A 53980-nucleotide genomic window follows, 5' to 3' on the forward strand; every position below is an offset into this window, starting at 1 on the left:
CTCCGCCCGACGGGGAGGCCGTCGGGGAGTTCTCCGCCCGACGCGGTGAGAGCACGCGAGAGCACGCGGCGCGGGCACGCGGAGAGCGGAATCGACGTCCCACGAGTCACATTCGTCACTTCTGCACCACGACACGCCGCCCAAAACCTCAAAACCCGCGAAATGACGCGGAAATGTGGGTGGTCGTTGATACATTCAAGGCGGTCACTCGACCAGGGGCATCCGCCCCGATACACACAACGATGCGACGGAACACTCGTCGCTGGAGGATGACATGGCTGACAAGTCCATCACCAAGACCGAGCTCGTCGCGAGCATCGCTTCCGCCACCGGCCAGAGCCAGGCCACCGTCTCGGGTGTCCTCGACGCGCTGTTCTCCTCGGTCTCCGACGCTGTTGCCAAGGGCAGCAAGGTCTCGATCCCGGGCTGGATCTCGTTCGAGCAGGTCGCGACCGCGGCTCGCACGGGCCGCAACCCGCAGACCGGTGCCGAGATCAAGATCCCGGCCGGCCACCGCGTCAAGGTGACCGCTGGTTCCAAGCTCAAGGCTGCCGTCAAGTAAGACTGCTCCTGTTCGAAGGCCGCTCCCGATCCGTCGGGGGCGGCCTTCGTGCTCCCGCGACGACGGCGCGGCTTAGGCTTGACGTGTGAGTGCCCGCGTCGCGCAGACCCCGACCCGCTCCGCGTATCGCGCGGCGGGCGTCGGCCTGCTGCTCGCGGGCGGTCTGGTCGCCGTCGTCGCCGCACTCGTGATCGGCGGCGGAGCCGCACCGCTGCTGCTGCAGGACCCGGGTCCGTTCGTGCGCTGGGCGACTCCGATCGCCAAGCTGGTCATGAACATCGCGTCGGCGGCGATGCTCGGATCCCTCGTGCTCGCGCTGTTCGCGCTGCGCAGCGAGGAGAAGTCGTTCGACACCGCCCTCAACATCGCGTCTGCCGGGGCGGCCGTCTTCACGGTCTCCGCCGGCATCGGCGGATTCTTCACCTTCATGGCCGCGTTCAACCCGCAGCTCAGCGCCGAGCGCGAGTTCGGCGAGCAGCTCGGCCGGTTCCTGCTCGAGCTGCCCCTGGGCCAGTCCTGGCTGATCACGACGATCATGGGATCGGTCATCACGGTGCTGGCCTTCGCCTGGCGCACCTGGACCCCCACGCTCATCACGGCCCTGCTCGCCGCCGCATCCTTCCTGCCCCTGGCGACCCAGGGACACTCGGGTGATCTCGCGGGCCACAACATCGCGGTGAACTCGATCCTGCTCCACACGATCGGCGCGGCGGTCTGGCTCGGCGGCCTGCTGCTCGTCGTGATCCTGCGCGATCGCTCGGGCATCCGCACCGCCGACCTGGTCCGTCGCTACTCGAGCCTCGCGATCGCGGCCTTCGTGGTCGTCGCGGTCTCGGGGGTGGCCCGCTCGTTCGTCGCGCTCGGAGACATCTCGCAGCTGTGGACGCCGTACGGCACGATCCTGCTCATCAAGGTCGTGCTGCTGACAGCCATGGGCCTGTTCGGCGCCTGGTACCGCATCCGTCTGATCCCCCGCCTCGACGGCGAGAACGCGACGCGCTGGTTCTGGATGCTGGTGCTGGGCGAGATCACGCTGATGGGCCTCGCCTCGGGGGCGGCCGCCGCCCTCGCGCGCACACCCCCGCCGACCGGCGAGGAGCAGGCCTTCGTGCAGACTCCCGCCGAGAATCTCACGCGCTCGCCGCTGCCGCCCGAGTTCACGATCGACCGCTGGTTCACCGCTTGGGACATCGACGTGCTCTGGCTGGTCGCCGTCGGCTTCGGGCTGTTCCTCTACCTGGCGGGTGTGCGTCGGCTGCGTCGCCGCGGCGACCGCTGGCCGATCCATCGCACGGTGTTCTGGGTGCTGGGGATGCTGCTGCTGCTCTGGGTGACGGGCGGGCCGATCAACGCCTACCAGGAGTACCTGTTCAGCGTGCACATGCTCGGGCACATGATGCTGTCGATGGCGATCCCGCTGCTGCTGGTGTCGGGCGCGCCGATCACCCTGGCGCTCCGCGCGATCCACAAGCGCGACGACGGCACGCGCGGCGGGCGCGAGTGGATCATGTGGGCGGTGCATTCCCCGTTCTCGCGGGTGGTCACGCATCCGTTCGTCGCGGCGGGCATCTTCATCCTGTCGCTGTGGGCCTTCTACTTCACCGACCTGGTGCGCTGGTCGATGTACGAGCACCTCGGTCACGAGTGGATGGTCGCGCACTTCCTGATCTCCGGCTACCTGTTCGTGATGAGCCTGGTGGGCGCAGACCCCGTCCCCTACCGGCTGCCCTACCCCGGGCGGCTCATCACGCTCATCGCGATCATGGCCATGCACGCGTTCTTCGGCGTCGCGATCATGATGCAGGAGGGGCTGATGGTCGCGGACTGGTTCGGCTCGATGGGGCGCACCTGGGGTCCCTCGCCGATGGAGGATCAGTACATCGGCGGCGGCATCGCCTGGTCGATCGGGGAGATCCCGACGCTGATCCTCGCGATCACGGTCGCGATCCAGTGGAGCCGCAGCGACAGCAAACTGCAGAAGCGCCAGGATCGGCACGCCGACCGCACGGGCGAGGCCGAGCTCGAGGAGTACAACGCGAAGCTCGCCGCCCTCGCCGAACGCGACCGCCGCGAGGCCGAGCGCCCGACGCGCTGACACGGCCCGACGCCGCTGACACGGCCCGACGCGCTGGCGCGCCGCGCCGGCGGGGTGTCAGCCCTCGGGCTCGTCCTCGCCGGGGGAGCCGATGCGGATCGACGCCGAGCCGTCGGGGAGGATGGTGATCGAGCCGTCCACCTGGAAGGGGACGTCCTCCGACACCTCCTGGATCGAGCCGTCGAAGAGCGAGCGGATCTTGACCTCGACGTGCGCGACGGCATCCGTCGGCGGGATCTTCCAGTGGCCGCCGTCGGGGACGACGGTCACCTGCGGCTGATCGGCGATCGACCACGTCGGCAGCGACGCGATGCGGTTCGAGACCTCGAGTCCGAACGGGCAGGCCGTGGGCTGCAGCACCTCCTGCGCCGTGCAGCCGGTGAGGAACTCCTCGACCCGCTGCTGCACGACCGAGACGAACTCGTCGGTCGGATCGGTCTGCAGGTCGAGGGGGGTCGTCGCGAGCGGGCTGTCTGCGAGGACGCCGACGCCGTCGGACTTCGCGATCGCGGTGTCGACGGTCACGGCGTACAGCCCGGGGGTGAACACCAGCAGCGGCAGCGGGTCGAGCGGCGCGGCGTCCGCGCCCGCGGGAGACACCTGACGGCGGTCCATCTCAAAGCCGTTCACCGCGAACTGATCGGCGCCGCGCAGCGTGAGATCGACCACGGCGAGGGGGCTCGTCGTGAAGCGCCAGTTCGGGGTCACCCCGGCCCATCCGTCCTGCGCGACCGTGAACGTCGTGGTGCCCTCGTGATCGGCCGCGCGGTACGAGACGGTCACGGCGGTCGCGTCGCCGTCGGGCGCTTCGGAGACGACCTCGACGTCGGTCAGCGGCGCGAGAGCGGAGTGCCGCAGCAGCGCCTCGGAGGCCGTCGCGCCGATGCCCGCGTTCTGCAGGGTCTCGCGGTCGATCGCGACACCGGGCACGCGGAGGGCGTCGGCGGCTCGTCCCTCCGAGAGGAGGTCGAGGTAGCGCACGACGAACGCGGAGGGACCGTAGAACTGGCGGTACAGCGTAGCCCCGCCGGCGCCGAGGGCGGCGACGAGGACGAGGCCGATCACCGCGAGGAGCGCGAGATCGGCGGCAAGACGGGAACGCCGGGGCGCCTTCGTCTCGACCTGCTGCATGGCGTCAGTCTAGGAGGACGCCCTGGGATGGAGCCGTGCGCCGCGTCGCTGTGTGACGGGCCGATCGGCTGTGTCAGACGGATGCCTCGCCACGACCCCACGTAGCATGGAGAGCGCGCCGTCGTGCGCGTTTCCCGTCGTCTTCCCGTGTGAGAGAACCGTGTCGCTTCCCGCCCTGTCCGAAGAGCAGCAAGAGCTGTTCCGACTGATCGAGGACACCGGCGAGCACGTCTTCATCACGGGCCGTGCGGGCACCGGCAAATCCACACTGCTGCAGTACTTCTCGTGGAACACGAAGAAGCAGATCGCGATCTGCGCCCCCACCGGCGTCGCCGCCCTGAACGTCGAGGGACAGACGATCCATTCGCTGTTCCGGCTGCCGATCGGTCTGATCGGCGATTCCGACATCGAGCAGAACGACAACACCCGCCGCATCCTCAACGCGATCGAGACCCTCGTCATCGACGAGATCTCGATGGTCAACGCCGACCTGATGGATGCCATGGACCGCTCGCTGAGGCAGGCCCGCGGCAAACGCGGCATCCCCTTCGGCGGCGTGCAGATCGTCATGTTCGGCGACCCGTACCAGCTCGCGCCGGTGCCGCCGCGGGGCGACGAGCTGCGCTACGTGAAGGACCACTACCGGTCGTTCTGGTTCTTCGATGCCAAGGTCTGGGCGGGATCGGGCGGGGGAGACGCGCAGGACGACGACGACGGCGGCCTCTTCGCCGTCGACACGCGCGCCGAGCTCCACGTGCGCGAGCTGGTGCAGATCCACCGGCAGTCGGATGACGGATTCAAGGCGATGCTGAATGCGGTGCGCTACGGCCGGGTGACCGCCGAGATCGCGGGAGTGCTGAACGCCCAGGGTGCGCGCACGCCCCCCGACCCCGAGCCGGGGGAGGTGCCGATGATCACCCTCGCCACCCGCAACGACATCGTGAACACGATCAACAGCCGTCACCTCGCCGCGTTGCCGGGCAAGGAGCAGACGGCGAAGGCGGAGGTGAACGGCGAGTTCGGGCGGGGCGAGGCATCCCTGCCCGCCGAATCCGAGCTGAAGCTCAAGATCGGTGCCCAGGTGATGTTCCTGCGCAACGACACGTCGATGTCGGGGGAGCCGCCGCGGTGGGTCAACGGCACGATCGGCACCGTGGTGCGTATCCTCGGCGAGACCGTGCGCGTCGAGATCGACGGCGACGAGGTCGATGTCGAGCCGGCCGTCTGGGAGCGCTTCCGCTACTCGTACGAGGCCAGCACGAAGAAGCTGTCGCGCGACGTGATAGCCGAGTTCACGCAGTTCCCGCTGCGACTGGCGTGGGCGGTGACGATCCACAAGTCCCAGGGCAAGACCTACGACCGCGCGATCATCGACCTGGGGTCGGGCGCGTTCGCACCGGGGCAGACCTACGTGGCGCTCTCGCGGCTCACCGCGCTCGACGGCCTCTACCTGTCGCGGGCGCTGCGGCCGAGCGACATCCGGGTCGACGAGGACGTGCGTCGTTTCATGCGCGACGCCTGGCTCGCGGCATCCACCCCCGAGGTCGGAAAGGGCTGAGGCGTTTCGTCTCGGTCGCTGCGCTCCCTCGCTCAACGAGCGGGGTCTCCGTTGCTGCGCTCCCTCGCTCAACGGGCGGGGTCTCGGTCGCTGCGCTCCCTCGCTCAACGGGCGGGGTCTCGGTCGCTGCGCTCCCTCGCTCAACGGGCGGGGTCTCGGTCGCTGGGCTCCCTCGCTCGGCGGGCGGGAGTCAGGGCGCAGGCGGCGACGCGCGAGCGGGAGTCAGGACGCAGGCGGCGATGCGCGGGCGGGAGTCAGGACTCAGGCGGCGACGCGCGCGCGGTCGAGGTCCTCGAAGAGCTCGGTGTTGAAGCGGTAGGCGAGCAGGACCTCGTCGATCACCCGCTCGCGCTCCGCGTCGTCCCACGGAGCGGCGTCGAGCTGCTCGCGGTAGACGTCCTTGAAGGCGGCGGGATCTGCGATGTCGTCGAAGAGGTAGAACCCGATGCCGTTGGTCTCGAAGCCGAAGCGGCGGGCCATGACGCGGCCGATGAAGACCCCGCCCGACAGGTCGCCGAGGTAGCGGGTGTAATGGTGGGCCACGAAGCCGCCCGCCCAGGTGGCGCCGACCTGACGGATGCGCTCGACGTAGCGCTGCGTGGTGGGCAGCGCGACGATCAGGTCTCGCCAGTCGGCGCCGAGCAGGAACCCGAGGTCGGCCTCCAGCGCAGGCAGGCGGGTCAGCTTGTCGCTGAGGAACACGGATGCCACGGGGTCCTTGCGCATGCGCTCGCCCGCTCCCTCGAGCGCCTCGTAGATGAAGTAGTGCTGGGCGACGAGGGCGATGTAGTCCTCGCGGGAGCCCTCGCCCTTGAGTAGATCAGACATGAAGCCCGCTCCCTCGCTGCGCGAGTGCGAACCGGAGGAGCGTTCCCGGAGGGCGGCGGAGAAGGAGAGGATCTCGGACATGACCTCAGTGTAAGGGTTGCCTAACCTCGAGCGGAACCCTCGATCTCACCGCGTCATGCGTGCGGACGCGGCTCGACGCCGACTTTCGCGCACGCGAGGTCGTACAGAGCGACGACCTCCCGGCGCACGGCCGAGCGTTCGGTGATCGGCCCGGACGGCCAGGCGATGCGGAGTTCCGAGACGGCACCCGCGTCGGTGACCTCCCAGACGCCGCCGTCGCCGTCGAGACCGGTCATCACGGCATCTGTGATCTCGCCCTCGCCGGCCCCGGTGAAGGCGCGGGTGATGAGCAGGTTGTCGTCGCGGTGGTCGCCGTTCATGTGGCGGAGGATCGCCGAGACGACGTCGGCATCGAAGATGTGCGGCATGGTCCTCACCCTAAACCGGCCCCCGCGATGCGATCTTTCAGGATCCGCGTTCTAGACTCGGGAGACACGTCTTCCGGGGGTCCCCTTTCATGCAGCTTCTCTCGTCACGCAGGTTCCGCGCCGCAGCGGCCGGCGTCGCCGTGCTCGGACTCTTCCTCACCGGATGCACGTCGTCCGAGCCGGAGTTCAGCTATCAGCCCCCGTCGCAGGTCGACGGCGACTTCCCCGCCGACACGGTCACGGCGATGCAGGATGCGGTCGCGAACGCGCTCGCCGCCTCCGGCGCCTCGGGCGCCGTGGTGGGTGTCTGGGCGCCGTGGAGTGGACGCTGGGTGACCGGCGTGGGCACCCAGGACCCCGGAGCGGGCGCCGAGATCACGACCGACATGGCCTTCCGCGTCTCCGACATGACGAGGCTCATGACGTGCGACGTGCTCTACGGCCTCGCGGACGAGGGCATCGTCGGTCTCGACGACCCCGTGCCCGACCATGTGTCCGGCGTTCCGGACATGACGGACACCACCCTGCTCGACCTCTGCAACAGCACGAGCGGGATCGGCTCCTCCGAGGGCATCGCGCAGACCGCCTGGATGACCACCCCCGAGCGGGTGTGGGCGCCGCTCGAGCTGGCGTCGTACGGGCTCGGTGCGCCGCGTGCCACCGCCCACACCACGTACACGAACTCCGATGCCGGATACCTGCTGCTCGGACTCGCTCTCGAGCGTGCGTCGGGTATGACGGCATCCGAGCTCATCTCCGCGTACGTCACCCGGCCGCTCGGGCTCTCGAACACCTCGCTGCCCTCGCCCGCGCCGGCGGCGCCCTCCACCGGTCCGGTGATGAACGGGCACTACCTCGCCCCCGTCGAAGGCGGGTACAACTGCGCCGCCCCGGTCGACATCACGACGCTGTCCTCGAGTACCGGCTTCACCGACTCCGGGGTGGTCTCCACGATCGACGACCTCGGCCGCTACATGCAGGCCGAGGCCGCACAGGTGCTGCGCACGAAGAAGGAGCCGAACCGCTTCGGATCACCGCTGCCGCAGGCCCCCGACGCCCCGTCCTGGTTCCAGGCGACCGGAGGCGCACTCCTCGTCGGCTCGATGATCGGTCAGTCCGGGTGGACGCCCGGTTATCAGACGTCGGCATTCTCCGACCCCGCGACCGGGTTCACCGTGGCGGTCTCGCTGAACGACTCGACCACCGGCGGCACCACGGCGATGTTCCTCGCGTGGGAGCTGGCGGCCCTCGCCTCCAAGGCGCCGGCGGCCGAGGGCCAGACGGCACCGGACTTCGGTCTGCCCTTCACGGCGGAGCAGTACCACCAGGCGATCGCGGACTCCGCGCTTCCCTGCGTCGCACCGCCTGAGGGCTGATTCGGACGCACCCGGCCGCTGCGCGACCGGGTCGGGAGAGAGGTCGGCCATGGCCATCATCGACAACGCGATCTACGTCGACGGCGTCCGCACCGAGAATCCGCGGAGCCTGAGCGAGACGTTCGAGGCCATGCGCGAACGCGGCGGGATGAGCTGGATCGGTCTCTATCGTCCGAGCGAGGCGGAGATCCGCGAGGTCGCCGACGAGTTCGGCATCCATGCGCTCGTGGTCGAGGATGCCCTGTCGGGGCATCAGCGCTCGAAGCTCGAACGGTACGGCGACGTCCTCTTCATGGTGCTGCGCTCGGCGCGCTACCTCGATGAGACGGAGGAGGTGGAGTTCGGCGAGATCCATCTGCTCGTGGGGCCGGACTTCGTCGTCACGATCCGGCACGCGGAGTCGCCCGACCTCGCCCGCGTGCGCCACCGCCTCGAAGACGACCCCGCGCTGCTCCGTCTCGGCGCCGGGGCGGTGCTCTACGCGATCCTCGACGAGGTCGTCGACGAGTACGCCCCGGTGCTGGCGGGTCTCGAGAACGACATCGACGAGATCGAGGGTCAGCTGTTCGAGGACGGCATCGACGCGACGCAGCGCATCTACGAGCTGGGTCGCGAGGTCATCGACTTCCAGCGTGCGGTGCAACCTCTCGCCGGGATGCTCGATTCTCTGCTGCGCGGCTCGCCCGAGCACGAGGCCGACGAGGAGCTGCAGCGCTACCTGCGCGATGTGCTCGACCACACCCTGCGCATCTCCGAGCGGGCGAACACGTTCCGCACCGTGCTCGACAACGCCCTGACCGTCGAGTCGACCATCGTGGCTCGTCGGCAGAACGAGGAGATGCGGCGGATGACGGAGCTGAGCATCCGTCAGAACGACGAGGTGAAGAAGATCTCGGGATGGGCCGCGATCCTCTTCGCGCCGACCCTCGTCGGCACGGTCTACGGGATGAACTTCGATCACATGCCCGAGCTGCACTGGGTGCTCGGCTACCCGATGGCCATCGGACTCATGCTGGCGATGGGCGTCGGCCTCTACTGGGCGTTCAAGCGCAAGGGCTGGCTGTGACCGCCGAGAGGTGAGGCTGAGCGTACTCGACGCCGCGTCAGCCGGCCCGTCGGCGCCGGGCTCTCCCCTTCGCGAAGCCGGAGGCCATGACGACGATGAGCACGACGGACACGACGGTGAGCAGTCCGCCCAGTCCGGTGACCGTGCGGCCCGGGGTCCCGTGGCCCTCGACCACGGCCGTGCTCGGTTCGGCAGTGCTGTAGATGACCGTGACGCTGCTGCCGAGGGCAGGCTTCTCGTCGGGCGCCCAGTCGGCCCAGACCGAATGCGATGACGTGTCGCCGGCGAAGTACTCGACTCTGAAGTTGTGCGTGGAGGCCTCGGCCCCGTCGTTCACTTCGACCACCGTTCCCGTCGTGCGCGAGCCGCTCGCGACGAGCTCTCGGTCGGCGGCGTTCATCGACGATCCGACCACCAGCAGCACGGGGCCGACGAGGAGGATGGCGACGATCACGATCGTCTGGAACACGGGGTGGTACACGAAGCTCCGGGGCGCGTTGCCGGAGTCGTAGGGCGTCATCACGTGCCCATCTCAGCACAGGTTCGTCGACGAGAGGCTGATGCGGGGCGTCGAGAGGACGGGGAATCCAGCGCGGTGCGCGCGCGACCCGGTCTCAGTCGTCGGTGTCGACGCCGGGCCCAGGACCCGGTCGCACGGCGGCATCCGGCGCGATGTCGATGCGTGTGGTGCCGTCGTGCTCCGACACCTCGATGCGCGGGGCGGCATCGGCCTCGGTCGCCTCCGGCGCGGCGGTCAGCTGATCGTGCCGCTTCTCTTCGCTGGTCATCTCGTCGTCCGATTCCGGGGTGCGGTCAGTGGTTGTCATGATTCTCCTCCGTGGGGGTGTGGGTATCGATGGTGGAACTCGTGCGGACTGCGGTGCGCGTCCTGCCCCAGCGCGCGAGCAGGTACAGGACGCCGCCGACGGCGAGAAGGATGCCGCCGAACAGCCAGACGGCGGGGCGCTGCTGGGTGAGCAGCAGGATGCACGACCCGATGCCGAGCACGGGGATGATCGTCCAGATCCGGAAGTGGTCGTGCTCCACCCGATCGCGGCGCAGCACGAGCACCGAGACGTTGACGCTGAGGAACACGATGAGCAGCAGCAGGACGACCGTCTCGGCGAGCGTCGCGAGGTCGCCGACCAGGGTCAGCCCCATCGCGACGAGGGTGGTGGTGAGAATGGCGACCCACGGGGTCTTCCGCCGCGGCAGCACGCGACCGAGCACGGCGGGCAGCAGGTTCTGCTCGGCCATGCCGTAGGTCAGGCGGCTCACCATGATCATGGTGAGCAACGCGCCGTTGGCGACCGCGACCAGGGCGATCAGGCTGAACAGCCAGGACGGGATGCTGGCGCCCGCCGCCTCGACGACCGAGAGCAGCGGACCGCTCGACTCCTGCAGCTCGGAGGCGGGCAGCGCGATCGAGCTCGCGATCCCGACGAGTACGTAGACCGCGCCCGCCGTGAACAGCGCACCGAAGAGCGCACGCGGGTACGTGCGCCGCGGATTCTTCACCTCTTCGATCATGTTGGCCGAGGTCTCGAAGCCCACGAAGGAGTAGTAGGCGATCACGGCGCCGGCGAGCACGGCCATCGCCGCGGGAGTCCCCTCGGGCGTCTGGGTGAGGCGCGAGGCGTCGCCACCGCCGCCGGCCACGAACACGCCCACCACGGCGATGACGATCACGAGACCGCTCAGCTCGATCGCCGTCATCACCAGGTTCGCCCCCAGGGACTCGCGGATGCCGCGGGCGTTGAGGGCCGCGACGACGGCGAGGAAGACGATCGCGACGGGGATGGTCGGCAGGTCGAAGAAGGTGCCGAGGTAGTCGCCGGCGAAGGCGATCGCGAGGCCCGCGGCGCTGGTCACTCCGGCGGCGAGCATGCTGAACCCGACGAGGAACGACACCGCCGGGCTGTGGAAGGCGCGCTCGGCGAAGACGGATGCCCCGCCCGCGCGCGGGTACTTGGTGACGAGCTCGGCGTACGAGCCGGCCGTGAGGAGGGCGAGGAGCAACGCCAGCAGCAGCGGCGCCCACAGCATCCCGCCGACCTTCTCGGAGAGCACCCCCATCAGGGCGTAGATGCCGGCGCCGAGCACGTCGCCCAGGATGAAGGCGAACAGCAGGGGCCCGGTGATGGCGCGGCGAAGCCGAGTGGGCTCCTCAGGTGTGCGCGCGGTGTCGGAGGTCATCCCGGAACCCTAGGGAGAGAGGCGGGTCACCGGCGACGGGGTTGACAGGCCGCCGGATCGAGTGCCGCGGCGTCGCGAAATCACCCGTGCGGGGGATGCCGCCGCTCGCGGCGGGTCATAGCGTGGAGGCATGCTGATCGTCGAGGAACTCCACATGCTGTTGCTTCGGCCCGACGGCCGTGTCGAGAGCGCGGTGAGCGGGAACCGCCTCTATGGCGAGGTCGCGGCCGTCCTCGTCGACCTCGCCCTGTACGGGCGCATCTCGTTCTCGCACGAGAAGCATCCGACCGTCGACATCGTGTCGACCGAGCCGACGGGCAACCCGATCCTCGACACCACCCTGCAGCGTCTCGTGCCGATGCGAGGCAAGCGACTGCAATCGCTGGTCGTGTGGCCGAAGCTCGATCCGCTCGAGGTCGTCGTCGAGTCGCTGGTCGTGCAGGGAATCCTCGTGCGCGGGGAACGCGGATTCTTCGGCTGGGGGTCGGCACGCACTCCCGAGTCCGACCCCGCGCCCGAGCTGGTGCTGCGTTCGCGGCTCGCCGCTGTGCTCGCGGGCACCGGCGCCCCGACGCAGGCCGACCTGTCGCTGCTCTCGATCCTGCAGAACCTCAACGCCGCGCACGCGATCCTTCGGGCGGAGTGCGGGGACATCTCGGCACGCGACCTCAAGAAGAGGATCGAGCAGCTCACCGCGGGGTCGCCGGCCGGGGATGCCGTCGCCAAGGCCGTGAATGATGCGATCGCCGCCGCGATGGTGGCCATCATGACTCCGGTGATCGTCGCGGCGACGATCACCTGATCCGCTCGGGTCGGGGTTCAGCGCAGCACGGCGACGCGCTCCGCGAGCTCGTCGATCACCCGGCTCTCATCGAGAGGATCGACGATCACGCCGGCGACGGCGTCGAGGTCGAGCACCGGGAAGTGCGAGGTCGCTCCGATCTTCTCCTCGCTGCCGAGTGCGAAGGTCTGCGTGCATCGGGCGGAGATCGCCCTCTTGGTGACGGCGTCGTCGAGGTTGCCGGTGGTGAGTCCGCGCACCGGATCGACGCCGGTGACGCCGAGGAAGAAGAGGTCGGCCGCGAGGTGCTGCACGGCTTCCATGGCCAACGGTCCGCTGGCGACCATCGAGAATCGTGCCAGCTCGCCGCCGATCATGACGATGCGCGCCGCCGAGTGCTCGGCGGTGGCGAGGGCCACGGCCGGGCTCGGCGTGATGACGGTGAGGTCGGCGCCGTGGGGCAGCATCCGTGCCATCGCGAGAGTGGTGGTGCCGGCATCCAGCACGATCGTCGAACCCGGTTCGATCAGGGAGACGGCGCGAGACGCCACCCTCTCCTTGCTCGCGGTGGCGAGGGATGACCGCTGATCGACGGGCCTGTCTGCCGGGGGGATCGGCAGAGCGCCCCCATAGACGCGCACCAGCTCGCCGGCCTCGGCGAGCTCTCGCAGGTCGCGACGGATCGAGTCCTCCGACACCCCGAGATCGAGGGCGACATCCTTCGCCACCACGCGTCCGTCGGCGCGGAGGATCTCCCGCAGGTGGTCTTTGCGCTGTGCGCCCAGCATCCGAGCCCGTCTCTTCTTGTTCTCTCACGAAGTTGCACGTTCTTGCACGGTTAACGTTACAGTCTTCTTCATGACGACACCACTCCTGATCCTGATCGCCGGCCCCTACCGCTCCGGAACCGGCGGCGACCCCGCTCTCATCGCCCGCAATCTCGAGACCCTCGAGCAGGCCGTAGCGCCCATCCACCGGCTCGGACACGTCCCGATGATCGGGGAGTGGGTCGCTCTGCCGATCCTGCGCGGCCTCGACGAGGACGCAGCGACCGACGGCGATGTCATGTACGAGACCGCGCACCGACTGCTGCAGCACTGCGATGCCGTCCTCCGTCTGCCCGGTGAGTCCTCGGGCGCCGACAAGGACGTCGAGATCGCACGGGAGCGGGGGCTTCCGGTCTTCCGCTCGCTCGACGAGATCCCCGCCCTCGGCGCCGCAGCACGCGTCCGGTGAGCCGGGGGAGCTGACCGCAGTGCGGTCACGCCTCGAACCGCCCGCGGTCACGCCTCGAACCGCCCGTGCTCAGGCGTCGAACCGCACCCCGGTCAGCTCCTCGGCCGCCGACCACAGCGCGCGTCCCACCTCGGGGGAGCGCACCTGCTCGCCGGCGCGCACGCGAGCAGGTGCGCCGCGGAACTCGAGCAGACCGCCGGGGCCCCAGTAATCGCCTCCGGTCGCATCGGCCGACACCGCCGCGTGCACGATCGGCGCGGCGCCCGCAGCCTTTCCCTGCACGAGGGGTCGACTGAGTCCCGCGAGGGTGCGGGAGAGGCCCGAGACCTCGGCGAGACCGGCGCGATGCGGAGTGAGCGGGTCGACCGCGTAGCCCGGATGCGCGCACAGTGCGGAGCGCGCGGTCCCTCGCCATCGCCGGTCGAGCTCGAACGCGAACGCCATGAGCGCGGCCTTCGAGCGGCCGTACTGACGCAGCGACGCCCCGGTCCACGGCTGGCCGAGCGTCGCAGGGTCGATCTCTGCGAAACGGTGCGCCAGCGAACCGACGGCCACGACGCGCGCCTCCTCCGCGAGCGCCTGACCGAGCTGCGCGAGCAGGGCGAAGTGGCCGAGGGCATTCGTCCCGACCATCAGATCGAGCCCGTCGGCGGTGCGCGCGCGGCGGTCGGCCGCTTTGATCCCCGCGTTGCAGATGACCGCGTCGAGCCGCTCGTCGACCGAGGCCGCGGCCGCGGCGATCGCGTCGAGCGAGCCCAGATCGAGGGGGAGGATGCCGACGTCGGCGCTCGCCGCATGCGCGCGGATCGACGATGCCGCGACCTCGGCGCGGTCGACCGATCGGCAGCCGAGCAGCACCCTGGCTCCGCGGGCGGCGAGCTGTTCGGCGCACCAGTATCCGATCCCCGCATTCGCGCCGGTGACCAGGATCGTGCGGCCGTGGAGGTCGCGGACGGGGGCGGGGGCCGAGGTCATGTCCTCCAACCTAGGCCGCGCGCCCGTGGTGCGAAAAAATTCCTCGACGAGTTTGTGACGAATCTCGTTCCCCGCACGTCTTACCTGTGAGCGACCAACCACGCTCCCGGTGCGGCCGACAGGTCTCGCAGCCGGAACCACGTGAGACGAAGGAAAAGTCATGGCAACTCAGGATCAGAACACCCCCGCCAGCCCCGCCGAGAAGGAGCTGGCTCAGACTTCCGCCGCGCCGAAGCCCGCCGCGTCCGGCTCCCGCGTGGACCGCTCGTCGAGCTTCTCGACGTCGCGCATCCCCACCGACGTCGACGCGGCCGGCAAGACGGTCATCGCCGATGGCGTCGTGGCCAAGGTCGCCGGCATCGCCGCCCGTGAGGTCGCTGGCGTCTACGCGCTCGGCGGCGGCGGAGCACGCGCCTTCGGTGCGATCCGCGACGTGATCAACGCCACCGACCTCGCCCAGGGCGTCAAGGTCGAGGTCGGCGAGACGCAGGCCGCAGCCGACCTGACCATCGTCGTGGAGTACCCGGCCCCCATCCAGGAGGTCGCGAACAACGTCCGCGCCGCCGTCGCCGGTGCGATCAGCCGCCTGGTCGGTCTCGAGGTCGTCGAGGTCAACGTCGAGGTCAACGACGTGCACGTCCCCGGTGACGACAACACCGAGAACGAGGAGTCGCGCGTCTCATGAGCCCCACCATCACCGGCGCCGTGATCGGCGCCCTGCTCGCTCTCGCCGCACTGGCGTTCGGGTTCTGGGGCTTCCTCCTCGTCGCCCTGTTCGCCGGGATCGGTGCCATCATCGGCCGGATCGCCTCCGGCAAGCTCGACGTCCGCGGTCTCGCGGACGCCTTCACGGGGCGGCGCACCTCCTGATGCGCGTCGACCAGCACTTCGCCCCCGGTGGTGGCCCCGTGGGGGTCGCCACCGGTGAGGCCACCGTTCCTGGCCGCGTCGACGTGAGGGAACGCGTCTACCGCACGGTGACCGAACAGGCATCCGCAGTCCTGATCGGTGTGCCGCGCGGCGACGTGAAGGTCGATGTCGCCGAGCATCCGGGCGGCTTCGCCGTCCGCATCGCCACCCCGCTCCCCGTCCCGAATCTCGACGACACCGTCGCGATCGAGCAGGGAGTCCCCGTTCTCGAGAGGGCCCGTCAGCTGCAGGAGCAGTTGCAGACGCGGCTGACCGGAATCCTCGGTCGAGACATCACCCGGATCAACCTCACCATCACCGGTGCCACCATCCCAGAGAGGAGTCGAGTGCGATGAGCACCCCCGTACTTCGTCGCGTCGTTCGTCGCGAGACGCATTCGCCGCGCACCGTCGCGATGTTCGTCGCGGTCATCCTCCTGATCCTCGCCCTGGCCTACATCGGTCTCGAGATCGTGCTGAGCCTCGCAGCCCAGCCCGCCCTCCTGCTCGGTCCCGCCGCAGCGGGCGGTTGGCTGGTCGGATTGCCGACCGCGCAGCCGGCCGGTCTCGTGATCGCGGGCAGCATCGTGCTGGCCCTGATCGGGATCGTCTTCATCGGTCTGGCCGTCACACCGGGCCGCCTGTCGAAGCACACGCTCGAGGCGGGCGACCGTGCGGTCGTCGTCGACAACGGCGTGATCGCCAGTGCACTGGCCCAGCATCTGTCGGAGCAGACGGGTCTCTCCCGCGAGAGCATCACCGTCGGCGTCGGCCATCGGTCCGTGGACGTCACCGTGCGTCCCGGCGCCGGCATCCCGCTCGACAAGAGCGCGGTGCAGTCCGCCGCAGAGGCCGAGCTGACGACCTACCGACTGACCAGGAGCGTACGCACCCGGGTCCGCATCGAGCGGCCCACCGAGAAGGAGGACGAGCTGTGAACGCCACCAATCGTGCGCTGAACCGCACCCTGCTGCTGATCATCGGCCTGCTGTTCCTCGCTCTCGGGGCCCTCGGGATCGCGATCATGAGCTGGCCCACCGCCACCGACATCTGGACGTCGGCCGGCAAGGACGCCCGCACCTGGCTCGACCAGGCGATCGCCGCCACGGCCATCGCAGGAGGAAGCCTCTCCTGGGTCGGTATCGGCGCCGTCGCCGCGATCGTCATCGTCGTCGTGCTCCTCATCGCCGCGTTGACGAGCATCTCGGGGCGCCGCTCCAAGACGGTCCTCCGCTCGTCGGGTTCGCAGAACCCGCTCGGCCGGGTCACGGTCACGGAGTCCTTCGTGTCGGATGCGGTGAAGAACTCGCTCGCGGATCGGGCCGACATCCTCTCCACCCACGTCACCGCGAACGACATCCACAGCGAGCCCGTGCTGCACGTCGCGCTGACCCCTCGTCAGAACACCGATCCGCGTGAGCTGGTCGACCACGTCGACCGCCTGCTCGGCAACCTCGCGACCCTCACCGGCCGTGAGACGGCGACCTACGTCTCCATCCACACCGGTCTGCGGGCGCGGCTCGCTCACGACCAGCGTCGTCTGACCTGATCCGCTGACACCGATCCGTCACCCCCGACCACTCGTCACCCAGGAAGAGAACCACCATGCGAAACAAGATCCTCCTCATCGGCGCCGTCGCCTTCGTCGCCTACATCCTGGGCAGCCGGGCCGCGACCGTGCAGATCGACAAGGGCGAGTCCGTCCGGCACCAGCTCGTGCGGATGTGGAACGACCCGAAGGCCAAGAAGGAGCGGGCCAAGGCCGCGAAGAAGGCCAAGAAGGCCGCGGAGAAGGCCCTCGACAAGGTGCGCCGCTGAGCGTCCGCACCCCACCTGCTTATCGTCGGTCGCGAAGAGCACGACGATAAGACGCCGGGAATCCTCCCGTCGTCATCATCACCCTCACGAAAGGAGCTCCTCATGGGACTCGATGACAAGATCAAGAACGCCGCTCAGGACATCGCCGGCAAGGCGAAGGAAGCGATCGGCAACGCGACCGACAACGACAAGCTCGCCGCCGAAGGCAAGGCCGACCAGGTCAAGGCCGACGCGAAGAAGGCCGGCGAGAACGTGAAGGACGCGTTCAAGAAGTAAGACCCCCCCCGACGGGCGGGCGGAGCATTCGTGCTCCGTCCGCCCGTTCGTGCGTGCGCGGGTGATCGTGAGACGATGCGGGGATGAGTGCTGGAGGGGACGCCGAATCCGAGCGGGAGCTGCGTGAGCTTCGTATCCGCGCGTACGGTCCGCGCGCAGACATCATGACGGATCCTGCCGCTCTGCGTCGGCTGGAGCAGCTGGAGGCCTCGCGCGTGGCGGCACCCGCCCCGGCTCTCCTCTCGGTCGATGCCCGGTCCGATTCCACCGCGGTCGACCAGCATGCAGCAGATCGAGCGGGCGATGATCTGCTCGACAGGCTCGGCGACGACAGGCTCGGTGACGACAGGCTCGGCGACGACAGGCTCGGTGACGACAGGCTCGGCGACGACAGGCTCGGTGACGACTCACAGGGGGACGACTCGCAGGGGGACGACGGTCCGGATCCGGCGGAGCGCGCTGCGGAGCGTCCTGCGCGCCTCGGGAGGAAGCCCGCCGCACTGTGGGCGGCGTCCGTGGTGGCATCCGCCGTCGCGGCCGCTCTCGTGACGTTCGCCGTCACCTCGCTGCACTCGGTGTCGGTATCGTCGGGCGCCCCGCAGGTCGACACCCTCCAGCTCACGCGCAACGGCTCTGTGCCGCCGAACTGGTTCGGAGCGGAGTCGGACATCGCCAGCGCGGAGTTCGCCGGTCTGACGATCTTCGAGAGTCCGGGGTGGATGTCGGAGTCGGGGGATCGCACATCGGACAACCGCTGCCTCTCGGTCGCCAGGACGAGCGACCTGCCGGAGAAGGGCGAGGACGAGGACGACTCGTACATGCGCGGCCCGATCTATGGGACGTGCGGCGTCGCCTCGTTCCCGACCGCGCTCGCCGTGCCGTTCAGCGACGAGCTGCCGGACGAGCTGATCGAGCGGTATCCCTCGGGCGTCGCGATCCAGTTCGTCCTGGACGGCGACCGCATCGGGGTCTTCGTCGACTCGAGCGATGACTAGCGGCCGGGACTCGAGCGATGACTAGCGGCCGGGACTCGAGCGAGGACTGGCGGCCCGCATTCGAGCGAGGGCTGGCGGCCCGCACTCGAGTAAGGGCTATGGGCTCGGCGCTCGACACGCTCACCCGAGCGGATTCTGCTCCAGCTTGCGGACGACGCCGCCCTCGACGAGCCGGCGCGCGGCGGTGTGGGGCTTCCTGGCCGCCTGGTCGACGACCCCGGAGCCGAACTCGTCGGCGAGGTCGAGGCGGGGATACGCCTCGAGAACCTCACGCAGGAAGGCCTCGGGAAGCGCGTCGGGGCGCGCGCCGGAGATGTCGAGACCGGTCGCGATCTCGAGCAGGTACCCTTCGACGTCGACCGCGGGATCCACCGAGGGCCAGTTGTGCCGCACGATCACCTCGAGCGCACGGGTGCCCCGCCGCTCGTCCCAGCCGGCGCCCCGGGTGAGCGCGACGGCGACATGGCCGCCGGCCTCCTCATAGGAGCGGAGCACGTTGTCGAACTCCGGAGCCAGGCCGATGTCATGGAGCACGGCCGAGACGTAGAGCAGCTCATGGTCGACGTCGTGTCGGCCTTCGATGACGGCGAACGCCTCGGCCCACAGCCACGAACGTACGACATGGTTGACCATCGTCGGGGACTGATACTGCGTCGCGAGCGACAGGGCGGCGATCGCCGCGGGCGTGCGGGGCGCCTCGAACGAGTCGAGGTGCAGGGGCGGATGCGTCTCGTGCGCGCTCATGCCGGTCAGCGTATCGCTTCGGGGCCGCACCGCCCGCATGCTCGCACGCCGATCTAGAGCGGCGGATCGAGGGCGTCGAGCGCCGCATCCATCTCCTCGGCCATGTGACGGTATCCGATGTCGGAGGGATGCAGACCGTCCGACGCCATCCAGCTGTCCTCGGCGCCGGCGTGGTGCCCGTCGAGCCATCTGCTCGCACCGGGGATCCAGTCCGCATCGATCCCGTCGGCGGCATCCTCGACCCATCCGATGATCGTCTCCACCGACTCGGGGCGCTCGTCGGTGTACCAGAACGGCTCGACGACGATGATCCTCGCGTCGGGCAGGGCGTCGCGCAGCCGGCTGAGGTCGTCGGTGATGGTCGTGCGGATGAGCTCGGCGCGTCGGTCGTAGCTGAAGTTGTCGTTGAGCCCCATCGTCACGAAGACGATGTCGGGGTCCTGCGCGATGACGAGTTCGGGGAGGTCGTTCCCGTCGAAGTCGGAGCGGTGGTTGACGAACCCGAGTCCGTTCACGCTGGGGTTGAACTCCTGCCATCCGCGCTGCTCGCTGATGATCGTGGACCATCGGAGAGCCGGATCGCTCGCCCCGGTGCCCAGCGTGTACGAGTCCCCGTAGAACGCGACGACCGGCCCATCTCCCGGTGTCGGGGACGCATCCGGCACCGGCCCCGCACTGCAGGCGGTGAGCCCGAGGGCGAGGGCGGCGAGCGAGGCGAGCGATCGGATGCGGCGCATGGTGGTTGTTCGTCACCGACCCCGGGGCGGATGGTGCGCCCTGCTAGGCGGTCTGACGCACCGTCGGACGGGTGAGCCGCGGGATCAGCGAGGGAGTGCTCTCGCGGTACTCGATGTAGTCCGCCCTGTCCCCCCACTTCTTCTCGGCACGCGCCTCGAGCAGCGGGATGCCGCTGACGCGGGTGAGCAGCAGGATCACGAACAGCGGCGACAGCACGGCCACCCACTGCCAGCCGGTGAGCACGGGGGCCGCGGTCACGAAGACGCCGACCCAGATCACGATCTCACCGAAGTAGTTGGGGTGCCGCGAGCGCGACCACAGGCCGGTGCGGATGAATTCGTCCTTGTTCTTCGGGTCGGCGCGGAACGCGGACTTCTGCGCGTCGGCGACGATCTCGATCACCATGCCGAGCACCCAGACGACGATGCCCACGACGGTGAGCCATCCGATGGGTGCGCGGTTCGCGGCGTCCGTGCTGATCGCGATCCAGGCGGCGGCGGCCGTGATCGACACCCAGGCCCCCTGGATGACCCAGACCTGCAGGAAACGCACGGGCGATCCCTTGATCTCGTCGAAGCGCCCGTCGGACCCTGCCTTGTGCACGCGCATGGCGAGGAAGGATCCGAGACGCGCGGCCCACAGGGCGACCATCACCGCGAGGATCCAGCTGCGCGCGTCGGGCATGGGCGTCAGCAGCACGAGGGCCACCGAGATCGCGAGGAACGTGAGGCTGCCGGTGAGGTCGAAGAAACGCTCGGTGCGCAGGAGCACGGCCGGGATGAAGGCGAGGATCTGGATCACGTAGGCGGCCGCCACCGCGACCGCGAAGAGCGGGATGCCGCCGAGCATCGCGCCGTTCTGGCTGCCGGCGAGCGCGACGAGCGCCCCGATGACGAGGGCGACGACGATGGCGATCAGCGAGGCGCGCGACGATCTGGTTTCGGTGGGCGTCGGTGAGGACATGGTGTTCTTCCTGTTTCTCAGAGGTAGAGGTCTTCGACGGTGACGGATGCGCGATCCAGGACGACGCTCCGTCGGAGTTTCATGGTGGGGGTGACGATCCCGCGGTCCTCGAGGTCGGCGAGGATCACGCTGAACCTGCGCACCTGCTCGCTGCGGGCCACCAGTGCGTTGGCGGCGTCGACGGATGCCTGCAGCCGCGCGCGCAGAGTGGGATCCGTGACCGCGCGGAGATCGGGCTCGGCCAGGGGCGGGATGTCGGCGCCCGTGGTGCGCGCCCACTCCTGCGTCTGCTCCGGATCGAGCACCAGCAGCGCGGAGAGGTAGGGCTTGCCCTCGCCCACCATCACCGCGTGGGAGATGAGCGGATCCGCCTCGACGGCGCTCTCCCAGCGGGTCGGCACGATCGTCTTGCCGTTGGAGGTGACGATGACGTCTTTGAGCCGTCCGTCGAGGATCAGTCTGCCCTGGTCGTCGAGTCGGCCGAGGTCGCCGGTGCGGAAGAATCCGTCGACGAAGGCGCCCTCATCGTGGGCGGGATTGCGGTATCCGCCGAAGACGCCGAGGCCGCGGGCGAGCACCTCCCCGTCGTCGCTGATGCGCACCGTGAGGCCGGGGAGCGGCGAGCCGACGCTGCCCGAGGCGATGCGTCCTGGCAGGTTTCCGGTGAGCGGCGCCGTGGTCTCGGTCAGCCCGTATCCCTCGATGACGGGAACGCCGATGCCGCGGAAGAACAGCGACAGCTCGGGGTCGAGTGCGGCGCCGCCAGAGAGCATGTAGCCGACGCGTCCGCCCATCACCGCGCGCAGGCGGCGGTAGAACAGCGCGTCGAAGAACCGGTGGCGCAGACGCAGGGCGAGATCGTTCGCGGGGTGCGCGGCGGCGTCGATCCGCTCGGCGCGGCGGCCCCACGCGATCGCCGTCTCCCTTGCCGTGGTCCAGACGCCTGCGAGGCCCTTGTCGGCGGCCTTGGCGGCGGCGGCCGCCTGGATCTTCTCCAGCACCCGGGGGACGACGACGAGGAAGGTCGGTCGCAGGGTGTCGAGGGTCGCGACGACGGTCGACGGGTCGGCGAGGTGGGCGATCCGCATGCCGCTGGCCAGGCAGATCAGCTGCAGGCCGCGGGCCAGCACATGAGCGAGCGGGAGGAAGATCACGGTGTTGCCGGCGTCGTTGACGATCTCGCGGTAGGCCGCGGCGATGTTCAGCACCTGTCCGAGGAAGTTCCGATGCGTCAGCACGACGCCCTTCGGCTCGCCCGTGGTGCCGGAGGTGTAGACGATCGTCGCCGGGTCGTCCTGGGTGGCCGATGCCCGGCGGGCCTCGAGGTCGGCATCCGAGACGTCGGCTCCGAGCGCGACGAGGTCGGCGAGTGGTGCGGATGCGGCGGCATCCATCGTCCACACGCCGAGGGGGTCGCCACCGGCCTCCGTGAGTGCCGACTGCAGCAGCGCCGTGTGCGACGCCGTGCCGCCGATCGCCAGACGCACCCCTGCGTCGGCGACGATGGCGTTCACCTGCGACGGCGAGGACGTCTCGTAGATCGGCACGACGACGGCACCGGCGAACCAGGATGCGAGATCGGCGACGGCCCACTCGTAGCGCGTAGGCGCCATGATCGCGATGGGGTCGCCCGCCTGCACGCCCCGGGCGATGAATCCCTTCGCCAGCGCGCGCACCTCATCGGAGAAAGCGCGCGTGGTGACCGGCCGCCAGGGGGCGGTGCTGCCGGCATCCGCCCTCTCGACCTCGAAGGCCACGTGCTCCGGCGCGGTCTGCGCACGGGCGACCAGGAGGTCGGTGATGTTCCGGTAGGCGTCGAGGACTGCCAGCGGCGGGGTCGATGATTCGATCATCGGTATGTTCCTCTCGGTCGAACGGGCGGTTCGGGGCGTGACGGCGGTCCTCGGTCGCGCGGACGAAAGGAACATGCGGGCGCGCGCATGTACTGCCATCCTCTCCTGTTCGGAGCCCCCGCCGATTCGGATGGGACCGCGTGCCGCGAGCAACCCCGGTTGACAGAACGCCGTCTAGCAACGTAGGTTGACAGTATGGAGTCATCACAGATCGCCGCGACCGCGGCGGACCTCAGCGATCCGCGAGCGGGGCTGCGCGCCGTGGCGACACTGCGCGTGCTGGCCGACACCCTCGAGCTGCGTCAGGTCGAGGCCGCGCTGCGCGCGGGAATGACCTGGCAGGACATCGCCGACGCCCTCGGTGTGACCCGTCAGGCCGCCCACAAGAAGCACGCCAGGCGGGTCGACCCCGCCATCCAGATCCCCAGGAGGAACGCATGACCAGGTTCGCTCGAGCAGCTCACACCAGCCACTCGCTCTCGGTCGCCGCCATGGAGGAGGCCTCCCGCTCGGGACTCCGCACGGCCGACATCGAGCATCTTCTGCTCGCCCTCATCATCAACGACCAGTCGGCGGGGCGGATGCTGCGCGGCGCAGGCCTCGACATCGACGCGGCCCGCCGCGCCGTCGAGGACCAGCACGCCGCGCACCTGGCCGAGCTGGGCATCGAGGCGTCGTTCCCGGGGGCGGGGCAGATCGTGTTCCCTCAGACCGAAGGATACGAATGGAGCACCCGCGCCTCCGACCTGCTCATCCGCGCCAGCGGCAGAGGCAAGTCGGGCGACGCCGCTGCGGTGCTCCGTGAACTCCTGGTCGAGCCCAGCGGGTTGATCGACGGCATCCTGGCGCGCCTCGGAACATCTGCGCAGGCTCTGCTCGAGCAGCTCGACGAGCTCGGCGCCGACGACACGACGACGCCGCTCACGGCGGTGAAGCGGCACGGCCGTGCGGCGGGATCGATCGAGACGTTCGTCTCCGCGCCGGTGGGCGACGTCGGGGCCTTCCTCATCGATCCCGCCCGGATCCCCGACTGGCATCCGGGCGTGGGGTCCCTCGAGCTCGGCGAGCAGGAGGTCGCCGTCGGCGAGGTCTGGGAGGGACTCGCGCCCACGCAGCGTCTGAACGGGGATCCTCTGACACGCAAGCCCGAACTCCGTCGTCGCCGCATCACCCTGGAGTCGGCCCATCTGCCCGACAGCGTCGCGTGGAGCTTCGCCTACCCCGATGCGCCGAAGAACAGCCCGGTTCTGATGGAGTTCACGCTGGCCGGCACGACGGGCGGAACGCAGGTCCACACGACGATGTCCTGGGCACGGCGCGGCGGATGGCGCGGGATCGTGGCTCTGCCCATGCGTCCGCTGCAGAAGTTCATGCTGTGGATCATGCTGGCCCAGACGAGCGCCGCGATCAGCCGTTCGTTCCGCTGACCCCCGCGTCGACCAGGATCGCCCGCGCGGCGCGCTCGCCGGAGGCCAGGGCCCCCTGGATCGACGCGGTGTCCCGATGGTCGCCCGCGATGTACAGGCGTTCGGAATGGCGCGGCGATCGCGGGGGTCCGAGGGGTGCCGGCTGTGCCGGGAGGGCGTCGACGATGTCGTCGCGCCGGATCACCTCCCAGGCGCTGACGTCGGCGCCCCAGATCTGTGCGAGGTGGTGGCGGACATCGTTCTCCTGCGCGGCGCCGGTGGTGGCGCGGCCGCCCGGCAGCAGGCAGGTCGCGGCGATGAGGTGGCGTCCGGCGGGAGCGTAGGAGGGCACGGTGTGGGTCATCACGACCGTGTTCACCACGGGCCCGCGGCCGCGCCCGTCGACGGTGAGCAGTGCAGACTTCGTCGGGGGTTCGGGCGTCGTGAACCACCAGGTCTGCAGCCCGTGCGTCGCCGGCGACGGAAGCCCCGTGAGGTCGGCCACCGCATCGGGCCCGACCGCGACGACCACCCGAGCCGCGCGGACGGGGTCGCCGTCGACGACTCCGACCTGGATGCCGGTGCCGTTGGCGTGACCTTCGGTCGACAGGCGTTCGGCGGCCGTGCCCAGCCGAATGGTGGCGCCGCCGGCGCGTGCGCGTGCCGCGAGCTGTTCGGGGACGGCGGCGATCCCCTGTGCCGGCAGTCCGGGGCGGCCGAGCGCGAAGTACCGCACGAGCAGCCGGGCGAACGCGTTCGACGTGTCGCCGCGACCCTCCGCCAGCACGCCGGCGAGGAACGGCTCGAGCACGGCGGTGCGCAGCGGGCCGTGGAGCCCCGCCGCATCCCATCCTTCCCTCAGCGGGATGTCGTCCTGCGCGAGGCGGGAGAGCGGACGCGCGAGAGCCGGCGCCGCCCAGCGCGCCAGCGCGACGGCATCCGGCAGGGCCACCAGTCCGCTGCGCAGCGAGGTGACGATCGACAGCGGATGCCGCAGCGGATGCCGCAGCGCGGCCATGCCCTGCGCCGTGCGCACCTGCACCCCCACCGGAAAGCTCCCCATCGCCAGGACGTCGAGATCGACGCTGCGGCGGAGCGCCGGGTAGGCGGGGTTGAGCACCTGGAAGCCGCGATCCAGCCGGAACCCGTCGACGATGTCGGTGCGCTGGCGTCCCCCGACGGCGTCGCCGGCCTCGAGCACGACGACATCGAGTCCGTGGGCTGCGAGCAGCTGTGCGCAGCGGAGTCCCGCGAGCCCGGCGCCGATCACGATCACGTCATGCACGGGGTACGGCTCCGGGGGTCTGCATCAGGCGCGTCGGCTGCATGGCACCAGCGTACGACGGGAGGGGAGAGGCGGACGCGTCCGTCGAGGCGATGGACTCCAGGTGCGGCAGTGTCACCCGGTGAGGGAGGTCCGCATGTCGTTCCACACCGACGCCAGGCAGTCCTCGAGCGGCACGTCGGCGGGCCCCTCCAGCCATCTGCCCACCGCGAGATCGAAGCAGGTGACGGCGACGGCTGCCAGCGTCCGAGCGCGCTCAGGGTCGATGCCGCGTCGGTGCAGAGACTCTTCGATGGCGCGGGCGAGGTAGTGACTGCGCAGAAGATCACGCTCGAGCAGTGCAGGCTCGCTGTGGACGATGCTGCGTCGTCGCGCCATCTGCTCCCGCCAGTCCTGCACACCCCGGCACGCGGCTGCAAGGCCGGCGCGCACGGTGTCCGTCCCGTCGCTCTCCGACGGGACGGATGCCATGAAGGCGCTCACCGCCTGGGGGAACTCGCGATCTCGGAGGAACAGCACGTCCCGCTTGTCGGAGAAGTGTCGAAAGAATGTCCGTGTGGTCAGGCCTGCCGCCTCGGCGATCTGCGGAACCGTGGTTCCTCCGTACCCCTGTTCGGTGAACAGGGCCATCGCTGCAGCTTCCAGCCGCAGTGCGGCATCCGGGGACCATCGAGGCATAGAGCCATGATGACACGAACTGTCGTAAGATCGACTGTGACGGCATGAGATGTCATCAGGATCGGGGAGTGGACGAGTGAGCGACAACACTGCGGCGTGGATCGATTCTCCGTACGCGGATCTGACGATCCGAGAGGCCCCCATGCCGAAGCCCGGGCCGGGGCAGCTGCTGGTGGAGGTGCGCGCGGTGGCGGCGAATCCGCTCGATGCGATCATCCAGTCCAACGGCACCGTCATGTACGGGTGGCTGCGGTACCCGGTCATCCTCGGCGAGGACGTCGCGGGCGTCGTCGTCGAGATGGGTGCCGACGTGGACGCCTTCGCCGTCGGGGATCGCGTCGTGGCGTACGCGATGGGTCTGGAGAAGGGGCGGGACGCGGTCTCCGAGAGCGGCTTCCAGGCCTACGTCGCCGTCGACGCCGGCTTGGCCGCCGCCCTGCCGGCGGCTACCGCCTTCGAAGATGCCGCCGTCCTGCCTCTGGCGGTGTCCACAGCCGCGGCCGGTCTGTTCGAGAGCGACCAGCTGGCGCTGGACTACTCCCGTGTCGGGAAGGAGGCGGCCCGCGACGAGGTCGTCGTGGTGTGGGGTGGCGCGACGGCCGTCGGTGGCAACGCGATCCAACTCGCCCGCGCAGCCGGGTACCGGGTCATCACGACGGCGTCTGCGAAGAATCACGACCGGATGAGGCAGTTGGGGGCAGAAGCCGTCTTCGACTATCGGGACCCGAAGGCCGTCGATCAGATCGTCCGCGAGGTCGGCGGCTCCGCGGTGGCGGGGATCCTCGCCGTCGCGGTGGGGTCCGCCGAGCCCTGTCTGCGGATCGCGCGCGCGACCGGTGCCACGAAGATCGCGATGGCGAGTCCTCCCGTCTCGTTCTACGAGCAACCGCGCCGCCGCGGCCTCTCCTTCGCCCGCATCCGCCTCTTCCTGGAACTCGGAACGCGAACCGCGTTCCTGCAGGTGCGCAGCCGCGCTCACGGCATCAGGGCCTCGTTCATCTGGGGGAGCGCCATCGCCACCTCTCCCGTGGGGCCGGCCATCTGGGGCGCCTATCTCCCCGCAGCGCTCGCATCCGGCGAGCACCGTCTCTACCCGGAAGCCCGCATCGCGGGACACGGCCTTCCGGACATCCAGAAGGCCATGGACACCCTTCGCCGCGGCGTGTCCGCGCAGAAGCTCGTCATCACCCTCGATCGGGCACCGAGGGGATCCTGACCGATCCACGGAGCCCGCGCAGAATCACACCGCAGGACCGTCGGCGCGAAGACACGCGAAGGGTGTGCGCGGAGATCAGCGGCCTGCGCCCGAGGTCTTCTGCTGTCCGCCGTCGCGCGGAAGCAGCTCGAACGGGAGGCCTTTCGACACCGCCCTCGCGTACCGGACGAGGGAGGCGGGTGGCAGATCCACCAGAGGTCCGCAGATGTGGAAGGCCGCGATGATCGCTCCGAGGTCGTCGCCTCGGCGGGTGCTGCGGAACCGTCGATCCGCCTCGTGGACGTTCGCCGCGGCGACCCGCACGATCTCCTGCCACTCCCGCTCGTCGAAGGACTCCGGGGGCACGGACCAGGCTCTCGGGGTGTTCACGGCCGAGCGGGTGGCCTGCTTCCCGCGGTGCGCAGCTGTGGCGTCGACGTTCACGGCCACCTCCCCCTTCGTGATCCCGTGCGCGGAGTGCAGCTCCGGTGTTGCGATGATCACGCATCAGCGCGCCCGAGGGCGTGCTGTGCAACATCTCGGTCTGCGCCCGCGCAACACACAGGCCGCGGCTCTCAGCGTTCGGCGAGGGCTCGGCGCATCCGGCGCACGGTGCCGAATCCCGACTGCTCGGCGGCGGCTCGCTCCGTCACCCCCTGATCGAGAAGGGCCGAGGCGTTCGCGATGCGGGTTCGACGCAGGTAGCCGGATGGGTTGTCGCCGTTCGCCTGGAACGAGCGGAAGAGGTGTGAACGGGAGACGCCCAGTTCGCGGGCGACCGTCTCCACCGTCGTCGCAGGATCGGCGGCCTGCGCGATGATGAAGGCCACGGCGTCGAGATGGATCTGGTCGCCCGGTCGGCTCTCGTGCTTCTCGAAGCGGAGATCGCTGGCTGCGGCGATCGCCGCGACGAGCTCGGTGATCGCCCTCTCGACGTGGGTGAATGCGGCGTCCGAGGGAGGGACGGGGCGAGAGAAGATGGCGTTCGTCAGACTCAGGAACAGGGCGAGGTAGTCGGGTGACGCTTGTCCTGTCCTGACGATCACGCCATCGGCGAGGTTGTATCCGCCGAGCACGACGAGGGAGCACACGACGGCGGTCGCGCTGTCTATGAAGGTGAGGCTCTCGGGGCGGACGAGGATGACACCCCCTTCGGGGACGATGCTGACCGTCGTGCTCGTTCCTACCGTCAGCTCGCCCTCGGTGACGACGAGGAGCATCAGGCGCTCCTCCGCCACCTGTCGGGGGGCCGGCGCGAAGGTGAACCTGGCTGGAGGGTGCCAGAAGCGGGAGACGATGAAGTCACGGCTCTTGAGAAGATCTCCCGCGAAGCTGAAGTCATCGGTGGGCGGTGTGAGTTCCCACCCCGTCAACGCAAGGAGGTCGCGAGCGGCTCCGGCTCGGAGGTTGAACCTTCGGTTCTCGTAGACGGCGGGGAAGATCTGCATCCGGGTCGCCTTCCTGCGCGTCGGGTGAAACGAGCTTAGCCAGGTGTCTGATCCTCGGGATCGATAGGATCGCCGGATGACCGCACTCGCCAGGGCCACGGACGCGCAGATCGATGCCCTCTGCGATGCCTTCACGTCGGTATCGTGGCCGCTCGGCCGCGACGACTTCAAGACGCTCGCAGAGCGCCTCGGGTGGCAGTTCGCGTTGGAGACGTCGAGCGGCATCCAGCACCGTTCGGGGTATCCCGTGAATCTGCCGACCGTTCGCTCGCTCGTGGCGGGGGACGCAGTGTCCCAGGTCACGGTCGCGGTCTCCGATAAGAGCGACGACGCCGAGGGGCTGCAGAGTGCTGCGCACGAGCTGCGGGCGGCGCTGGGCGAGCGCCTCGGTGAGCCCTCCGGCTCCGACGGTGCAGGTCACCACTGGGAACTGGGCAACGGCGGCAGGATCCGGCTCACGAGGGTGCCCAGGAAGGTGCTGCTCGTCGTCCAGGATCAGCGGTTCGCCGAGGTGGAGCGAGTAGAGGAACGCCTGGGCATCGACCCCGGCCGCACGCCGGCATAGGGGCTGACAGTGCCTGATTCCGGGTCGGAACAGCGCTGGACGTGGCGCATGTGGAGGGGCTGACGGGAATCGAACCCGCGCTATCTGCTTGGGAAGCAGAAGTTCTGGACTGAACATTCCTCTAGGTTCTTTTCCTTCCCTGATCAGCCGATTGGTAGGCGGATGAACGATAGGAGAAGCACAAGGAACTTGAGCAAAAGAGCGAGTAAGTAGCGGGCCGCTATGCTCGCGACCATGAAGATCCGTGCCGCGCTCGTCGCCGCTATCGCCGCCCTGTTACTTACGGGGTGCTCGTCCACGCCAGCAGCAGAGTCCAGCCCTACCGAGTCTGCCCCCACGGCGGTGGTATCCGAAGACAGCACAGTAGCTCAATGGGCGTCTCTCATCGCTCGGCAGAAGGCATCCTGGGAGGACTGGGAGACGGGGTGGAATGAAAACTCCTGCTCGGGCCTTGTCGCAGGATCCGAAAGTGGCTTCCTGTGTCGTGTACAGATGATGTCCGCGATGTATCAGTCGCAGACCACTGACATCGAGTACCAACTCGCGACCGGACCGGGGAAGAAGGGATTCATCGCTGAGCAGCCTCCGCAGGAGATTTCAGCGTTGTTCGCGGACACGCGGCAGGCGGCCGTCGAAGCCCGCGACGCGGGTGCCGCGTGGGACGCCGCTGGTTGCTCGGCCACAGCTGCGGGTGACTGCGGCGCTCTCGCAGTCACGTTTGATCGCGCGATAGGTGACTTGATGTCAGAGTTCGACGCTTGGGGGCCGTACCTCTAACGTCCGGGTCTGTCCACGATCTCGCAGATTTCGGGGACGTGCTCCTCGGTACCGAGTGCCGGCCAGGCGAAGCGCTGGCGCTGCGGTGGGATGACGTCGACCTCGAGGGCGGGTGGATCACCATAGAAGGGACCGTGACCCGAGTCGCCGGGGTCGGACTCATCCCCCAGGAAGCGCCGAAGTCGGAGGCGTCACGCCGGAAGCTCGCGCTCCCTCGGTTCGTCCTCGACGCGCTCGTGCGCCGCAGAGTGAATGCCTACTGCGAGTGGGTGTTCCCCTCCGCGGTCGGAACGCTCCGCTGGCCCGAGAACGTCCGCCAGCAATGGAACGTCGCGTTGCGAGGCACTGGCGTCGAGTGGATGACGCCGAAGGACTGCCGGAAGGCTGTCGCTACGATCCTCGGTGTGGAGGCCGCGCGTGAGCAGCTCGGCCATTCACCCGACTCGAACGTGACCTCGCGGCACTAGGTGGAGAAGCCGCTAGAGCGTCCGGACCAGGCCGCGCGGCTGGAAGTGTTCGCGATCGAAACCAGCGAGTAAATAGCGAGATGCCCCGCTCGTCCGTGAGGACGGCGGGGATTCGTCGTGAGAAAATGCCTGATCAGAGGGGCTGACGGGAATCGAACCCGCGCTATCTGCTTGGGAAGCAGAAGTTCTGCCATTGAACTACAGCCCCGAACCTGCATCCGAAGAGCAAGTGACGCCAGCCTACCCGCACGATCCGTCACGACCAAAGTGCGGGACGGGTGTGGCAACTAGGCTGGGGCCGTGCTTCTCAGCGACCGCGACATCAGAGCAGAACTCGCATCCGGCCACATCGGTCTGGATCCGCACGAGCCGGAGATGATCCAGCCGTCGAGCATCGACGTGCGCCTGGACCGCTACTTCCGCCTCTTCGACAACCACAAGTATCCGTTCATCGATCCCTCGGTCGATCAGCCGGAGCTCACGCGGTTGATCGAGGTCGACCCCGACGAGCCGTTCATCCTGCACCCGGGCGAGTTCGCCCTCGGCGCGACCTTCGAGCAGGTCTCGCTCGCAGATGACATCGCGGCACGCCTCGAGGGCAAGTCGTCGCTGGGGCGGCTGGGCCTCATCACCCACTCGACCGCAGGATTCATCGATCCGGGATTCACCGGCCACGTCACGCTGGAGCTCGCGAACGTCGCCACGCTGCCGATCAAGCTGTGGCCCGGCATGAAGATCGGCCAGCTGTGCTTCTTCCGGCTGACCTCGCCGGCCGAGAACCCCTACGGCTCCGGCCCCTACGGCAACCGTTACCAGGGACAGCGCGGACCCACGGCATCCCGCTCGTTCCAGAACTTCCACAAGACCGACGTCGGGACGACCGACGTCGGAGCCGTAGGAGGCTGACATGAGCGGCGACGACAGCGACCGGCAGATTCCGATGGACCCGCGGGATGCTGTCGTCCCGCCGCCGCCCGCGGAGGGCGCGGTTCCGAACGTCGTGATCCCGCCGCCTCCGCCGGAGTCGTCCGTTCCGGACGTCGTGATCCCGCCGCCTCCGCCGGAGTCGTCCGTTCCGGATGTGGTGATCCCGCCGCCCCCTCCGGAGGCGATGCTTCCCGCGACCCGCAGGTCGCGGCCGAAGCCGGCGATCCTCACCGGCGACCAGCCTGCTCCGGTCGCGGACGACTGGGCGCAGCCGTCGGTGGCTCCCGAGGTCCCGACATCCGGCGGATATCGTGCGCTGACCTTCGTGATCTTCGCTTTCCTGGTGGTCATCCTGGTCGCGGCGATCGTCGGCGCGATCTACCTCGGCACGACGACCTTCGGGATGTCGGCCGTCGATTCCTCGTCTGTCGCAGGCGCCGCGGCATCCTGGACCGGGTGACGTGGGCGACCTCACCTATGACCCCGAGGTCGATGCGGCCTACGCCACGATCGGGCGTCCGATCCGGCCCGGCGAGGCGGCGCGGCAGGTGCCGGTGGCGTTGCCCGACGGCATGTCCGGCGAACTCCTCCTCGACTTCGATCGCGACGGTCATCTGCTCGGGGTCGAGATCCTCGGCGCGTCGGGGCTGCTCCGGCCGGAGGATGTCCGCGGTCAGTGAGGCAACGGGGTCGCACCGGGCTCGTCTGAGATTGCGCCGTTCCCCCGCGCGCACGCAAGAAGGCCCCGCCTGACCGGGGTCAGGCGGGGCCTTCCTGTGCTCGGATGCGGTCAGGCGTCGCGACCGCGGGAGAACCCGGCGTCGAAGCCGCGCTCGTAGGCGTGCTGCGCCGCGCGGGCGGTGCGGTGGTCACCGCGATTGTGGCCGCGATCAGGACCGAAGCCGTGGCCGCGGTGGTCGCCGTGCCCGTGGTCGCCGCGCTCGTCGGCGAGGCGATCGTGCCCGCGGTGTCCGTGGTGCGCGCAGGTGCGGCCGGTGGAGTCCGAGTCGGCGCCGAACTCGGCATCCGCACCGTGCTCATGCCCGTACTCGCGACCCTGACCGAAGTCCGAGCCGAAGTCGCGACCGCGTCCGAACGGGCGGCCGTGGCGACGGCCGAAGCCGGGACCGAAGCCGTGCCCGCGTCCGAACCTGCGAGGTTCGAAGCCGCGGCGACGGCCGCGTCCTCGGGGGAGCGGAGTCTCCTCGTCCCAGCCGAACGCGCGAGCGATCTGCTCGAGTGTGGCGAGGGTGGTGTCGAGGTCGTCGGGTGAGACGGCGTCGGTGACCTTGGCGCGGATGCCGTCGACGATGCCGAGGAGGCGTTCCTTGGCTGCGCGACCGTCGGCGGTGAGCGTCCAGCCGTCGCCGTCGGCGACGACCCATCCGCGCTCCACGAGATTGTGCAGTTTGTGGGCGTTCAGCGGGCGGCGCGCGGGCACCGAACCGTCGATCACGTTGAGGATCCGCCAGTCTCGGCGGCTCGCCTGCTCGCTCTCGAAGGCCGAGGCGAACTCGGCGGCCATCAGGCGGTCGACCGCCGTGATCCAGAAGCCGAACGGGCGGGAGGTGCTGTCTGTGTTCTGAGTGTCAGAGGTGTTCATGGGATGAGTCCTTAGATGTCATGGAGCATGTGCTTGTCACTATGCATGTATATGTAGTGTGACATGCAGTTCGGATGCATGTCAAGTCGCATGTAAAATCGACGGGTGAGCGCCCAAGAGAACGACCCCGCCGAGGCCATCGCCCGCGCCCTGTCCCGCCTGCGCGGGCGCCGTCCGGGCGAACGCGGTCGAGGCCCCCGCGGGATGGGTGCGACGCGCGGGTGGCACGGTGGCCCGCATCCCGACCACTTCGAGCAAGGCGTGCACGATCACGGGCGCTCGGGACATCCCGGCATGCCGCCGTGGATGAACGATCCGTCCGGGCGCTTCGGGGGACCGGCTCGGATGCGGATGCTCGAGGCGCTCGCCGCGGCATCCGCACCGCTGAGCGTGAGCGACCTCGGCGCGGCGATCGGTGTCGATCAGCCGCGCGCCTCGCGGCTCGTGCAACAGGGGGTCGCGCACGGGTTCGTGCGGCGCGAGGCGGATCCGGACGACGCGCGACGCACGCGCATCGCGCTCACGGACGAGGGGCGCACGGCTGCGCGCGGAATGAGGGGGGAGCGGCGCGAGGCTCTCGGCAAGGCGCTCGCGGCGTTCACCGCGGACGAGCGGGAGCAGCTCGCGATGCTGTTGAACAAGCTCGCCGACAACTGGGAGAGCTGAGCGCTCGATCTGCCGCCGGAGTGGCGGCCCGGGCGAGGGCGGTCTGGATCGTTGGAGACCTGTGCCGGGGGCGACGTGCGGCGTTCGTGATCGGCATTCCGGAACGCTGCTGCGGTGTTCCGGAATATGCTTCTGATCTGGCCGAAAAGTGCTCGAATCAGTGGCTCGAATGTCGGTGGCCCCGGGTTGTATGGGGGCATGCCATCCCGCACTCGAAGCCTTGTCGATCAGGTCGTCGCCGACCTCGATCGGGTGCTGTCCGATGACGCGCTCGCGGGATTGTCCGACGTGGAACGGGTCGAGGTCCTGCAGGCCGCCGGAGCAGCGTTCCGGCGCGTCGAGGCCGTCGTGGTCGAGACGATCGCCAGTGGCGATGCGATCGACTTCCCGCATTCCACCGGATGCCGGACGCAGAACGAACTGCTCCAGCGCACCTTGCTGACAGACATGCGCGGAGCGACGCGCGTCGGGGCTGCCGTCGACCTGGTTCGACGGGATGTGAACCTGGTGTCCGGCGATCGGCTGCCCGCGCGGTGGCCGGCGCTGCGAGAGGCGATGCTCGACGGCGCGCTCAGCATCGCGGGGATGCTCGCCGCGACCGAGCCGCTCGAGAAGGTGTCGCACCGCATCAGCGTCGATGATCGGCTCGACGCCGACATCTGCCTCGCGCGTGCGGCGCGAGGCATCAGACCCGACCCCGAGGCCGGCCCAGACGATGAGGTTCAGGGCCCGGCACCCACGATCGACGAGCTGAAGCTCCTTGCAGAGACGCTGGCCATGCTGCTCGACCCCGATGGAGACGAGCCCGGCGATGAGCCTGCGCGTCGTCGGGGCATCACCCTCGGCCAGGTGCGCGATGGGCTGCGTTCCATCAAGGGATATCTGACGCCCGATGTCGCCGCGCAGTTCGAGCTGATCCTCGATGCGATGAACAACCCCAAGGGCGACGGCCCGCCTCTGCCGGGTGTGGTGTTCACTGTCGATTCTGACGGCGTCGATTCTGACGACGGCGATGCTGACGACGGCGATGCTGTAGACGGCGATGCTGAAGACGGCGATGCTGAAGAGGACCCGTACAACTCCGATCCGCGCTGCGTCATCGACGACCGCACGCCCGCACAGAAGCGACATGACGCGCTCGCCGCGGCATTGGCGATCGCTGCCCGTCACCGAGACATGCCCACCCTCGGTGGCGCCGCACCGGTCCTGGTGGTGACGGTCGATGCGAACGACCTCGCCGAGGGCACCGGGCGCGCGAGCGTCGGCGGCGCCTGGGGACAGTTGCCCGTCTCCGTTGCCGCGCACGTCGGGTGCTCGGGGACGATTCAGCGGGTGATGTTCGATGAGGGGCGGATCATCGCGATCACGACCACCGATCGGGTCTTCACGGTGCATCAACGGCGGGCGATCATCGCCCGCGACAAGGAATGTCTGATCCCGGGGTGCCATGTTCCGGCGTCATGGTGTGAGATCCATCACGTCACCGAGCACGCGAAGGGTGGTCCGACACATACGGACAACGGTGTGCCGTTGTGCTGGTGGCATCACCGATCCCTCGGGAAGTCCGGGTGGGAGATCCGCATGAACGACGGCATCCCGCAGGTGCGGGGACCTGTCTGGTGGGACCCCGACCAACGATGGCGCACCCCGCGCCTCAGCGGTGCAGAGCGGGTGCGAAACGCGAGGAATGCGCAGAAGGCACCGGTCTTCGCGCGGGCCGGATGATGCGGCTACGGCTACGGCTACGGCTACGGCTACGGCTGGGCGCCCGCGGTTGCATCGGTTCCGGCAGCTGCGTCGGTGCCGAATGCGAGCGATTCCTCATCGTCGACGGAGAGCGAGAGCACGACGGTCTCGACCACCGGGTGCGCCTCGATCTGCTGTTCGATCTCGCGCAGGCGCCGGGCCACGTCGTGTTCGCGGGCGTCGCCGGCGAGATCCACCTCGGCGACGATGAACAGCCGGTTCGGCCCGACGTACTCGATGTGCAGGCAGGTGAGGCGCTGGATCTGCGGCGATCCGAGCAGCGCCCGGCCGACTCGCTCGCGCAGCGCGGGCGATGCGTTCGATCCGACGAGGAAGGCGATGTTGCGCCCGATCAGGATCACGGCGACGATCCCCAGCAGGATGCCGACGAGGATCGACCCCACGGCATCCCAGGCAGCGACTCCCGTGATCTGATGCATCGCGATCGCCCCCGCGGCGAGCACGAGACCGATCAGCGCGGCCGCGTCCTCGAAGAACACCGCACGCAACGTCGTGTCGCTGGTGTCGAGCACGTAGTCCCAGGTCGACGATCCCCGCTCCTGCGCGAGACGTCGCGACTTCACCATCGCCTGCGTGAACGACGCCCCCTCGAGCACGAAGGCGATGCCGAGCACCGCGTACGCGACGACGGGGCTCTCGACCGGTCCCGTCTCGGACAGCTCCTGCACCCCGTGCATGATCGACACGATCGATCCCGCGGTGAAGATCCCGAACGCGGCGATCAGCGACCAGACGAACGCGGCGCGACCATAGCCGAGCGGATGCCGCTCATCCTTGGCGCGCGCGCCGCGGCGGTCGGCGATGAGCAGGAAGACCTCGTTGCCGGCATCCGCCCACGAGTGCGCGGCCTCGGCCACCATCGATGCCGACGACGTGAGCACGGCGGCGACCGTCTTGGCGATCGCGACGAGGATGTTGGCGAGGAATGCGATGATGACCGTCACGCGGTCAGGCTACTCCCGCCCGAGCATCGGCCGGCGCGTCACCCCGAGCGACGCGGATCGCCTCGCCCGGCGGGACGCGGATCGCCTCGCCCGGCGGGACGAGGGTCAGGCGCGCTGCGTGGCTCTGACCGGCAGCAGCAGCAGGAAGCCGGCGATGAGCACCAGCACGATGCCCAGGATGCCGAAGGCGGTCGAGCCCGTCAGCACGATGAGCAGGGTCCAGGCACCGGATGCCATCCAGCTCGCGGCTCTGCCCGTCGTGGCGTACAGGCCGAAGATCTCACCCTCGCGTCCGGCCGGGGTGATGCGGGCCAGGAACGACCGCGACGCCGCCTGCGCGGGTCCGACGAACGCGCACAGCAGCAGGCCGCCGATCCAGAACACGATCGCTCCTGCGTCCACCAGGAAGAACACCGCGAGCCCCGCGACGACCATGGCGGCGAGGGAGATGAGGATGATCCGCTTCGGGCCGAACCGGTCGTCGTAGCGTCCGGCGATGATGGTCGAGACGCCCGCGATGAGGTTCGCCGCGATGCCGAAGATCACGAGCTCGAGGAACTCGAAGTCGAACACCTGCCCGGCGATGATCGCGCCGAACGCGAAGACGCCGCCGAGACCGTCGCGGAACACGGCGCTCGACAGCAGGAACCAGAACGTCTGACGGGTGTCGGGGTTGCGGTAGAGGCCGACGACGTCCCTGACGAGAAGACCGTACGACGCGAAGAAGCCGACCTTGCGCTCGGGGCGTCCGAGCGACGGCTCCGGCACGTTGAGGAAGATCGGGATCGAGAACACGATCGCCCAGATGGCGCATCCGAGCGCGATGATCCGGAAAGGCAGTCCGCCGTCTTCGGAGAGGCCGAACCAGTCGGCCATGTAGAAGATGATCACGAGCACCAGCGCGATGATGCCGCCGATGTAGCCGAACCCCCAGCCGAGACCCGAGATGCGGCCGACGGTCTTCGGGTTCGCGATGCCGATGAGCATGGCGTTCGAGTTCACCGCGGCAATCTCGCCGAACACCGATCCCGCCGAGATCAGGGCCACGCCGAGCCAGAACAGCGCGGGCGTCGGTTCGACGAACCACAGCCCGAGCATGCAGGCGATGAGGGCACCCGTGCCGATGCCGAGCCAGAGCTTCTGCTTGCCGGCGGCATCCGCGCGCTGGCCCAGCACCGGTGCGATCAGGAGGATCGCGATGCCGGCGATCGTCGAGCCGAGACCCAGTCCCGACGCCAGGTCGGCCTCTGCCGCGGTGCGGATCGGGTCTGCGGAGTCGAGACCGGCGACCTCGGGCGGCAGGAACGCCTCGGTCGTGAGGTACAGCGCGGTGAAGATGAAGGTGAGGATGACCGTGTTGAAGGGTTGCGTCGCCCAGTCCCACAGCGCCCACGAGAAGACCTGCTTCCGCGGGGCGGGGTCGTCGCCGCGAAGGTCGAGGCCGATCACGCCGACCGCACCGCTGTTCGCCGTCGCTGCGGGCTCCGCTGCGGCGCCGCCGTGGGGGGATTCGCTCATGCTCGCAGTCTGGCCGCGCGGGGTGAACGGATGGTGACGGCGCGCCGCGCGGCAGTGCGCGGTCCCCCCGGCCGGGACTCACGCGTACGACGCCGCGAGCATTTCGGCGAAGAGCTCCTCCGCATCGCGCTCGACGCGGCGGCGGGTGAACCAGTCGCAGATGTTGACGCAGTCGCGGTGCAGCAGATCCAGGCCCTGCGGATTGGCGATGATGTCGACGATCTGCGGCAGGTCGATCACCCGCACCCGGCCCCGGTGCACGAGCAGGTTGTAGGCCGAGAGGTCACCGTGCGCGAAGCCCGCCGCCGCGAAGATCCGCATGAGGTCGACCACCTGGTCGTAGAGGCCCGACAGCTCGTCGGGCGCGCTGCGCACGGCGGCGAGCCGGGGTGCGGCGACACCGTCCGTGTCGCCGATGAACTCCATCAGCAGCTCCGTGCCGTTGACCTGCACGGGGTAGGGCACCGGCGCCCCGAGTTCCCACATGCGGCACAGGGCGTCGAACTCGGCGAACGACCACTGCAGCGCCGCGACCGCGCGGCCGTGCTCGGACTTCTTGGCGAGCGCACGCGTGTCGCGCGTGTTCCGGGTCGAGCGGCCCTCGGTGTAGACGCCGGAGCGGTGGAAGCTGCTGTGGTCGGAATCGCGATAGCGCTTCGCGGCCAGGAGGGTGCGCCGGCCGGGATCATCCGGCACCGCGCGTTCGAGAAGGAAGACGTCGGCCTCCTTGCCGGTCTTGAGGATGCCGAGCTCGGTGTCGAGCGCACCGGCGCTGGTCACCACCCAGTCCGGCCACGGCTGCGGGCCGCGCTCCGACGGGGTGATCGCCGGCCAGGTGGTCCAGCGCTGGTTCTCGCCGGGTTCGACATCGGCGAAGGAGGGAACGGATTCGAAGGGAGACGCGTCGAAGAGACGCGGGGAGGGTGCTTCGGACGAAGCGGAGAGATCAGACACGGTGTGGCTCCGAGGGAGGGGAGGCCACGCGCGGATCAGGAGCGGGCGGCCTCGAGGGGAAGGATGTCGGCGAGGGTCACGACAGAGACGATGTTCATGTCATCCACTCCTCTCGCTCGGGCCTTCCGGGATCACCCGGCGCGTGGTCGAGCCTAGGGCGCGCGGACGGATGCTGTCCAGACCCGGTCCGGACGAATGGTCGGATGCCGCAGACGCCGCGTCGGGCGCCGACCCTCTGTGGCTGCGAACCTGGAACCATGACGACGACCGCGCCCGTTCCGACGACCACCGCCCCCACCGAGCGGATCCGCTACGGCGGCCTCATCGTGCTGATGCTGATGGGATTCCTGCTCGTCACCGCGGAGTTCCTGCCCAACGGCGTGCTCACCGAGATGGCCGATGCCCTCGGAGTCACCCCCGGCCAGGCGGGGCAGACGGTCACGGTCACCGCGCTCGTCGGTCTGATCGTCGCCCCGACCGTCGGCCTCATGTTCCCCCGGCTCGACCGCCGCTCGCTGCTCGTCTGGATGGCGCTCGCCGCGGCGGTGTCGAACCTCATCGTGGCGATCGCGCCGAACCTGATCATCGTGCTGCTCGCCCGATTCCTCCTCGGCGCGGCGATCAGCGCCTTCTGGGCTATGTCGATCACGGTCGCCGCCCGGCTCGCGGGCCCCTCGCATCTCGGACGCGGTGTCATGTTCACCTCGGCCGGTGTCTCGCTGGCCACGGTCGCGGGTGTTCCGCTCGGTGTGATGCTCAGCGAGGTCGTGGACTGGCAGACGGTCTTCGCGATCGCCGGCGTGCTCATGGTCCTGCTGGCGGTGGCGCTGCGATTCCTGCTGCCGTCCGTCCCCGCCGAGCAGGCGTCGAGCATCCGCCTGCTCGTCGACACCCTGCGTCGTCCCGGCATCGGACTCGGCATGGTCGGACACGTGCTCGTCGTTCTCGGCCACTTCCTGGCCTACACCTACGTGCGACTCGCTCTCGAACGCATCCCGGAGGTCGAGCCGTCGACCATCATCGTGCTGCTCGCCCTGTTCGGGGTCGGTGGCCTCGCCGGCAACCTCGGGCTCGGATTCGTCATCGACCGCACGTTCGCCTTCTTCGCGGTGCTCGCACCGCTCGTGATCTCGGTATCGGTGCTCTCGATGATCTTCCTGTCGGGATCGGTGCTCGGCATCGGCATCGTCGTGCTCGTGTGGGGGTTCTTCTTCTCGTCATGGCTGCTCGTGATCAACACGTGGGTCGGTCACCGCACGCCCGACCGTCTCGAGGCCGGCGGCAGCCTGGTCGTCGTCGGATTCCAGGGAGCGATCACACTGGCCGCGGGCGTGGGCGGCCTGCTCGTCGACACTCTCGACGTCGAGTTCGTCTACGTTCTCGGCGCGATCTCGCTGCTGGTCGGCGCCGTGCTGTTCGGGCTGTCGAATCGCACGAGCACGGCAGCGGCCGCGCTCACCTGAGTCGCGGCGTCCGGCACCGGGCACGGACTCCGATCGAGCTGCCGCGCCGGCCGCTCTCGGCAGCGGGCGGCGTGTCGGGCCCGGGCTGCGACGTCGTGCTCAGGCGGGGACGTCGTGCTCAGGCGGGGACGGCGGTCAGCGCCTGAGCCCGCCACGCGGACGGTGTCATGCCGGTGCGGCGACGGAAGGCGCGGCTGAATCCCTCGTCCGACGCGTAGCCCAGCTCGCGCGAGGTCTCGCTGACGGAGCGGCCCTCGCTCAGCATCCGCTTCGCCGCATCGATGCGCACCTCGGTGACGTAGTCGGCGGGGGAGCGGCCGATCGCCGTGCGGAAGCGCTCGGCGAACACGGAGCGCGACATCGCGCCGACGCCGGCGAGGCGCTCGACCGTCCAGTCCTGGCCCGGCTGCGCGTGGATGGCGTCGACGACGCGGTCGAGGAACGGATCCTTCGCCACGGAGGGCCAGCCCTCGGGGGCGCAGCCGTCTGCCGCCCAGGCGCGGATCACGCTGAGCAGCACGGTCTTCGCCATGACGCGGCAGATCACGGGATCCCCCTGGCGTTCGGGCGACGACGGCGGATCGGTCGGGCCCATGCTCGCCGCGAGCGCCGCCGCCGCCGGTTCGAGCGCGTCGAACGACATCACGGTGATCGGGTCGGGGAGAAGTGCGGCGAGCCGGGACGCACTGTCGGAGAACTCGAGCTCCACCACCACCAGATCGGAGGCGGTGTCCGCTCGCAGCGCGACCGGTGTCCGGCCGAGCGTGAGGAACGCGTCGCCCGCGAGGAGGCTCGCGCGCATCGGCCGCTCGTCGATCGCCACGACCGTCGTCCCGGCGCTGGCCGTGCGGTCGACGTCGAGGCGGCATCCGGCGGTGGAGGGGGGATGCCCGCTCACCGACCCCGCGGCGATGTAGACCAGGGTGGCCGCTCCCGACGGCAGGGGCAGACGGTCGCCGTCGGTCAGAGCGACGCGTCGGGCCACTCCCACACGCAGGTCGACGGAGTCGAGCACCCGCCCCAGAGCTGTGGATTCGACCTTCACCATGCCTTCGGCAACGCCGGGGGCCGCGGCGCTATTCCGGATACCCTGGAAGGACCCCCACCCGAGGAGTCCCGTGTTCCGTACGCCCGACCGCCTGTACCGGGTCCTCGCGATCGCGGAGGCGATCACCTGGACCATCCTGATCTCGGCGATCATCGCCCGTGCCGCGGGTGCGCCGGGCATCGTGGTCACCATCGGCGGGGGCATCCACGGCTTCGTCTTCCTCGCCTACGGGGCGACCGCGATCCTCGTCGCGCTGAATCAGCGCTGGCACGTCGGAGTCGCCGTCCTCGCCGTGGCGAGTGCGATCGTCCCCTATGCGACCATACCGATGGAGATCTGGCTGCAGCGCACCGGTCGTCTCGCGGGCGCCTGGCGGCGGGAGCAGACCGACGACCCGCGCGACGCCCGCTGGTACGACCGTCTGATGCGGTGGTTCCTGCTCAGGCCGTTCGTCCTCGTGCTGCTGCTCGTGGTCGCCATCGTCGCGCTGTACGTCGTGCTGCTTCTCGCAGGCCCTCCCGGCGGCAAGTGACCGGATGCCGGTCGTCCGACGCGGTCAGTGCGCGGTCGTGATGCCGACGGCGTCCTGCACCAGCACCGAGGCGACCCTCGCGCCGGCGCCCGCGGCGACGATGAGCTGCTGCGGGCCGGGGATCGCCGCGTCGCCGGCCGCGTACAGCCCGGGGATGTCGGTGCGTCCCGAGCGATCGGTGACGAGGTGCCCGTCGTGATCGACCGACGGGGCGAATCCGCGCAGGAACGACAGGTCGGTCTCCCACTGCGGGCGCACGAAACCGCCGTCGATCGCGACCTCGGTGCCGTCCTCCAGTCGGATCGCCTCGATGCGGCCGCGGTCGCCGACGAGTTCGGAGATCGGATGCCGCGCGACGGCGACTCCGGCTGCGGCGAGCTCCGCCTCCTGCGCCACCGTGACGGTGTCGGCGCCGAGAGTGAACACGGTCAGGTGGTCGGTCCAGCGTGAGATGAGCCGTGCGCGGTCGGTGAGGTCGTCGGTCGTGCCGATCAGCGCGAGGCGTCGCCCGCGCATCTCCCAGGCGTCACAGGCCGCGCAGCTGAACAGGCTGATGCCGTAGAAGCCGCGCAGGTTCGGCGCCTCGGGGAGCGTCTCCCGCAGGCCGGTGGCCAGCACCACCGAACGCGCGGTCACGACCCGGGCGGGATCCCTGCGTCCGACGGACGCCGTGAATCGCGCCGCCTCGGCATCCGCGGCGCCGTCCGATCGTTCGAGAGAGAGGACCCGGACGCGGGTGCGCACCTCGATGTTCGGGTACGCCGCGAGCTCCTCGCGCGCGATGCGTCGCAGCTCGTGCGGGGGCACGCCGTCGCGAGTGAGGAAGCCGTGCGAGTTCAAGGTGGCCGCGTTGCGCGGGCGATCCGCGTCGACGAGCAGCACCCGCATGAGCGATCGGCCGAGGTTGAGTGCGGCGGAGAGCCCGGCGGGGCCACCGCCGATCACGAGCGCGTCGTAGGCATCGGTGTCGGTCATGCGCACTCCCGAGAGACGGGCGGTGCGCGCGGTGCGGTCCGACGCGGGTGCGCCGACCAGGGCGGCGCCGCCGGCGGACGCGCTCGCGGGTCGAGTCGTCCGTTGCCTCCCATCCTGCCATCTTCCGAGTGAGGGTGCCCTAACAACGACGAGTCCGGCGTGCTCCTCGGCAAAGTTGAGCCAATTCATATCAACTTTGTTTGACACCTCCGAGGCACCCGGCTACAGTTGAGTCATCGCGACTCAGGTTTTCCCGATCGCCCAGAGTTTTCCGAACCACATCAACCTCGCAACAAAGGAGAATCACATGGCACGTGCTGTTGGAATCGACCTCGGTACGACGAACTCCGTCGTCAGCGTCCTCGAGGGTGGCGAGCCGAAGGTCATCGCCAATGCCGAAGGCTTCCGCACGACCCCGTCGGTCGTCGCCTTCACGAAGGACGGGGAGGTGCTCGTCGGCGAGACCGCGAAGCGCCAGGCCGTCACGAACGTCGACCGCACCATCGCGTCGGTCAAGCGCCACGTCGGCACCGACTGGACCTTCGACGTCGACGGCAAGAAGTGGACGCCGCAGGAGATCTCCGCGCGCATCCTCCAGAAGCTCAAGCGCGACGCCGAGTCGTACCTGGGCGACACCGTGACGGATGCCGTCATCACCGTTCCCGCGTACTTCAACGACGCCGAGCGTCAGGCCACCAAGGAGGCCGGAGAGATCTCGGGCCTCAACGTCCTGCGCATCATCAACGAGCCCACCGCCGCCGCTCTCGCCTACGGCCTCGATAAGGGCAAGGAGGACGAGCTCATCCTGGTCTTCGACCTCGGTGGCGGAACCTTCGACGTCTCCCTCCTCGAGGTGGGCAAGGACGACGACTTCTCGACCATCCAGGTGCGCTCCACCTCGGGTGACAACCGCCTCGGCGGAGACGACTGGGACCAGCGCCTCGTCGACCACCTGATCAAGCAGTTCAAGGAGACCACCGGCGTCGACGTCTCGGGTGACAAGATCGCCCTGCAGCGTCTCAAGGAGGCGGCGGAGCAGGCCAAGAAGGAGCTCTCCTCCTCGACCTCGACCAGCATCAACCTCCCGTACCTGTCGCTGACGGAGTCCGGACCGGTGTCGCTGAGCGAGACCATCACCCGCGCCAAGTTCGAGGACCTCACCAAGGACCTGCTCGACCGCACCAAGAAGCCGTTCGAGGACGTCATCCGCGAAGCCGGCATCAAGGTCGCCGACATCGATCACATCGTCCTCGTGGGCGGATCGACGCGTATGCCCGCCGTCGCCGAGCTCGTCAAGCGCGAGACCGGCAAGGAGGCCAACAAGGGCGTCAACCCCGATGAGGTCGTCGCCGTCGGTGCCGCCCTGCAGGCCGGTGTCCTCAAGGGCGAGCGCAAGGACGTCCTCCTCATCGACGTCACGCCCCTCAGCCTCGGCATCGAGACCAAGGGCGGCATGATGACGAAGCTCATCGAGCGCAACACGGCCATCCCGACCAAGCGCAGCGAGACCTTCACCACGGCCGACGACAACCAGCCGTCCGTCGCGATCCAGGTCTTCCAGGGCGAGCGCGACTTCACCCGCGACAACAAGCCGCTCGGCACGTTCGAGCTCACCGGAATCGCCCCGGCTCCCCGCGGCATCCCGCAGATCGAGGTCACGTTCGACATCGACGCCAACGGCATCGTGCACGTGTCCGCGAAGGACAAGGGCACGGGCACCGAGAAGTCCATCGTCATCTCCGGCGGCTCCTCGCTGTCGAAGGAGGACATCGAGCGCATGGTCCGTGAGGCCGAGGAGCACGCGTCCGAGGACAAGGCCCGTCGCGAGGCCGCCGAGGTCCGCAACCAGGCCGAGACGCTCGCGTACTCGATCGACAAGCTGATCACCGAGAACGACGACAAGCTGCCCGAAGACGTGAAGACCGAGGTCAAGGCCGACGTCGACGCGCTCAAGGCGGCACTGGCCGGCGAGGACGACGAGGCCGTGAAGACCGCGTTCGACAAGCTGAACCAGTCGCAGGGCAAGATCGGCGAGGCCATCTACGCACAGTCCCAGGCCGAGGGCGCCCCGAGCGCCGACGCCGCGGGCGAGGCTCCGGCCGATGACTCTTCGTCCTCCGACGAGGATGTCATCGACGCCGAGGTCGTGGACGACGAGGACGAGAAGAAGTAATCATGACGGACAAGAACTTCGAAGGTGACGACGAGGTTCGCAGCGAGGGGTCGGATGCGCAGAGCACCGGCCCTTCGCCGCAGAACCCCGACTCGCGCGAGGCCGCGGCGGCAGAAGGATCCGATGAGACGCCGGTCGACGGCGCGCCGGACGATCTGACGGTCGACGACATCCTCGGCGCGACCCAGACCGGCGAGGCGGCGGCAGAGGATGCTGTGCTCGCCGATCTGGAGTCGACGCTGCTGAACGACCTCAAGCGTCTTCAGGCCGAGTACGCCAACTACCGCCGCCGCACCGAGGAGCAGCGTCAGGTCGAGAGCGAGCGGGCGAAGGGCGAGGCCGCCAAGGGCCTCATCCCCGTGCTCGACGACCTCGACCGCGCGGCCCAGCACGGGGATCTCGTCGAGGGCACCCCCTTCGCCGTGATCGCGGGCAAGGTGCGCGCCGTGGTCGAGCGGCTCGGCGTGGTCTCGTACGGCGAGAAGGGCGAGGAGTTCGACCCCCAGCGCCACGAGGCCATCTTCCAGCAGCCCACCCCCGGCGCCGACAAGACCACGGTGCTCGAGGTCGTCGAGGTGGGCTACCGCCTCGGTGACGTCGAGCTGCGTCCCGCGAAGGTCGTCGTCGCCGTACCTGCCGAGTAGGTGATCTATGGCTAGCCAGGACTGGTTCGACAAGGACTTCTACAAGACCCTCGGGGTCTCGAAGGATGTCAGCGACGCCGATCTCAAGAAGACGTACCGCAAGCTCGCTCGCAAGTATCACCCGGACTCCAATCAGGGTGATGCGACGGCCGAGGCGAAGTTCAAGGAGGTCAGCGAGGCGTACTCGGTGCTCTCCGACGCCGAACAGCGCAAGGAGTACGACGAGATCCGCGCGATGGGCTCGGGCGCCCGCTTCACGGCGGGTGGCTCGGGTGCGGGCGGCTTCGAAGACGTCTTCAGCCGGTTCGGGCAGCAGGGGCGCGGGCAGCAGCAGTCCGCCGACTTCGAGGACATCTTCGCGATGTTCAACCAGGGTCAGGGCGGGCCGTTCGGCTCCGGCCGCTTCGGGCAGACGTCCGGAGGGTTCCGTGGCTTCGGCGGCCCCCAGAAGGGTGCCGACGTCACGGCGCGCACGACGCTCGACTTCGCGACAGCGGTGCAGGGCGAGACGATCAGTCTGCAGGGCGACGACGGCAAGCCGTTCAAGGTGAAGATCCCCGCCGGTGTCGCCGACGGTCAGAAGATCCGGCTGCGCGGACGCGGCAGGCCCTCGCCGGACGGCGGGGAGAACGGCGATGTCGTCGTGCAGATCGCCGTGCGACCGCATCCGGTGTTCACCCGCGAGGGGCTCAACCTGCGCGTGGTCGTGCCGGTGACGTTCACCGAGGCGGCCCTCGGCGCGACGATCGAGGTGCCGACGCTCAGCGGCGACACCGTGAAGCTCCGCGTCGCGCCCGGCACCCCGTCGGGCCGTGTGCTGCGGGTCAAGGGACGCGGTGTCACGACGACGAAGGGCACGGGCGATCTGCTCGCCGAGCTGCAGATCGCGGTGCCGACGCACCTCGATGAGGCAGCCAGGGAGGCTCTGGAGAAGTTCCAGTCCCTGGAGCCGTCCGAGAACCCGCGTGCCGAGCTCATGGCGAAGGCGCGCCGCTAGAAGATGATGACGAGGATCGCGAACACCGAGGCAGGAGGGATTCACCGTGACTGAACGACGAGTGGATGCCGACACCCCGGTGTTCGCGATCGCCGTCGCCGCTGAGCTCGCCGGCATGCACCCGCAGACGCTGCGACAGTACGACCGCATCGGCCTCGTCGTGCCCGGCCGCACCTCCGGCGGCTCGCGGCGGTACTCCCGCCGCAACATCGAGCAGCTGCGCGAGGTCGCCCAGCTCTCGTCCGAGGGAGTGAGTCTTCCCGCGATCGCGCGCGTGCTCGATCTCGAAGACGAGAACCGGATGCTGCAGCGACGGGTGGCCGAGCTCGATGCGGCACTGCGCGCAGAGCGCGAGAACCGTCCCGGCGTCCGCGTGTTCGCGGCAGGGTCCGCCGGCGTCATCCCGATGCCGGGTGGCCGTCGTCTGCGCAGGTCGACCGACGTCGTCCTCTGGCGCCCCGGCAGCGGCAGCGGCCGCGGCTGAGATAGTTGCCGATCGCTGCCGACGTCGGCAGTCAGGCTGCTCCGAAGAACCGGGTCGCGATGTCGGCCACTTCTTTGTCGAGTGTGTCGATGCGACCGTTCAGCTGTGAATCGAGTGCATCGATCCTGCTGCTGAGCCGCCCTTCGACACCTTCGATCTGGCCGGTGAGGCGATGGTCGAGTGCGTCGATCTGGCCGGTGAGGCGATGGTCGAGTGCGTCGATCTGGCCGGTGAGGCGATGGTCGAGTGCGTCGATCTGGCCGGTGAGGCGATGGTCGAGTGCGTCGATCTGGCCGGTGAAGCGATGGTCGAGCGCCTCGATCTTCCCGGAGAGGGTGCCGTCGAGTGCTTCGATCTTGCCCGAGAGGGTGCCGTCGAGCGCCCCGATCTTGCCGGAGAGGGTGCCGTCGAGCCGGCCGATGCTGCCGGTGAGGGTGCCGTCGAGCCGGCCGATCTCGGCTCGGATCACTCTGCTGAACTGGGTGGTCATGACCGTCACCACTCCGATCATCACCGCGCCGAACACTCCGATGAGTGTCCAGATCTGAGGGTCGTTCATCGCCATGTCTCCATCCTCCGAGCGTCGAGCCAGAATGGCAGTGTGATGTCGCTCGCCGATGGCGACCGTCCCTATCCCCACTGCTCGGGGGACAGTCCGAGTGCTCCCCGCGTCGGTGCAGGAGAGGTCCGCCGCCGGCATGCCGCACGCGCGTCCATCCGCGCGCGGTATCGTTGCGACACGATGAGGATGACGCGTCGCACACTGCTGATCGGCGCCGGAGCCGGTGTTCTCGGGGTCCTTCTGGCCTCCTGTACGCCCGAGCCGGCGCCGTCGCCCACGCCCGACCGCTCGCCGACGCCGCAGCCGACCACCGACACGATCACGCCGGCGGCGTTCGCGCGCAGCGCGTGGTCGACCGACGCCTTCGCGCTCGGCGCGGCCAGCTTCACCCCGGTCGGGGTGCTCGCCGGTGCGCGGGACGCTCTGGCCGAACCGATCGACGAGCGCCTGTTCTTCGCCGGCGAGGCGACCGACACGGAGGCCCCGGGTACTGTCGGGGCCGCGATCCGTTCGGGAGAGCGCGCGGCCGCGCAGCTGCTGCGCGCCGCCGATCGAGGGGAGCGCGTGGCGATCATCGGCGCGGGTCTCGCCGGAGCGACGGCGGCCTCGCTGCTCGTGGCCGACGGGCTCGAGGTGACGGTGTTCGAGGCGCGGGATCGCGTCGGCGGACGCATCCAGTCGGTCGTGGACGACGACGCCTGGCCGTTCCCGGCCCAACTCGGGGGCTGGCTGCTCGGCGCATCCGACGCCGCACTGATCGAGACGCTCGACACGCTCGACGTCCGCACCGCCCCGATCGCCGGCTCCTGGTGGAGATCGGGCGAGGGCGATGTCGATGCGCCGTCGGTCGATCCCGTCGAGTCCGCCATCACGGCCGCGCAGCAGGCGCTGACCGACTCCTCGCTCGAAGACGCGCTCGGCGCCGCCGGCGTCGATGTCGAGGAACCGGGGCTCGCCGCGCTCCTCGCCGCGATCGCAGCCTCCTCCGGCTCCGATGCCGACGAGCAGTCGACCTGGTTCCCCCCGGCGCTCCCCGCGGAGGGAGACGTGGCGCCGCTCGGCGACCTGACGCCGGTCTTCGACACCCTGCTCGAGGGCGCCCGGCTGAGCCTGTCGTCGCCCGTCGGACGCGTCGCCTACGACGAGGCGGGCGTCAGCCTCGGCATCGCATCCGGGGAATCCCTGTCGTTCGACCGTGTCCTGCTCACCGTGCCGCTCGGCGTGCTGCAGAGCGACGGCATGCAGTTCGCCCCGGCGCTGCCCTTCGGGCATCGAGGGGCGATCGCCGACCTGGGCATGGGGCGCATCGAGACCGTATGGCTGCGCTTCGACGACCCCCTGGCGACGGCTACGCCTCCCGAGGGGGCCGCAGGCGCGCAGGGCGACGATGCGGATGCGGATGCGGATGCGCCCACCGTCTGGCATGCGGTCGGCGGCGATGCGCTGATCCGCACCTGGGTGAACCTGCAGCCCGCGACCGGGGAGAACGTGCTCGTCGGGATCGTCGGTGGCGATGCGGCGGGCGAGTTCGCCGAGCTCGACGACCAGAAGGCCCTGGAGGCGGCGATCTCCTCGCTCGCTCCCTTCCTCGCCACGACGCCCTGACCCCCTGCACGCTCTGACCTCGCACGGCGGAGCCCTGACCCGCATGCCCTGACCCCGCACCGGGCGGGCCGCGTGCGTCACACCTCGGGGCGTTCGCCGCCGCGCCGGCGCATGCGGCTCACCAGCACGATCACCGTGGCGACCAGGGCGAAGATCGCGAGTGCGATACCGCTGGTGAGCAGGAACTCCGGCGGACCCGACACCTGACGCGGGTCGAGGAAGTAGTACGGGTACCAGCCCACCGAGGGGCCGCGCCACAGGGTCACGCCGCCCCACGCGAGGGGGAACGCGAGCGCCGTCGGAACCACCCACCACGGCACGCCGCGGTGCCCCGGCGTGAGGACCCAGGCGATCGCGGTGCACGCGGGCAGCCAGAAGTGCAGCACCTGATCCGACCAGGGCACGTCGACGCGGATGCCGCGCAGACCCGCCTGCCAGACGATCAGCGCGAACGCGAGTCCTGCGGTGATCGTCCAGGTGAGCACGAGGGCCAGCGACACGGTGAACCACCGCGGATCGGTCGCGCGGATGAAGGCGAGCACCGTCCCGGTCAGCAGGACCACCACGAGCGCGCAGTTGGACTGCACCGTCAGATAGGCGAAGAAGTTCTCGCCGGCGATCGTCCGCGAGCTCAGTCCCCAGAAGAGACGGTGCACTAGCGCGACCGTGCAGACGGCGGCTGTGACCAGGCGCAGCACGCCGAAGAGCGATCGTGCCCTCACCTTCGCCCCTGCCCCTTCCCGGCTGCGCCCATCGTCGTCCGGACGCGAACCGCGCCATCCGGCGAGTCTACGGAAGGTGTCGGGCGGCGAGCGCGTCGCGCGCTGCACACAGGAGAGGGAAAGGTCGGTTTCCTAGCGTGGAGAGAAGGGATCCACCCTGCTCCGCGCCTGGCGCGCGGTGTCCTGCCACGAAGGAACATCTCCTCATGACGAACACCACCGCCCCCTCCGCCGCCGCCTCGCTGGGACTCCTCGTCCTGCGCATCGTGGTCGGCGTCATCTTCGCCGCCCATGGCGCGCAGAAGATCTTCGAGTACACGATTCCCGGCACCATCGGCAGCTTCGAGGGCATGGGCATCCCGTTCCCCGAGATCGCCGCGCCTCTGGTCGCGTTCGTCGAGCTCATCGGCGGCATCCTGCTCGCCCTCGGTCTCTTCACGCGCCCGGTCGGCGTCATCCTCGCGGTCGACATGGTCGTGGCGCTGTTCGCCGTGCACCTGCCGGCGGGGCTCTGGGTCGGTGAGGGCGGATACGAGTTCGTCGCCGTGCTGGGCGCCGCCGCCCTCGCGCTGGCGTTCAGCGGTGCAGGCCGCTTCTCGCTCGACGGCGCGTTCCTGCGCGGGCGCGCCCCGGCCTGGCTCAGCTGATCACGAGCAGGATCACGAACGGGGAGTGCCGGAAGGCGCTCCCCGTTCGTGTGTATGCTGTCGACAGTTAACAGGAGGTCACCGTGACAGAGTCCGTCAAGCGCGGGGAGTCCCTCGGAGTGCAGGTCGCTCAGGTGCTCCGCCAGCGCATCGTCCGCGGGGAGCTCGCACCCGGAGCCCGCATCACCGAGGAGGCGCTGGCCGAGGAGTTCTCGGTGAGCCGCGGTCCGATCCGCGACGCGCTCACGCAGCTGAGCTTCGAGATGCTCGTCGAGGTGCAGCGCCCTCGCGGCGTCTACATCACCGGTCTTTCGCAGGACGACGTCGATCAGCTCTACAGCCTGCGGGGCGCCCTCGAGCAGCTCGCGCTCTCGCGGGCGATGCGGGTCGAGGACGACGAGCGGTGGGCCTCGATGACCGCAGCGGTCGAGCGGATGGGTGCGGCGGCAGACAGCGGCGATCATGCCGCCTTCGTCGCCGCGGACCTGGAGTTCCACTCCCAGATCTACGCGCTCGCCGACCACCCGCGCCTGCAGGGGGCATGGAGCCAGTACCTGCCGACCTTCACCGCGCTCCTCGAGGTGACGATCAATCACGATGACGATCTGCATGAGTCGTCGGACGACCACGTGCGGCTGATGGACGTGATGCGCACCGGCACCCCGAAGCAGGCGGCCGCCGTGCTGACCGCCCACCTCGACGGCGCCAGGGATCGGATGCTGAGCGAGCTCGCCGACCGACCCGCCTGATCACGATCGGGGGCCTCGGCGCCTTCTGGTGTTGACTGTTAACAGTAAACGCTGCTACGGTCTGAGAGTCGACAACAAGGTCGACCCACGTAGAGGAGCAAAGATGCCCCGCATGCGCATCACCCGGGCCGCCGCCGCGATCGCGGCCGTCGCCGCCACCGCCCTCGTCCTGTCGGCCTGCACGAAGGTCGAAGAGGGTGAGGATGCGGCATCCGCCTTTCCCGAGAACGACATCCGCCTGATCATCCAGGCGAACCCCGGCGGCGGCTCCGACCTGTCGTCGCGTGCCCTCGCCACCGAGCTCGAGGGGATCCTCGGCGTCAGCGTCATCCCCGAGAACATGCCGGGCGCGGCAGGCGCCCTCGCCATGGAGTACGTCGGAGCGCAGGACCCCGACGGCTACGTCATCGGATTCGCCCCCGTCGAGATCGCGATGCTCAACACCACCCAGAGCGCCAACGTGCTGCCGGATGACTTCGACCTGCTGGGTCAGATCATGCTGGCTCCCGGCGTCATCACGGTCGGCGCGAACAGCGGCATCGAGTCGTTGGAGGATCTGGTCGACCGGGCGAAGTCCGGGGCCGTCACGGTCGCGAACTCCGGCGCCGGATCGATCTGGGAGGCGGCGACCATCGGCCTCGGCGATGCGACCGACGCGACGTTCTCGCCCGTGCCCTACGACGGTGGCGCGACGGCGGTCGCTGCCGCGGCATCCGGCGAGACCGTCGCTGCGGTGTCGGGACTCGGTGAGGCGCTGGCGCAGGGCGAGGCCGTGCGCATCCTCGGCGTCATGAACGACGAGCGTCACCCCGACGCGGAGGACGTGCCCACCGTCGACGAGGCCATCGGCGAAGACGTCGTCTTCGGCGGCTGGGGCGGCATCTACGCCCCCAAGGGTCTGCCCGACGACGTGAAGAGCGAGCTCGAGTCGGCCGTGAAGCAGGCGGTCGACTCCGACGGCTACCAGACCTTCCAGAAGGATGCCGGCAACCTCGTCGTCTACCGCGACTCCGCGGAGTGGACCACGTTCGTGAACGAGCAGTTCGACCTGTTCAAGGACCTCCTGGGCTGACCGGCCCGGGACCGCGGGGCCGGGCTCATCTCCGGCCCCGCATCACCCACGCCGTACATCGAACCAGGGAAGGAGCATCATGTCGCACGCCGACGTCACGAGCCCGGCCGCACCGGACGAGCACCAGGGCGCACCCGCCTCCCGACCGCTCGAGATCGCCTTCGGGGTCGTCGCCCTCGCGTTCAGCGCCGGGTACCTCTTCCTCTCCACGCAGATCCCGCTGCGCCGTGAGGCCGCACCCGGTCAGATCGATGCCCGCTTCTGGCCGATGGTCATCGCGGTCACCGCCGTGGTCATCGCGCTCGCCGTGCTCGCGGTGGCCCTCACCCGCCCGGCCCCCGGTCGCGAGGATCTCGACCGCATCCAGTCCGGAGGGATGCTCCGCGTCATCGCCACCCTGGCGATCTCCGGCGTCTTCATCGCCGTCTGGTCGCTCGGAACCGTCATCCTGTTCGGCTATCGCATCGAGGTCTTCCCGGTCGCCGCCGCGCTGCTGATGGCCGCGCTCATGCTCCTCTACGGCCACCGCCGCTGGCTGAGCCTCATCATCTACTCCGTCTCCGTCACGGCGTTCGTCTACGTCGTGTTCGGCATGCTCCTGAGGATCCCGCTGTGAACGCGCTCATGGAGGGGCTGAACTCGCTCCTCGACATCTCGATCCTGCTCTACATGCTCGTGGGGCTCCTGCTCGGCTTCATGGTCGGCGCCTTCCCCGGCATCACCGCGACCATGGCCGTCGCCCTCGCCGCAGGGTTCACGATGACCCTCGAGCCCGTCCAGGGACTCGCGGTGCTGCTCACCATCTACGTCGCGGCGAACTTCGGCGACAGGGTGCCCTCGATCCTCATCAACACCCCCGGCACCCCGGCGTCGATCGCCACCACGCTCGACGGCTATCCGATGGCCAAGCAGGGCAGAGCGGGCCTCGCGCTGACGATCTCGGCGATCGTCTCGGCCGTCGGCATCCTCGCCTCGCTCGTGCTCTTCGCCGTCGCCGCGGTGCCGATCGCGAGCTTCGCCCGCGACTACTTCAAATCGCCCGAGCTGTTCGCGCTGGTCGTGTTCGGCATCTCGATCATGATCGGCATCTCGTCGAAGTCGATGCTCAAGGGCATCCTCGCCGGTCTCTTCGGCCTCATGCTCGGCACCGTCGGGACGTATGCGGCCACCGCAGACCAGCGCTTCACGTTCGGGGTGCTCGAACTCGTCGAGGGCGTCAACTTCATCGCCGTGATCATCGGCCTCTTCGGGATCGCCGAGCTCTTCGATCAGCTGCTCACGTACCGCAAGAGCAACGTCCGCCCCATCTCGAGCCTCGGCCGCTGGTGGCCGAACCGCTCGGAGCTGACGCAGAGCGGCCGTGCGACCGCGGTCGGCGGTGCCGTCGGCCTCGGCGTCGGCCTCATCCCCGCCGCGGGTGGCGACATCGCAGGGCTCATCGGCTGGGAGCGCGCGCGCAAGGCCTCGAAGCACCCGGAGATGTTCGGCAAGGGATCCATCGAGGGCGTCGCCGCCTCCGACACGGCCTCCAGCGCCACGCTCGGCGGTTCGCTCACGAC

At 69.4% G+C, this 53980-nt stretch carries 62 protein-coding genes and 1 tRNA gene (1 of these 63 cut by a window edge); 38 read left to right on the forward strand and 25 right to left on the reverse strand.

Translation table 11 applies throughout. The features are described from left to right. The first annotated feature begins 274 nt into the window (after positions 1 to 274). Both ABTZ43_RS00290 and ABTZ43_RS00295 read left to right on the forward strand, forming a co-directional pair. Positions 275 to 562, forward strand: a complete 288-nt coding sequence (locus tag ABTZ43_RS00290; protein WP_042541574.1) for an HU family DNA-binding protein — start codon at positions 275 to 277, stop codon at positions 560 to 562. 85 nt (positions 563 to 647) lie between these two features. Continuing rightward, complete coding sequence (locus ABTZ43_RS00295) at positions 648 to 2657, forward strand: bifunctional copper resistance protein CopD/cytochrome c oxidase assembly protein (protein WP_082539281.1); 2010 nt, start codon at positions 648 to 650, stop codon at positions 2655 to 2657. A gap of 57 nt (positions 2658 to 2714) precedes the next feature. Here ABTZ43_RS00295 and ABTZ43_RS00300 read toward each other — a convergent pair whose 3' ends face one another. Continuing rightward, positions 2715 to 3788: a hypothetical protein gene (locus ABTZ43_RS00300; RefSeq protein ID WP_350537473.1), complete on the reverse strand. Its 1074-nt coding sequence runs from the start codon at positions 3786 to 3788 to the stop codon at positions 2715 to 2717. 160 nt (positions 3789 to 3948) lie between these two features. On the opposite strand from ABTZ43_RS00300, the gene ABTZ43_RS00305 reads away from it, so the two are divergent. Beyond that, the gene (locus ABTZ43_RS00305; protein ID WP_350537474.1) at positions 3949 to 5346 is read left to right on the forward strand and encodes an ATP-dependent DNA helicase; all 1398 of its coding nucleotides are present in this window, start codon (positions 3949 to 3951) and stop codon (positions 5344 to 5346) included. Positions 5347 to 5607: 261 nt separating this feature from the next. Here ABTZ43_RS00305 and ABTZ43_RS00310 read toward each other — a convergent pair whose 3' ends face one another. Both ABTZ43_RS00310 and ABTZ43_RS00315 read right to left on the reverse strand, forming a co-directional pair. Then, the gene (locus tag ABTZ43_RS00310; protein WP_149422051.1) at positions 5608 to 6255 is read right to left on the reverse strand and encodes a biliverdin-producing heme oxygenase; all 648 of its coding nucleotides are present in this window, start codon (positions 6253 to 6255) and stop codon (positions 5608 to 5610) included. 53 nt (positions 6256 to 6308) lie between these two features. Beyond that, entirely contained in the window at positions 6309 to 6623 is a 315-nt protein-coding gene (locus ABTZ43_RS00315) for a DUF2470 domain-containing protein (RefSeq protein ID WP_056414810.1), read from the reverse strand. 89 nt (positions 6624 to 6712) lie between these two features. On the opposite strand from ABTZ43_RS00315, the gene ABTZ43_RS00320 reads away from it, so the two are divergent. Next, entirely contained in the window at positions 6713 to 7999 is a 1287-nt protein-coding gene (locus tag ABTZ43_RS00320; protein ID WP_350537475.1) for a serine hydrolase domain-containing protein, read from the forward strand. A gap of 49 nt (positions 8000 to 8048) precedes the next feature. Then, positions 8049 to 9065: a magnesium/cobalt transporter CorA gene (gene corA, locus ABTZ43_RS00325; RefSeq protein ID WP_149422053.1), complete on the forward strand. Its 1017-nt coding sequence runs from the start codon at positions 8049 to 8051 to the stop codon at positions 9063 to 9065. A gap of 37 nt (positions 9066 to 9102) precedes the next feature. Here the strand turns inward: corA and ABTZ43_RS00330 are convergent, their stop codons facing one another. The 3 genes from ABTZ43_RS00330 to ABTZ43_RS00340 all read right to left on the reverse strand — a co-directional run bounded on the left by ABTZ43_RS00330 (position 9103) and on the right by ABTZ43_RS00340 (position 11261). Then, positions 9103 to 9585 (reverse strand): DUF3592 domain-containing protein, encoded by a 483-nt coding sequence (locus ABTZ43_RS00330; RefSeq protein ID WP_350537476.1) that lies wholly within the window; start codon positions 9583 to 9585, stop codon positions 9103 to 9105. A 94-nt stretch (positions 9586 to 9679) separates the two neighbouring features. Continuing rightward, positions 9680 to 9892: a multidrug transporter gene (locus ABTZ43_RS00335; protein WP_350537477.1), complete on the reverse strand. Its 213-nt coding sequence runs from the start codon at positions 9890 to 9892 to the stop codon at positions 9680 to 9682. Next, entirely contained in the window at positions 9879 to 11261 is a 1383-nt protein-coding gene (locus ABTZ43_RS00340; RefSeq protein ID WP_350537478.1) for an APC family permease, read from the reverse strand. The genes ABTZ43_RS00335 and ABTZ43_RS00340 overlap by 14 nt, the downstream gene beginning before the upstream one ends. A 130-nt stretch (positions 11262 to 11391) precedes the next feature. Here ABTZ43_RS00340 and ABTZ43_RS00345 point away from each other — a divergent pair, with 130 nt between their 5' ends. Further along, entirely contained in the window at positions 11392 to 12063 is a 672-nt protein-coding gene (locus tag ABTZ43_RS00345) for a GOLPH3/VPS74 family protein (RefSeq protein ID WP_350537479.1), read from the forward strand. A 17-nt stretch (positions 12064 to 12080) separates the two neighbouring features. On the opposite strand, the gene ABTZ43_RS00350 is transcribed toward ABTZ43_RS00345, so the two are convergent. Continuing rightward, on the reverse strand, positions 12081 to 12830 hold the full coding sequence (locus ABTZ43_RS00350) for a DeoR/GlpR family DNA-binding transcription regulator (RefSeq protein ID WP_056414833.1): 750 nt from the start codon (positions 12828 to 12830) through the stop codon (positions 12081 to 12083). Between the two features lie 70 nt (positions 12831 to 12900). On the opposite strand from ABTZ43_RS00350, the gene ABTZ43_RS00355 reads away from it, so the two are divergent. Then, positions 12901 to 13278 carry a DUF4406 domain-containing protein gene (locus ABTZ43_RS00355; RefSeq protein ID WP_350537480.1) on the forward strand — a complete coding sequence of 126 codons (378 nt, stop codon included), beginning with the start codon at positions 12901 to 12903 and terminating at the stop codon, positions 13276 to 13278. Between the two features lie 69 nt (positions 13279 to 13347). Here the strand turns inward: ABTZ43_RS00355 and ABTZ43_RS00360 are convergent, their stop codons facing one another. Further along, entirely contained in the window at positions 13348 to 14253 is a 906-nt protein-coding gene (locus ABTZ43_RS00360; RefSeq protein ID WP_350537481.1) for an SDR family NAD(P)-dependent oxidoreductase, read from the reverse strand. A 160-nt stretch (positions 14254 to 14413) separates the two neighbouring features. On the opposite strand from ABTZ43_RS00360, the gene ABTZ43_RS00365 reads away from it, so the two are divergent. The 8 genes from ABTZ43_RS00365 (at position 14414) to ABTZ43_RS00400 (ending at position 18250) form a co-directional block, all read left to right on the forward strand. After that, positions 14414 to 14938, forward strand: a complete 525-nt coding sequence (locus ABTZ43_RS00365; protein ID WP_200946572.1) for an Asp23/Gls24 family envelope stress response protein — start codon at positions 14414 to 14416, stop codon at positions 14936 to 14938. Beyond that, entirely contained in the window at positions 14935 to 15123 is a 189-nt protein-coding gene (locus tag ABTZ43_RS00370; protein WP_045252972.1) for a DUF2273 domain-containing protein, read from the forward strand. The genes ABTZ43_RS00365 and ABTZ43_RS00370 overlap by 4 nt, the downstream gene beginning before the upstream one ends. Further along, complete coding sequence (locus ABTZ43_RS00375) at positions 15123 to 15518, forward strand: hypothetical protein (protein WP_235564044.1); 396 nt, start codon at positions 15123 to 15125, stop codon at positions 15516 to 15518. Before ABTZ43_RS00370 ends, ABTZ43_RS00375 begins: the two co-directional genes overlap by 1 nt. Next, positions 15515 to 16099, forward strand: coding sequence for an Asp23/Gls24 family envelope stress response protein (locus ABTZ43_RS00380; RefSeq protein ID WP_056414843.1), 585 nt, complete (start codon positions 15515 to 15517; stop codon positions 16097 to 16099). Before ABTZ43_RS00375 ends, ABTZ43_RS00380 begins: the two co-directional genes overlap by 4 nt. Beyond that, positions 16096 to 16710 (forward strand): hypothetical protein, encoded by a 615-nt coding sequence (locus ABTZ43_RS00385; protein WP_056414847.1) that lies wholly within the window; start codon positions 16096 to 16098, stop codon positions 16708 to 16710. Before ABTZ43_RS00380 ends, ABTZ43_RS00385 begins: the two co-directional genes overlap by 4 nt. A gap of 56 nt (positions 16711 to 16766) precedes the next feature. Continuing rightward, a complete protein-coding gene (locus ABTZ43_RS00390) occupies positions 16767 to 16979 on the forward strand; it encodes a hypothetical protein (RefSeq protein ID WP_045252975.1) in 213 nt (70 codons plus the stop codon). A gap of 102 nt (positions 16980 to 17081) precedes the next feature. Further along, positions 17082 to 17255, forward strand: coding sequence for a CsbD family protein (locus tag ABTZ43_RS00395; RefSeq protein ID WP_053098095.1), 174 nt, complete (start codon positions 17082 to 17084; stop codon positions 17253 to 17255). An 83-nt stretch (positions 17256 to 17338) separates the two neighbouring features. Beyond that, the gene (locus ABTZ43_RS00400; RefSeq protein WP_350537482.1) at positions 17339 to 18250 is read left to right on the forward strand and encodes a hypothetical protein; all 912 of its coding nucleotides are present in this window, start codon (positions 17339 to 17341) and stop codon (positions 18248 to 18250) included. Positions 18251 to 18370: 120 nt separating this feature from the next. On the opposite strand, the gene ABTZ43_RS00405 is transcribed toward ABTZ43_RS00400, so the two are convergent. Genes ABTZ43_RS00405 through ABTZ43_RS00420 form a run of 4 tightly spaced genes read right to left on the reverse strand, consistent with a single transcriptional unit; the run spans position 18371 to position 22548 of the window. Further along, positions 18371 to 18994, reverse strand: a complete 624-nt coding sequence (locus ABTZ43_RS00405) for an HD domain-containing protein (protein ID WP_056414853.1) — start codon at positions 18992 to 18994, stop codon at positions 18371 to 18373. Positions 18995 to 19047: 53 nt separating this feature from the next. Beyond that, complete coding sequence (locus ABTZ43_RS00410; RefSeq protein WP_056414857.1) at positions 19048 to 19731, reverse strand: SGNH/GDSL hydrolase family protein; 684 nt, start codon at positions 19729 to 19731, stop codon at positions 19048 to 19050. Positions 19732 to 19774: 43 nt separating this feature from the next. After that, the gene (locus ABTZ43_RS00415; protein WP_350537483.1) at positions 19775 to 20695 is read right to left on the reverse strand and encodes a DUF1295 domain-containing protein; all 921 of its coding nucleotides are present in this window, start codon (positions 20693 to 20695) and stop codon (positions 19775 to 19777) included. A gap of 17 nt (positions 20696 to 20712) precedes the next feature. After that, complete coding sequence (locus ABTZ43_RS00420; RefSeq protein ID WP_350537484.1) at positions 20713 to 22548, reverse strand: AMP-dependent synthetase/ligase; 1836 nt, start codon at positions 22546 to 22548, stop codon at positions 20713 to 20715. Between the two features lie 195 nt (positions 22549 to 22743). On the opposite strand from ABTZ43_RS00420, the gene ABTZ43_RS00425 reads away from it, so the two are divergent. Beyond that, the gene (locus ABTZ43_RS00425) at positions 22744 to 22989 is read left to right on the forward strand and encodes a hypothetical protein (RefSeq protein ID WP_149422066.1); all 246 of its coding nucleotides are present in this window, start codon (positions 22744 to 22746) and stop codon (positions 22987 to 22989) included. Beyond that, a complete protein-coding gene (locus ABTZ43_RS00430) occupies positions 22986 to 23975 on the forward strand; it encodes an SRPBCC family protein (protein WP_314098535.1) in 990 nt (329 codons plus the stop codon). The genes ABTZ43_RS00425 and ABTZ43_RS00430 overlap by 4 nt, the downstream gene beginning before the upstream one ends. On the opposite strand, the gene ABTZ43_RS00435 is transcribed toward ABTZ43_RS00430, so the two are convergent. After that, positions 23956 to 25239 carry an FAD-dependent oxidoreductase gene (locus ABTZ43_RS00435; protein WP_350537485.1) on the reverse strand — a complete coding sequence of 428 codons (1284 nt, stop codon included), beginning with the start codon at positions 25237 to 25239 and terminating at the stop codon, positions 23956 to 23958. The genes ABTZ43_RS00430 and ABTZ43_RS00435 overlap by 20 nt on opposite strands. 114 nt (positions 25240 to 25353) lie before the next feature. Then, positions 25354 to 25917 (reverse strand): TetR/AcrR family transcriptional regulator, encoded by a 564-nt coding sequence (locus ABTZ43_RS00440; protein WP_162247489.1) that lies wholly within the window; start codon positions 25915 to 25917, stop codon positions 25354 to 25356. A gap of 76 nt (positions 25918 to 25993) precedes the next feature. On the opposite strand from ABTZ43_RS00440, the gene ABTZ43_RS00445 reads away from it, so the two are divergent. Further along, positions 25994 to 27133: a zinc-binding alcohol dehydrogenase family protein gene (locus ABTZ43_RS00445; protein WP_149422070.1), complete on the forward strand. Its 1140-nt coding sequence runs from the start codon at positions 25994 to 25996 to the stop codon at positions 27131 to 27133. A gap of 75 nt (positions 27134 to 27208) precedes the next feature. On the opposite strand, the gene ABTZ43_RS00450 is transcribed toward ABTZ43_RS00445, so the two are convergent. Then, entirely contained in the window at positions 27209 to 27616 is a 408-nt protein-coding gene (locus tag ABTZ43_RS00450) for a hypothetical protein (RefSeq protein WP_350537486.1), read from the reverse strand. A 71-nt stretch (positions 27617 to 27687) separates the two neighbouring features. Continuing rightward, positions 27688 to 28560 (reverse strand): helix-turn-helix transcriptional regulator, encoded by an 873-nt coding sequence (locus ABTZ43_RS00455; RefSeq protein WP_350537487.1) that lies wholly within the window; start codon positions 28558 to 28560, stop codon positions 27688 to 27690. Positions 28561 to 28636: 76 nt separating this feature from the next. On the opposite strand from ABTZ43_RS00455, the gene ABTZ43_RS00460 reads away from it, so the two are divergent. The 3 genes from ABTZ43_RS00460 to ABTZ43_RS00470 all read left to right on the forward strand — a co-directional run bounded on the left by ABTZ43_RS00460 (position 28637) and on the right by ABTZ43_RS00470 (position 30369). Continuing rightward, the gene (locus ABTZ43_RS00460; RefSeq protein WP_056414886.1) at positions 28637 to 29125 is read left to right on the forward strand and encodes a DUF6301 family protein; all 489 of its coding nucleotides are present in this window, start codon (positions 28637 to 28639) and stop codon (positions 29123 to 29125) included. Between the two features lie 234 nt (positions 29126 to 29359). Beyond that, positions 29360 to 29902, forward strand: coding sequence for a hypothetical protein (locus ABTZ43_RS00465; RefSeq protein ID WP_350537488.1), 543 nt, complete (start codon positions 29360 to 29362; stop codon positions 29900 to 29902). Positions 29903 to 29940: 38 nt separating this feature from the next. After that, complete coding sequence (locus ABTZ43_RS00470) at positions 29941 to 30369, forward strand: site-specific integrase (RefSeq protein WP_350537489.1); 429 nt, start codon at positions 29941 to 29943, stop codon at positions 30367 to 30369. Positions 30370 to 30506: 137 nt separating this feature from the next. Here ABTZ43_RS00470 and ABTZ43_RS00475 read toward each other — a convergent pair. Then, positions 30507 to 30577 (reverse strand) — tRNA-Gly (locus ABTZ43_RS00475). Between the two features lie 92 nt (positions 30578 to 30669). On the opposite strand from ABTZ43_RS00475, the gene dcd reads away from it, so the two are divergent. The 3 genes from dcd to ABTZ43_RS00490 are packed head-to-tail and all read left to right on the forward strand — an operon-like array spanning position 30670 to position 31976. Continuing rightward, a complete protein-coding gene (gene dcd, locus ABTZ43_RS00480; protein WP_042536862.1) occupies positions 30670 to 31275 on the forward strand; it encodes a dCTP deaminase in 606 nt (201 codons plus the stop codon). Between the two features lies 1 nt (position 31276). After that, complete coding sequence (locus ABTZ43_RS00485; RefSeq protein WP_350537490.1) at positions 31277 to 31756, forward strand: hypothetical protein; 480 nt, start codon at positions 31277 to 31279, stop codon at positions 31754 to 31756. Between the two features lies 1 nt (position 31757). Further along, complete coding sequence (locus ABTZ43_RS00490) at positions 31758 to 31976, forward strand: DUF2283 domain-containing protein (protein ID WP_253384726.1); 219 nt, start codon at positions 31758 to 31760, stop codon at positions 31974 to 31976. 110 nt (positions 31977 to 32086) lie between these two features. Here ABTZ43_RS00490 and ABTZ43_RS00495 read toward each other — a convergent pair whose 3' ends face one another. Further along, complete coding sequence (locus ABTZ43_RS00495; RefSeq protein WP_350537491.1) at positions 32087 to 32899, reverse strand: winged helix DNA-binding protein; 813 nt, start codon at positions 32897 to 32899, stop codon at positions 32087 to 32089. Positions 32900 to 33004: 105 nt separating this feature from the next. Here ABTZ43_RS00495 and ABTZ43_RS00500 point away from each other — a divergent pair, with 105 nt between their 5' ends. After that, complete coding sequence (locus ABTZ43_RS00500) at positions 33005 to 33565, forward strand: MarR family winged helix-turn-helix transcriptional regulator (RefSeq protein WP_350537492.1); 561 nt, start codon at positions 33005 to 33007, stop codon at positions 33563 to 33565. Positions 33566 to 33763: 198 nt separating this feature from the next. Next, positions 33764 to 35290 (forward strand): HNH endonuclease signature motif containing protein, encoded by a 1527-nt coding sequence (locus ABTZ43_RS00505; RefSeq protein WP_350537493.1) that lies wholly within the window; start codon positions 33764 to 33766, stop codon positions 35288 to 35290. A gap of 29 nt (positions 35291 to 35319) precedes the next feature. Here the strand turns inward: ABTZ43_RS00505 and ABTZ43_RS00510 are convergent, their stop codons facing one another. From ABTZ43_RS00510 to ABTZ43_RS00520, 3 genes are all read right to left on the reverse strand, one after another. After that, on the reverse strand, positions 35320 to 36276 hold the full coding sequence (locus tag ABTZ43_RS00510; protein ID WP_350537494.1) for a cation diffusion facilitator family transporter: 957 nt from the start codon (positions 36274 to 36276) through the stop codon (positions 35320 to 35322). 105 nt (positions 36277 to 36381) lie between these two features. Then, positions 36382 to 37794, reverse strand: a complete 1413-nt coding sequence (locus tag ABTZ43_RS00515; RefSeq protein ID WP_350537495.1) for an MFS transporter — start codon at positions 37792 to 37794, stop codon at positions 36382 to 36384. 78 nt (positions 37795 to 37872) lie between these two features. Then, the gene (locus ABTZ43_RS00520; protein ID WP_350537496.1) at positions 37873 to 38748 is read right to left on the reverse strand and encodes a serine protein kinase RIO; all 876 of its coding nucleotides are present in this window, start codon (positions 38746 to 38748) and stop codon (positions 37873 to 37875) included. A gap of 257 nt (positions 38749 to 39005) precedes the next feature. On the opposite strand from ABTZ43_RS00520, the gene ABTZ43_RS00525 reads away from it, so the two are divergent. Beyond that, on the forward strand, positions 39006 to 40211 hold the full coding sequence (locus ABTZ43_RS00525) for an MFS transporter (RefSeq protein WP_056414902.1): 1206 nt from the start codon (positions 39006 to 39008) through the stop codon (positions 40209 to 40211). Between the two features lie 118 nt (positions 40212 to 40329). Here ABTZ43_RS00525 and ABTZ43_RS00530 read toward each other — a convergent pair whose 3' ends face one another. Beyond that, positions 40330 to 41259 carry a helix-turn-helix domain-containing protein gene (locus ABTZ43_RS00530; protein WP_350537497.1) on the reverse strand — a complete coding sequence of 310 codons (930 nt, stop codon included), beginning with the start codon at positions 41257 to 41259 and terminating at the stop codon, positions 40330 to 40332. 70 nt (positions 41260 to 41329) lie between these two features. On the opposite strand from ABTZ43_RS00530, the gene ABTZ43_RS00535 reads away from it, so the two are divergent. Then, positions 41330 to 41791, forward strand: coding sequence for a DUF3817 domain-containing protein (locus ABTZ43_RS00535; RefSeq protein ID WP_314097911.1), 462 nt, complete (start codon positions 41330 to 41332; stop codon positions 41789 to 41791). A 24-nt stretch (positions 41792 to 41815) separates the two neighbouring features. On the opposite strand, the gene ABTZ43_RS00540 is transcribed toward ABTZ43_RS00535, so the two are convergent. After that, complete coding sequence (locus ABTZ43_RS00540; RefSeq protein WP_056414906.1) at positions 41816 to 42766, reverse strand: NAD(P)/FAD-dependent oxidoreductase; 951 nt, start codon at positions 42764 to 42766, stop codon at positions 41816 to 41818. Between the two features lie 307 nt (positions 42767 to 43073). Between ABTZ43_RS00540 and dnaK the strand changes: the two genes are divergently transcribed. The 4 genes from dnaK to ABTZ43_RS00560 are packed head-to-tail and all read left to right on the forward strand — an operon-like array spanning position 43074 to position 47064. After that, entirely contained in the window at positions 43074 to 44939 is a 1866-nt protein-coding gene (gene dnaK / locus ABTZ43_RS00545) for a molecular chaperone DnaK (protein ID WP_056414909.1), read from the forward strand. 2 nt (positions 44940 to 44941) lie between these two features. Beyond that, the gene (locus ABTZ43_RS00550) at positions 44942 to 45583 is read left to right on the forward strand and encodes a nucleotide exchange factor GrpE (RefSeq protein ID WP_056414912.1); all 642 of its coding nucleotides are present in this window, start codon (positions 44942 to 44944) and stop codon (positions 45581 to 45583) included. A 7-nt stretch (positions 45584 to 45590) separates the two neighbouring features. After that, the gene (locus ABTZ43_RS00555; RefSeq protein ID WP_056414916.1) at positions 45591 to 46580 is read left to right on the forward strand and encodes a DnaJ C-terminal domain-containing protein; all 990 of its coding nucleotides are present in this window, start codon (positions 45591 to 45593) and stop codon (positions 46578 to 46580) included. A gap of 46 nt (positions 46581 to 46626) precedes the next feature. Beyond that, positions 46627 to 47064: a heat shock protein transcriptional repressor HspR gene (locus tag ABTZ43_RS00560; RefSeq protein ID WP_149422085.1), complete on the forward strand. Its 438-nt coding sequence runs from the start codon at positions 46627 to 46629 to the stop codon at positions 47062 to 47064. Positions 47065 to 47095: 31 nt separating this feature from the next. On the opposite strand, the gene ABTZ43_RS00565 is transcribed toward ABTZ43_RS00560, so the two are convergent. Continuing rightward, positions 47096 to 47629 (reverse strand): hypothetical protein, encoded by a 534-nt coding sequence (locus ABTZ43_RS00565; RefSeq protein ID WP_350537498.1) that lies wholly within the window; start codon positions 47627 to 47629, stop codon positions 47096 to 47098. A gap of 183 nt (positions 47630 to 47812) precedes the next feature. On the opposite strand from ABTZ43_RS00565, the gene ABTZ43_RS00570 reads away from it, so the two are divergent. Next, entirely contained in the window at positions 47813 to 49231 is a 1419-nt protein-coding gene (locus ABTZ43_RS00570) for a flavin monoamine oxidase family protein (RefSeq protein ID WP_350537499.1), read from the forward strand. Between the two features lie 77 nt (positions 49232 to 49308). On the opposite strand, the gene ABTZ43_RS00575 is transcribed toward ABTZ43_RS00570, so the two are convergent. Continuing rightward, positions 49309 to 49953, reverse strand: coding sequence for a Pr6Pr family membrane protein (locus ABTZ43_RS00575; RefSeq protein WP_235564052.1), 645 nt, complete (start codon positions 49951 to 49953; stop codon positions 49309 to 49311). A 206-nt stretch (positions 49954 to 50159) separates the two neighbouring features. Between ABTZ43_RS00575 and ABTZ43_RS00580 the strand changes: the two genes are divergently transcribed. The 5 genes from ABTZ43_RS00580 to ABTZ43_RS00600 all read left to right on the forward strand — a co-directional run. After that, positions 50160 to 50600 carry a DoxX family protein gene (locus ABTZ43_RS00580; RefSeq protein ID WP_056414923.1) on the forward strand — a complete coding sequence of 147 codons (441 nt, stop codon included), beginning with the start codon at positions 50160 to 50162 and terminating at the stop codon, positions 50598 to 50600. A gap of 83 nt (positions 50601 to 50683) precedes the next feature. Further along, entirely contained in the window at positions 50684 to 51349 is a 666-nt protein-coding gene (locus tag ABTZ43_RS00585; protein ID WP_056414926.1) for a GntR family transcriptional regulator, read from the forward strand. 103 nt (positions 51350 to 51452) lie between these two features. Further along, a complete protein-coding gene (locus tag ABTZ43_RS00590) occupies positions 51453 to 52421 on the forward strand; it encodes a tripartite tricarboxylate transporter substrate binding protein (protein WP_350537500.1) in 969 nt (322 codons plus the stop codon). A gap of 79 nt (positions 52422 to 52500) precedes the next feature. Next, the gene (locus ABTZ43_RS00595) at positions 52501 to 53037 is read left to right on the forward strand and encodes a tripartite tricarboxylate transporter TctB family protein (RefSeq protein ID WP_350537501.1); all 537 of its coding nucleotides are present in this window, start codon (positions 52501 to 52503) and stop codon (positions 53035 to 53037) included. Next, positions 53034 to 53980: the 5' portion of a tripartite tricarboxylate transporter permease gene (locus tag ABTZ43_RS00600; protein WP_149422090.1), read on the forward strand. The gene runs 709 nt beyond the window's last position; only the first 947 of its 1656 coding nucleotides appear in the window; its start codon is at positions 53034 to 53036; the stop codon falls past the right edge of the window. The genes ABTZ43_RS00595 and ABTZ43_RS00600 overlap by 4 nt, the downstream gene beginning before the upstream one ends.

Source organism: Microbacterium sp. NPDC097977 (assembly GCF_040302605.1).
Lineage (GTDB): Bacteria > Actinomycetota > Actinomycetes > Actinomycetales > Microbacteriaceae > Microbacterium.

Bases quoted from the DNA above. Each gene is read 5' to 3' on its own strand.
- ABTZ43_RS00290 (WP_042541574.1), top strand. From the start codon at position 275: ATGGCTGACAAGTCCATCACCAAGACCGAGCTCGTCGCGAGCATCGCT.
- ABTZ43_RS00300 (WP_350537473.1), bottom strand. From the start codon at position 3,788: ATGCAGCAGGTCGAGACGAAGGCGCCCCGGCGTTCCCGTCTTGCCGCC.
- ABTZ43_RS00310 (WP_149422051.1), bottom strand. From the start codon at position 6,255: ATGTCCGAGATCCTCTCCTTCTCCGCCGCCCTCCGGGAACGCTCCTCC.
- ABTZ43_RS00315 (WP_056414810.1), bottom strand. From the start codon at position 6,623: ATGCCGCACATCTTCGATGCCGACGTCGTCTCGGCGATCCTCCGCCAC.
- ABTZ43_RS00320 (WP_350537475.1), top strand. From the start codon at position 6,713: ATGCAGCTTCTCTCGTCACGCAGGTTCCGCGCCGCAGCGGCCGGCGTC.
- corA (WP_149422053.1), top strand. From the start codon at position 8,049: ATGGCCATCATCGACAACGCGATCTACGTCGACGGCGTCCGCACCGAG.
- ABTZ43_RS00330 (WP_350537476.1), bottom strand. From the start codon at position 9,585: ATGACGCCCTACGACTCCGGCAACGCGCCCCGGAGCTTCGTGTACCAC.
- ABTZ43_RS00335 (WP_350537477.1), bottom strand. From the start codon at position 9,892: ATGACAACCACTGACCGCACCCCGGAATCGGACGACGAGATGACCAGC.
- ABTZ43_RS00340 (WP_350537478.1), bottom strand. From the start codon at position 11,261: ATGACCTCCGACACCGCGCGCACACCTGAGGAGCCCACTCGGCTTCGC.
- ABTZ43_RS00345 (WP_350537479.1), top strand. From the start codon at position 11,392: ATGCTGATCGTCGAGGAACTCCACATGCTGTTGCTTCGGCCCGACGGC.
- ABTZ43_RS00350 (WP_056414833.1), bottom strand. From the start codon at position 12,830: ATGCTGGGCGCACAGCGCAAAGACCACCTGCGGGAGATCCTCCGCGCC.
- ABTZ43_RS00355 (WP_350537480.1), top strand. From the start codon at position 12,901: ATGACGACACCACTCCTGATCCTGATCGCCGGCCCCTACCGCTCCGGA.
- ABTZ43_RS00360 (WP_350537481.1), bottom strand. From the start codon at position 14,253: ATGACCTCGGCCCCCGCCCCCGTCCGCGACCTCCACGGCCGCACGATC.
- ABTZ43_RS00365 (WP_200946572.1), top strand. From the start codon at position 14,414: ATGGCAACTCAGGATCAGAACACCCCCGCCAGCCCCGCCGAGAAGGAG.
- ABTZ43_RS00370 (WP_045252972.1), top strand. From the start codon at position 14,935: ATGAGCCCCACCATCACCGGCGCCGTGATCGGCGCCCTGCTCGCTCTC.
- ABTZ43_RS00375 (WP_235564044.1), top strand. From the start codon at position 15,123: ATGCGCGTCGACCAGCACTTCGCCCCCGGTGGTGGCCCCGTGGGGGTC.
- ABTZ43_RS00380 (WP_056414843.1), top strand. From the start codon at position 15,515: ATGAGCACCCCCGTACTTCGTCGCGTCGTTCGTCGCGAGACGCATTCG.
- ABTZ43_RS00390 (WP_045252975.1), top strand. From the start codon at position 16,767: ATGCGAAACAAGATCCTCCTCATCGGCGCCGTCGCCTTCGTCGCCTAC.
- ABTZ43_RS00395 (WP_053098095.1), top strand. From the start codon at position 17,082: ATGGGACTCGATGACAAGATCAAGAACGCCGCTCAGGACATCGCCGGC.
- ABTZ43_RS00400 (WP_350537482.1), top strand. From the start codon at position 17,339: ATGAGTGCTGGAGGGGACGCCGAATCCGAGCGGGAGCTGCGTGAGCTT.
- ABTZ43_RS00405 (WP_056414853.1), bottom strand. From the start codon at position 18,994: ATGAGCGCGCACGAGACGCATCCGCCCCTGCACCTCGACTCGTTCGAG.
- ABTZ43_RS00410 (WP_056414857.1), bottom strand. From the start codon at position 19,731: ATGCGCCGCATCCGATCGCTCGCCTCGCTCGCCGCCCTCGCCCTCGGG.
- ABTZ43_RS00415 (WP_350537483.1), bottom strand. From the start codon at position 20,695: ATGTCCTCACCGACGCCCACCGAAACCAGATCGTCGCGCGCCTCGCTG.
- ABTZ43_RS00420 (WP_350537484.1), bottom strand. From the start codon at position 22,548: ATGATCGAATCATCGACCCCGCCGCTGGCAGTCCTCGACGCCTACCGG.
- ABTZ43_RS00425 (WP_149422066.1), top strand. From the start codon at position 22,744: ATGGAGTCATCACAGATCGCCGCGACCGCGGCGGACCTCAGCGATCCG.
- ABTZ43_RS00430 (WP_314098535.1), top strand. From the start codon at position 22,986: ATGACCAGGTTCGCTCGAGCAGCTCACACCAGCCACTCGCTCTCGGTC.
- ABTZ43_RS00440 (WP_162247489.1), bottom strand. From the start codon at position 25,917: ATGCCTCGATGGTCCCCGGATGCCGCACTGCGGCTGGAAGCTGCAGCG.
- ABTZ43_RS00455 (WP_350537487.1), bottom strand. From the start codon at position 28,560: ATGCAGATCTTCCCCGCCGTCTACGAGAACCGAAGGTTCAACCTCCGA.
- ABTZ43_RS00460 (WP_056414886.1), top strand. From the start codon at position 28,637: ATGACCGCACTCGCCAGGGCCACGGACGCGCAGATCGATGCCCTCTGC.
- ABTZ43_RS00465 (WP_350537488.1), top strand. From the start codon at position 29,360: ATGAAGATCCGTGCCGCGCTCGTCGCCGCTATCGCCGCCCTGTTACTT.
- ABTZ43_RS00485 (WP_350537490.1), top strand. From the start codon at position 31,277: ATGAGCGGCGACGACAGCGACCGGCAGATTCCGATGGACCCGCGGGAT.
- ABTZ43_RS00495 (WP_350537491.1), bottom strand. From the start codon at position 32,899: ATGAACACCTCTGACACTCAGAACACAGACAGCACCTCCCGCCCGTTC.
- ABTZ43_RS00505 (WP_350537493.1), top strand. From the start codon at position 33,764: ATGCCATCCCGCACTCGAAGCCTTGTCGATCAGGTCGTCGCCGACCTC.
- ABTZ43_RS00515 (WP_350537495.1), bottom strand. From the start codon at position 37,794: ATGAGCGAATCCCCCCACGGCGGCGCCGCAGCGGAGCCCGCAGCGACG.
- ABTZ43_RS00525 (WP_056414902.1), top strand. From the start codon at position 39,006: ATGACGACGACCGCGCCCGTTCCGACGACCACCGCCCCCACCGAGCGG.
- ABTZ43_RS00530 (WP_350537497.1), bottom strand. From the start codon at position 41,259: ATGGTGAAGGTCGAATCCACAGCTCTGGGGCGGGTGCTCGACTCCGTC.
- ABTZ43_RS00540 (WP_056414906.1), bottom strand. From the start codon at position 42,766: ATGACCGACACCGATGCCTACGACGCGCTCGTGATCGGCGGTGGCCCC.
- dnaK (WP_056414909.1), top strand. From the start codon at position 43,074: ATGGCACGTGCTGTTGGAATCGACCTCGGTACGACGAACTCCGTCGTC.
- ABTZ43_RS00550 (WP_056414912.1), top strand. From the start codon at position 44,942: ATGACGGACAAGAACTTCGAAGGTGACGACGAGGTTCGCAGCGAGGGG.
- ABTZ43_RS00555 (WP_056414916.1), top strand. From the start codon at position 45,591: ATGGCTAGCCAGGACTGGTTCGACAAGGACTTCTACAAGACCCTCGGG.
- ABTZ43_RS00565 (WP_350537498.1), bottom strand. From the start codon at position 47,629: ATGGCGATGAACGACCCTCAGATCTGGACACTCATCGGAGTGTTCGGC.
- ABTZ43_RS00570 (WP_350537499.1), top strand. From the start codon at position 47,813: ATGACGCGTCGCACACTGCTGATCGGCGCCGGAGCCGGTGTTCTCGGG.
- ABTZ43_RS00580 (WP_056414923.1), top strand. From the start codon at position 50,160: ATGACGAACACCACCGCCCCCTCCGCCGCCGCCTCGCTGGGACTCCTC.
- ABTZ43_RS00590 (WP_350537500.1), top strand. From the start codon at position 51,453: ATGCCCCGCATGCGCATCACCCGGGCCGCCGCCGCGATCGCGGCCGTC.
- ABTZ43_RS00595 (WP_350537501.1), top strand. From the start codon at position 52,501: ATGTCGCACGCCGACGTCACGAGCCCGGCCGCACCGGACGAGCACCAG.